45 protein-coding genes, 2 rRNA genes and 1 pseudogene (1 of these 48 running past the window's edge) are annotated in these 57,671 nt (G+C 70.1%); 19 read left to right on the top strand and 29 right to left on the bottom strand.

The genetic code is table 11. The features are described 5' to 3' along the window. Positions 1-62: 62 nt before the first annotated feature. The 7 genes from OVA02_RS00005 to OVA02_RS00035 form a co-directional block, all read right to left on the bottom strand. Positions 63-3,185: ribosomal RNA gene (locus OVA02_RS00005) — 23S ribosomal RNA — on the bottom strand. A 468-nt stretch (positions 3,186-3,653) separates the two neighbouring features. Then, positions 3,654-5,173: ribosomal RNA gene (locus OVA02_RS00010) — 16S ribosomal RNA — on the bottom strand. Together the 16S and 23S rRNA genes form the textbook arrangement of a ribosomal RNA operon. Positions 5,174-5,710: 537 nt before the next feature. Continuing rightward, a complete protein-coding gene (locus tag OVA02_RS00015; protein ID WP_056049579.1) occupies positions 5,711-6,727 on the bottom strand; it encodes a YeiH family protein in 1,017 nt (338 codons plus the stop codon). A 9-nt stretch (positions 6,728-6,736) separates the two neighbouring features. After that, positions 6,737-7,501: a fumarylacetoacetate hydrolase family protein gene (locus OVA02_RS00020; protein ID WP_267659657.1), complete on the bottom strand. Its 765-nt coding sequence runs from the start codon at positions 7,499-7,501 to the stop codon at positions 6,737-6,739. Positions 7,502-7,504: 3 nt separating this feature from the next. Continuing rightward, a complete protein-coding gene (locus OVA02_RS00025; protein ID WP_055978278.1) occupies positions 7,505-8,638 on the bottom strand; it encodes a branched-chain amino acid aminotransferase in 1,134 nt (377 codons plus the stop codon). Positions 8,639-8,646: 8 nt separating this feature from the next. Beyond that, the gene (locus OVA02_RS00030) at positions 8,647-9,732 is read right to left on the bottom strand and encodes a 3-isopropylmalate dehydrogenase (protein ID WP_055978277.1); all 1,086 of its coding nucleotides are present in this window, start codon (positions 9,730-9,732) and stop codon (positions 8,647-8,649) included. A gap of 116 nt (positions 9,733-9,848) precedes the next feature. Beyond that, a complete protein-coding gene (locus tag OVA02_RS00035) occupies positions 9,849-11,393 on the bottom strand; it encodes an MFS transporter (protein WP_056049581.1) in 1,545 nt (514 codons plus the stop codon). Between the two features lie 142 nt (positions 11,394-11,535). Between OVA02_RS00035 and OVA02_RS00040 the strand changes: the two genes are divergently transcribed. Continuing rightward, positions 11,536-12,102: a TetR/AcrR family transcriptional regulator gene (locus OVA02_RS00040; RefSeq protein WP_043593162.1), complete on the top strand. Its 567-nt coding sequence runs from the start codon at positions 11,536-11,538 to the stop codon at positions 12,100-12,102. A 21-nt stretch (positions 12,103-12,123) separates the two neighbouring features. Here OVA02_RS00040 and OVA02_RS00045 read toward each other — a convergent pair whose 3' ends face one another. The 4 genes from OVA02_RS00045 to OVA02_RS00060 form a co-directional block, all read right to left on the bottom strand. Further along, positions 12,124-13,185 carry a lactonase family protein gene (locus OVA02_RS00045; RefSeq protein WP_056049585.1) on the bottom strand — a complete coding sequence of 354 codons (1,062 nt, stop codon included), beginning with the start codon at positions 13,183-13,185 and terminating at the stop codon, positions 12,124-12,126. Further along, entirely contained in the window at positions 13,182-13,541 is a 360-nt protein-coding gene (locus tag OVA02_RS00050; RefSeq protein ID WP_082452693.1) for a chorismate mutase, read from the bottom strand. The genes OVA02_RS00045 and OVA02_RS00050 overlap by 4 nt, the downstream gene beginning before the upstream one ends. A 119-nt stretch (positions 13,542-13,660) precedes the next feature. Further along, positions 13,661-14,086 (bottom strand): organic hydroperoxide resistance protein, encoded by a 426-nt coding sequence (locus tag OVA02_RS00055; RefSeq protein WP_055978271.1) that lies wholly within the window; start codon positions 14,084-14,086, stop codon positions 13,661-13,663. 64 nt (positions 14,087-14,150) lie between these two features. Continuing rightward, positions 14,151-15,437 (bottom strand): adenylosuccinate synthase, encoded by a 1,287-nt coding sequence (locus OVA02_RS00060; protein WP_267658967.1) that lies wholly within the window; start codon positions 15,435-15,437, stop codon positions 14,151-14,153. 167 nt (positions 15,438-15,604) lie between these two features. On the opposite strand from OVA02_RS00060, the gene OVA02_RS00065 reads away from it, so the two are divergent. Together OVA02_RS00065 and OVA02_RS00070 are read left to right on the top strand one after the other, a co-directional pair. Continuing rightward, positions 15,605-17,083: a xylulokinase gene (locus OVA02_RS00065; protein ID WP_056049590.1), complete on the top strand. Its 1,479-nt coding sequence runs from the start codon at positions 15,605-15,607 to the stop codon at positions 17,081-17,083. A gap of 62 nt (positions 17,084-17,145) precedes the next feature. Beyond that, on the top strand, positions 17,146-17,868 hold the full coding sequence (locus tag OVA02_RS00070) for a metal-dependent transcriptional regulator (RefSeq protein WP_055978265.1): 723 nt from the start codon (positions 17,146-17,148) through the stop codon (positions 17,866-17,868). A gap of 143 nt (positions 17,869-18,011) precedes the next feature. Here OVA02_RS00070 and OVA02_RS00075 read toward each other — a convergent pair whose 3' ends face one another. From OVA02_RS00075 to OVA02_RS00100, 6 genes and pseudogenes are all read right to left on the bottom strand, one after another. Beyond that, positions 18,012-19,232, bottom strand: a complete 1,221-nt coding sequence (locus OVA02_RS00075) for an ROK family transcriptional regulator (RefSeq protein ID WP_056049594.1) — start codon at positions 19,230-19,232, stop codon at positions 18,012-18,014. A 112-nt stretch (positions 19,233-19,344) separates the two neighbouring features. After that, positions 19,345-21,628 (bottom strand): annotated as a pseudogene (gene yicI, locus OVA02_RS00080) (alpha-xylosidase). A 25-nt stretch (positions 21,629-21,653) separates the two neighbouring features. Next, positions 21,654-22,568, bottom strand: a complete 915-nt coding sequence (locus OVA02_RS00085) for a carbohydrate ABC transporter permease (protein WP_056049601.1) — start codon at positions 22,566-22,568, stop codon at positions 21,654-21,656. Further along, on the bottom strand, positions 22,568-23,566 hold the full coding sequence (locus tag OVA02_RS00090) for a carbohydrate ABC transporter permease (RefSeq protein ID WP_082454854.1): 999 nt from the start codon (positions 23,564-23,566) through the stop codon (positions 22,568-22,570). Before OVA02_RS00090 ends, OVA02_RS00085 begins: the two co-directional genes overlap by 1 nt. 2 nt (positions 23,567-23,568) lie before the next feature. After that, positions 23,569-24,864 (bottom strand): ABC transporter substrate-binding protein, encoded by a 1,296-nt coding sequence (locus OVA02_RS00095; RefSeq protein ID WP_055978261.1) that lies wholly within the window; start codon positions 24,862-24,864, stop codon positions 23,569-23,571. 125 nt (positions 24,865-24,989) lie between these two features. Further along, the gene (locus OVA02_RS00100) at positions 24,990-26,006 is read right to left on the bottom strand and encodes a LacI family DNA-binding transcriptional regulator (RefSeq protein WP_056049604.1); all 1,017 of its coding nucleotides are present in this window, start codon (positions 26,004-26,006) and stop codon (positions 24,990-24,992) included. A gap of 229 nt (positions 26,007-26,235) precedes the next feature. On the opposite strand from OVA02_RS00100, the gene xylA reads away from it, so the two are divergent. From xylA to OVA02_RS00125, 5 genes are all read left to right on the top strand, one after another. Further along, positions 26,236-27,429 carry a xylose isomerase gene (gene xylA / locus OVA02_RS00105; protein WP_055978258.1) on the top strand — a complete coding sequence of 398 codons (1,194 nt, stop codon included), beginning with the start codon at positions 26,236-26,238 and terminating at the stop codon, positions 27,427-27,429. 141 nt (positions 27,430-27,570) lie between these two features. Continuing rightward, positions 27,571-28,716, top strand: a complete 1,146-nt coding sequence (locus tag OVA02_RS00110; protein WP_056049607.1) for a glycosyltransferase — start codon at positions 27,571-27,573, stop codon at positions 28,714-28,716. A gap of 59 nt (positions 28,717-28,775) precedes the next feature. After that, positions 28,776-29,468, top strand: coding sequence for a TetR/AcrR family transcriptional regulator (locus OVA02_RS00115; RefSeq protein ID WP_056049609.1), 693 nt, complete (start codon positions 28,776-28,778; stop codon positions 29,466-29,468). After that, positions 29,465-30,184, top strand: a complete 720-nt coding sequence (locus tag OVA02_RS00120; RefSeq protein ID WP_267658968.1) for a hypothetical protein — start codon at positions 29,465-29,467, stop codon at positions 30,182-30,184. The genes OVA02_RS00115 and OVA02_RS00120 overlap by 4 nt, the downstream gene beginning before the upstream one ends. Further along, a complete protein-coding gene (locus OVA02_RS00125) occupies positions 30,181-32,184 on the top strand; it encodes a YhgE/Pip family protein (RefSeq protein ID WP_056049616.1) in 2,004 nt (667 codons plus the stop codon). Before OVA02_RS00120 ends, OVA02_RS00125 begins: the two co-directional genes overlap by 4 nt. Positions 32,185-32,262: 78 nt before the next feature. Here the strand turns inward: OVA02_RS00125 and OVA02_RS00130 are convergent, their stop codons facing one another. Beyond that, positions 32,263-32,679 carry a DUF3151 domain-containing protein gene (locus OVA02_RS00130; protein ID WP_267658969.1) on the bottom strand — a complete coding sequence of 139 codons (417 nt, stop codon included), beginning with the start codon at positions 32,677-32,679 and terminating at the stop codon, positions 32,263-32,265. Between the two features lie 143 nt (positions 32,680-32,822). Between OVA02_RS00130 and OVA02_RS00135 the strand changes: the two genes are divergently transcribed. From OVA02_RS00135 to OVA02_RS00145, 3 genes are read left to right on the top strand one after another with little or no spacing between them, the layout of a single operon-like run. Then, positions 32,823-33,983, top strand: a complete 1,161-nt coding sequence (locus OVA02_RS00135) for a glycosyltransferase (RefSeq protein ID WP_157485557.1) — start codon at positions 32,823-32,825, stop codon at positions 33,981-33,983. Positions 33,984-34,034: 51 nt separating this feature from the next. Then, positions 34,035-35,444 (top strand): polysaccharide biosynthesis tyrosine autokinase, encoded by a 1,410-nt coding sequence (locus tag OVA02_RS00140; RefSeq protein ID WP_267658971.1) that lies wholly within the window; start codon positions 34,035-34,037, stop codon positions 35,442-35,444. Next, the gene (locus OVA02_RS00145) at positions 35,441-36,019 is read left to right on the top strand and encodes a hypothetical protein (RefSeq protein ID WP_056049624.1); all 579 of its coding nucleotides are present in this window, start codon (positions 35,441-35,443) and stop codon (positions 36,017-36,019) included. The genes OVA02_RS00140 and OVA02_RS00145 overlap by 4 nt, the downstream gene beginning before the upstream one ends. A 134-nt stretch (positions 36,020-36,153) precedes the next feature. Here the strand turns inward: OVA02_RS00145 and OVA02_RS00150 are convergent, their stop codons facing one another. The 5 genes from OVA02_RS00150 to OVA02_RS00170 all read right to left on the bottom strand — a co-directional run bounded on the left by OVA02_RS00150 (position 36,154) and on the right by OVA02_RS00170 (position 41,799). Then, positions 36,154-37,527 carry an O-antigen ligase family protein gene (locus OVA02_RS00150; RefSeq protein ID WP_056049627.1) on the bottom strand — a complete coding sequence of 458 codons (1,374 nt, stop codon included), beginning with the start codon at positions 37,525-37,527 and terminating at the stop codon, positions 36,154-36,156. After that, positions 37,524-38,807 (bottom strand): hypothetical protein, encoded by a 1,284-nt coding sequence (locus OVA02_RS00155; RefSeq protein WP_267658972.1) that lies wholly within the window; start codon positions 38,805-38,807, stop codon positions 37,524-37,526. Before OVA02_RS00155 ends, OVA02_RS00150 begins: the two co-directional genes overlap by 4 nt. After that, the gene (locus tag OVA02_RS00160) at positions 38,804-39,934 is read right to left on the bottom strand and encodes a glycosyltransferase (protein ID WP_267658973.1); all 1,131 of its coding nucleotides are present in this window, start codon (positions 39,932-39,934) and stop codon (positions 38,804-38,806) included. Before OVA02_RS00160 ends, OVA02_RS00155 begins: the two co-directional genes overlap by 4 nt. Then, entirely contained in the window at positions 39,931-41,043 is a 1,113-nt protein-coding gene (locus OVA02_RS00165; protein ID WP_267658974.1) for a glycosyltransferase, read from the bottom strand. Before OVA02_RS00165 ends, OVA02_RS00160 begins: the two co-directional genes overlap by 4 nt. A gap of 111 nt (positions 41,044-41,154) precedes the next feature. Continuing rightward, on the bottom strand, positions 41,155-41,799 hold the full coding sequence (locus OVA02_RS00170) for a TrmH family RNA methyltransferase (RefSeq protein ID WP_055978236.1): 645 nt from the start codon (positions 41,797-41,799) through the stop codon (positions 41,155-41,157). A 74-nt stretch (positions 41,800-41,873) separates the two neighbouring features. Here OVA02_RS00170 and OVA02_RS00175 point away from each other — a divergent pair, with 74 nt between their 5' ends. Further along, positions 41,874-42,686 (top strand): HAD-IIA family hydrolase, encoded by an 813-nt coding sequence (locus OVA02_RS00175; RefSeq protein ID WP_055978234.1) that lies wholly within the window; start codon positions 41,874-41,876, stop codon positions 42,684-42,686. Between the two features lie 46 nt (positions 42,687-42,732). Here OVA02_RS00175 and OVA02_RS00180 read toward each other — a convergent pair whose 3' ends face one another. Both OVA02_RS00180 and pyrE read right to left on the bottom strand, forming a co-directional pair. After that, positions 42,733-45,237: a septum formation family protein gene (locus OVA02_RS00180; protein ID WP_267658975.1), complete on the bottom strand. Its 2,505-nt coding sequence runs from the start codon at positions 45,235-45,237 to the stop codon at positions 42,733-42,735. Further along, entirely contained in the window at positions 45,234-45,785 is a 552-nt protein-coding gene (gene pyrE, locus OVA02_RS00185) for an orotate phosphoribosyltransferase (RefSeq protein WP_200412420.1), read from the bottom strand. Before pyrE ends, OVA02_RS00180 begins: the two co-directional genes overlap by 4 nt. A 122-nt stretch (positions 45,786-45,907) precedes the next feature. Between pyrE and OVA02_RS00190 the strand changes: the two genes are divergently transcribed. Continuing rightward, a complete protein-coding gene (locus OVA02_RS00190) occupies positions 45,908-46,744 on the top strand; it encodes an exodeoxyribonuclease III (protein WP_056049859.1) in 837 nt (278 codons plus the stop codon). A gap of 46 nt (positions 46,745-46,790) precedes the next feature. Here OVA02_RS00190 and OVA02_RS00195 read toward each other — a convergent pair whose 3' ends face one another. Both OVA02_RS00195 and OVA02_RS00200 read right to left on the bottom strand, forming a co-directional pair. Then, positions 46,791-47,711, bottom strand: a complete 921-nt coding sequence (locus OVA02_RS00195; RefSeq protein ID WP_055978228.1) for an AEC family transporter — start codon at positions 47,709-47,711, stop codon at positions 46,791-46,793. Between the two features lie 45 nt (positions 47,712-47,756). Then, positions 47,757-48,221 carry a hypothetical protein gene (locus tag OVA02_RS00200; RefSeq protein WP_055978226.1) on the bottom strand — a complete coding sequence of 155 codons (465 nt, stop codon included), beginning with the start codon at positions 48,219-48,221 and terminating at the stop codon, positions 47,757-47,759. Between the two features lie 206 nt (positions 48,222-48,427). Between OVA02_RS00200 and OVA02_RS00205 the strand changes: the two genes are divergently transcribed. After that, positions 48,428-49,474, top strand: a complete 1,047-nt coding sequence (locus tag OVA02_RS00205; protein ID WP_267658976.1) for a threonine aldolase family protein — start codon at positions 48,428-48,430, stop codon at positions 49,472-49,474. Positions 49,475-49,531: 57 nt separating this feature from the next. Here the strand turns inward: OVA02_RS00205 and OVA02_RS00210 are convergent, their stop codons facing one another. Further along, positions 49,532-50,155 carry a phosphoribosylanthranilate isomerase gene (locus OVA02_RS00210; protein WP_267658977.1) on the bottom strand — a complete coding sequence of 208 codons (624 nt, stop codon included), beginning with the start codon at positions 50,153-50,155 and terminating at the stop codon, positions 49,532-49,534. An 18-nt stretch (positions 50,156-50,173) separates the two neighbouring features. Further along, a complete protein-coding gene (locus OVA02_RS00215; RefSeq protein WP_159825748.1) occupies positions 50,174-52,366 on the bottom strand; it encodes an ATP-dependent Clp protease ATP-binding subunit in 2,193 nt (730 codons plus the stop codon). Between the two features lie 176 nt (positions 52,367-52,542). On the opposite strand from OVA02_RS00215, the gene OVA02_RS00220 reads away from it, so the two are divergent. The 5 genes from OVA02_RS00220 to OVA02_RS00240 form a co-directional block, all read left to right on the top strand. Beyond that, positions 52,543-55,710 carry a hypothetical protein gene (locus OVA02_RS00220; protein WP_267658978.1) on the top strand — a complete coding sequence of 1,056 codons (3,168 nt, stop codon included), beginning with the start codon at positions 52,543-52,545 and terminating at the stop codon, positions 55,708-55,710. Positions 55,711-55,862: 152 nt separating this feature from the next. Then, a complete protein-coding gene (locus OVA02_RS00225) occupies positions 55,863-56,288 on the top strand; it encodes a hypothetical protein (RefSeq protein WP_192124884.1) in 426 nt (141 codons plus the stop codon). Further along, positions 56,288-56,743 carry a DUF3060 domain-containing protein gene (locus OVA02_RS00230; RefSeq protein WP_267658979.1) on the top strand — a complete coding sequence of 152 codons (456 nt, stop codon included), beginning with the start codon at positions 56,288-56,290 and terminating at the stop codon, positions 56,741-56,743. Before OVA02_RS00225 ends, OVA02_RS00230 begins: the two co-directional genes overlap by 1 nt. Before the next feature lie 97 nt (positions 56,744-56,840). Then, positions 56,841-57,320, top strand: a complete 480-nt coding sequence (locus tag OVA02_RS00235; RefSeq protein WP_056049678.1) for a DUF3060 domain-containing protein — start codon at positions 56,841-56,843, stop codon at positions 57,318-57,320. 162 nt (positions 57,321-57,482) lie between these two features. Next, positions 57,483-57,671 carry the start of a pilus assembly protein CpaE gene (locus OVA02_RS00240; RefSeq protein ID WP_267658980.1) on the top strand. The gene runs 354 nt beyond the window's last position, so only the first 189 of its 543 coding nucleotides appear in the window; it begins with the start codon at positions 57,483-57,485; its stop codon lies beyond the right edge, outside the window.

The raw sequence follows: 57,671 nt of genomic DNA on the forward strand, positions 1-57,671 counted from the left end.
CGTATTTCGGGAACCACATAGTGGACGCAAGCAGCTTTCCCCCACCTCTACAGGGAGGGAGTGTTGTCAAGTTATCGGCTTATTAGTACCGGTCAGCTCCATGGGTCGTTAGTCCCCACTTCCACATCCGGCCTATCAACCCAGTAGTCTAGCTGGGAGCCTCTCACCCCTAAGGGTATGGAAATCTCATCTCGAAGCCGGCTTCCCGCTTAGATGCTTTCAGCGGTTATCCGTTCCGAACGTAGCTAATCAGCGGTGCCCTTGGCAGAACAACTGACACACCAGAGGTTCGTCCATCCCGGTCCTCTCGTACTAGGGATAGATCTTCTCAAATTTCCTACGCGCGCAGCGGATAGGGACCGAACTGTCTCACGACGTTCTAAACCCAGCTCGCGTACCGCTTTAATGGGCGAACAGCCCAACCCTTGGGACCTACTCCAGCCCCAGGATGCGACGAGCCGACATCGAGGTGCCAAACCATGCCGTCGATATGGACTCTTGGGCAAGATCAGCCTGTTATCCCCGAGGTACCTTTTATCCGTTGAGCGACAGCGCTTCCACAAGCCACTGCCGGATCACTAGTCCCGACTTTCGTCCCTGCTCGACTTGTCAGTCTCACAGTCAAGCTCCCTTGTGCACTTACACTCGACACCTGATTGCCAACCAGGTTGAGGGAACCTTTGGGCGCCTCCGTTACTTTTTGGGAGGCAACCGCCCCAGTTAAACTACCCACCAGGCACTGTCCCAGAACCGGATCACGGTTCGTAGTTAGATATCCAAAGTGACCAGAGTGGTATTTCAACAATGACTCCACCTGAACTAGCGTCCAAGCTTCACAGTCTCCCACCTATCCTACACAAGCCACTCCGAACACCAATACCAAGCTGTAGTAAAGGTCACGGGGTCTTTCCGTCCTGCTGCGCGTAACGAGCATCTTTACTCGTAGTGCAATTTCGCCGAGTTCGCGGTTGAGACAGCTGGGAAGTCGTTACGCCATTCGTGCAGGTCGGAACTTACCCGACAAGGAATTTCGCTACCTTAGGATGGTTATAGTTACCACCGCCGTTTACTGGGGCTTAAATTCTGAGCTTCGCTTGCGCTAACCCTTCCTCTTAACCTTCCAGCACCGGGCAGGCGTCAGTCCGTATACATCGTCTTGCGACTTGGCACGGACCTGTGTTTTTAGTAAACAGTCGCTTCCCACTGGTCTCTGCGGCCTTTCCCGCTCCGGGAGTAAATCCCATCACGGTTCCGGCCCCCCTTCTCCCGAAGTTACGGGGGCATTTTGCCGAGTTCCTTAACCACGATTCTCTCGATCTCCTTGGTATTCTCTACCTGACCACCTGAGTCGGTTTGGGGTACGGGCGGCTTGAACCTCACGTCGATGCTTTTCTCGGCAGCATAGGATCACTGATTTCCCCCAATCGGGGTACGCATCGGATCTCAGGCGCATTGACGACGGATTTGCCTATCGTCAGCCCTACATCCTTACACCAGGTTCACCTTACGGATACCATCGCCTGGCTCAGCTACCTTCCTGCGTCACACCTGTTAATACGTTAACCGCACCAGCATGGGGTCGAGCGTTAGACCGGCCGGCATCACCCCGAAGGGATCCACTCAGCCGGGTTAGGACTCTTAGCACCACTGGATTAGCTTGGGCGGTTCTTCGCCGGTACGGGAATATCAACCCGTTGTCCATCGACTACGCCTGTCGGCCTCGCCTTAGGTCCCGACTTACCCAGGGCGGATTAACCTGGCCCTGGAACCCTTGGTCTTTCGGAGGACGGGTTTCTCACCCGTCTTTCGCTACTCATGCCTGCATTCTCACTCGTGTGGCCTCCACGGCTGGTTTACACCGCCGCTTCACTGGCCACACGACGCTCTCCTACCACTCCGTACGACTGAACCACGAAGGCTTGTCTATAATACGAAATCTACAACTTCGGTGGTGTGCTTGAGCCCCGTTACATTGTCGGCGCGGAATCACTTGACCAGTGAGCTATTACGCACTCTTTCAAGGGTGGCTGCTTCTAAGCCAACCTCCTGGTTGTCTATGCAACTCCACATCCTTTCCCACTTAGCACACGCTTAGGGACCTTAGTTGGTAGTCTGGGTTGTTTCCCTCTCGACGATGAAGCTTATCCCCCACCGTCTCACTGCTGCGCTCTCACTTACCGGCATTCGGAGTTTGGCTGACGTCAGTAAGCTTTTGGGCCCCATCGGCCATCCAGTAGCTCTACCTCCGGCAAGAAACACGCAACGCTGCACCTAAATGCATTTCGGAGAGAACCAGCTATCACGAAGTTTGATTGGCCTTTCACCCCTATCCACAGCTCATCCCCTCAGTTTTCAACCTAAGTGGGTTCGGTCCTCCACGACGTCTTACCGTCGCTTCAACCTGGCCATGGATAGATCACTTCGCTTCGGGTCTAGGACATGCGACTGGATCGCCCTATTAAGACTCGCTTTCGCTACGGCTACCCCACACGGGTTAACCTCGCCACATATCGCTAACTCGCAGGCTCATTCTTCAAAAGGCACGCTGTCACCCCTACAAGGAGGCTCCAACGGTTTGTAAGCAAACGGTTTCAGGTACTATTTCACTCCCCTCCCGGGGTACTTTTCACCTTTCCCTCACGGTACTTGTCCGCTATCGGTCATCTGGGAGTATTTAGGCTTATCAGGTGGTCCTGACAGATTCACACGGGATTTCTCGGGCCCCGAGCTACTTGGGATCCCCATTCAGCCAGCGCCAGCATTTCGGCTACGGGGTTCGCACCCTCTATGACCAGCCATTCAAAGCTGTTCGCCTATACTGCGCTGTAACTGTTCCTGTCCGGCAGAACAGGACAACGGGTCCCACAACCCCGACCATGCAACGACCGCCGTCTATCACACATGACCGGTTTAGCCTCTTCCGATTTCGCTCGCCACTACTGACGGAATCACTGTTGTTTTCTCTTCCTGTGGGTACTGAGATGTTTCACTTCCCCACGTTCCCTCTACCCGCCCTATATATTCAGGCGGGAGTCACCAGACATAACGCCTGGCGGGGTTTCCCCATTCGGAAATCCTCGGATCAGGGCTCGATTATCAGCTCCCCGAGGCTTATCGCAGATTTCTACGTCCTTCTTCGGCTCCAGATGCCAAGGCATCCACCGTTTGCTCTTAGAAACTTGACCACAAAGTTGCTGCCAGCCAAAGACTGACAGCTCAGTGTTATCTCATTCGCCAACCACACCCAAAGGGCGGATTGGTCTAAGAAATTGCACTTAGTATCACAAACAACAACCAACCCGAAGGCCGGCCCTGCTTGCGACTAAGATGCTCGCGTCCACTGTGTAGTTCTCAAAATACGGGCGGCACCATGATCACCCTGCGATTGATGCAGGACTTTCATGGCCCAGAGGAAAAACCCCCACACTCAAAGCATGGGTGCTTGGTCCCTCAGGACCCAACAGCGTGCACGCCCCCCACCTCGAACACCCTCACCTTCCAGACACCCGAAGGTGCCGTACTAGCGCTGATGCTCTCCGCGAAGAGCCATTGTCAATGTTCCACCCATGAGCGCCGGCCGAAGACATTCGCTTCGAAACCGACTTGACTCGTTGACCCCCGTGTATACCGCGGGGCGAGTACATGCTCCTTAGAAAGGAGGTGATCCAGCCGCACCTTCCGGTACGGCTACCTTGTTACGACTTAGTCCTAATCACCGATCCCACCTTCGACAGCTCCATCCACAAGGGTTAGGCCACTGGCTTCGGGTGTTACCGACTTTCATGACTTGACGGGCGGTGTGTACAAGGCCCGGGAACGTATTCACCGCAGCGTTGCTGATCTGCGATTACTAGCGACTCCGACTTCATGAGGTCGAGTTGCAGACCTCAATCCGAACTGAGACCGGCTTTTTGGGATTCGCTCCACCTTACGGTATCGCAGCCCTTTGTACCGGCCATTGTAGCATGCGTGAAGCCCAAGACATAAGGGGCATGATGATTTGACGTCATCCCCACCTTCCTCCGAGTTGACCCCGGCAGTCTCCTATGAGTTCCCACCATAACGTGCTGGCAACATAGAACGAGGGTTGCGCTCGTTGCGGGACTTAACCCAACATCTCACGACACGAGCTGACGACAACCATGCACCACCTGTATACCGACCTTGCGGGGCGACCATCTCTGGACGTTTCCGGTATATGTCAAGCCTTGGTAAGGTTCTTCGCGTTGCATCGAATTAATCCGCATGCTCCGCCGCTTGTGCGGGCCCCCGTCAATTCCTTTGAGTTTTAGCCTTGCGGCCGTACTCCCCAGGCGGGGAACTTAATGCGTTAGCTGCGACACGGAGACCGTGGAATGGCCCCCACATCTAGTTCCCAACGTTTACGGCATGGACTACCAGGGTATCTAATCCTGTTCGCTCCCCATGCTTTCGCTCCTCAGCGTCAGTTACGGCCCAGAGATCTGCCTTCGCCATCGGTGTTCCTCCTGATATCTGCGCATTCCACCGCTACACCAGGAATTCCAATCTCCCCTACCGCACTCTAGTCTGCCCGTACCCACTGCAGGCTGGGGGTTGAGCCCCCAGATTTCACAGCAGACGCGACAAACCGCCTACGAGCTCTTTACGCCCAATAATTCCGGACAACGCTTGCACCCTACGTATTACCGCGGCTGCTGGCACGTAGTTAGCCGGTGCTTTTTCTGCAGGTACCGTCACTTTCGCTTCTTCCCTACTAAAAGAGGTTTACAACCCGAAGGCCGTCATCCCTCACGCGGCGTTGCTGCATCAGGCTTTCGCCCATTGTGCAATATTCCCCACTGCTGCCTCCCGTAGGAGTCTGGGCCGTGTCTCAGTCCCAGTGTGGCCGGTCACCCTCTCAGGCCGGCTACCCGTCGTCGCCTTGGTGAGCCATTACCTCACCAACTAGCTGATAGGCCGCGAGTCCATCCTTGACCAAAATTCTTTCCAACTCCTAGCCATGCGGCTGAAGCTCGTATCCGGTATTAGACGCCATTTCTAGCGCTTATCCCAGAGTCAAGGGCAGGTTACTCACGTGTTACTCACCCGTTCGCCACTAATCCCTGGAGCAAGCTCCAGTTCATCGTTCGACTTGCATGTGTTAAGCACGCCGCCAGCGTTCGTCCTGAGCCAGGATCAAACTCTCCGTAAAAGAAAAAACAGCACAACCGGAATAGGCCATGACTGCTGAATTTGATGCTGACTAAAGAACAAAACAATCTGACGATTGTTGTTGTCCATCAATCTCAAAGAAACCTAAACACCACTCACAACCCCACCAAAGATGAAGCCACAAGCAATGCCAGGGTATAATTTGGCATTTGACAATGTGCACGCTGTTGAGTTCTCAAAGACCAAACGCACCAGGGACCCAGCCTTGGAAGACCTTTGCCCTGAGCAGTTCTGTAACCTTATGCACTGACCGACGATGCCGAGACCGTGCCGACGCCCCTTGCGGAACGAGCCGTAACTCTACATCATCTTGATCAGTGTTCGCAACTCACTTGGTCCGAGGCTGTGAAGCAACTCGAGGACTTGGAAGTTGGTCCCACTTGAGGGCCGGGGAAGCTTCGCTCCGCCCGCACCTTTGGGGTGACAAGTGATTACTTTACGCAGCCCGAGACGGGTATGGCCAAACTTCGTGCATCCCGGGCGTGTCGCCCGCCACGTCCCCACGGGGACGCCGACGCTACCCCAGGGGCAGCACGAGCACGGCGCCCAGGGACACCGAGGCGATGACGATCCACGAGGCCAGGCCCACGAGGAAGGCGCGGCCGCCGGTGCGGACGAGGCGCTCGAGGCGGATGCCCGACCCGAGGCCGACGAGTGCGAGCCCGAGCAGGACCGACTGGACCGTCCCCGCGATCGCGAGCAGCGCCTCCGGAACCGGGATCACCGTCCGGACGACGACCGCGACGGCGAAGCCGACGACGAACAACGGCACGATCGGCGGCCGGGCGCCGGCGTCGGCACCCCGCCGACGGACCACGGTCGACGTGATCGCCACGATTGGCGCGAGCATCAGGACCCGCGTGAGCTTGACGACGACCGCGATCGCGAGAGCGGCCGCTCCGGCGGTCTGCGCCGTGGCGACCACCTGACCGACGTCGTGCACGCTCGCCCCCACCCAGGCGCCGAACTCGCGGTCGGTCAGGCCGACCCACCCGCGGATCAGGGGCAGGACGGCGATCGCGAGCGTGCCGAACAACGTGACCAGAGCGACGGGAGTCGCGGCGTCCTTGCCACGATCGCGGGTCACGGCACTCATCGCGCCGATCGCCGACGCCCCGCAGATCGAGAAGCCGGCCGCGAGCAGGAGGGGTTGGTCACCGGGGAGCCGGGCCCATCGGCCGAGCAGGTAGGTGACCGCGAACGTGAGCCCGAGGATCGCGATCACGACGACCACCGTCGTCCACCCGAGCCCGGCGACGTCGACGAGGCTGAGCTGGAGCCCGAGCAAGACGACGCCGATGCGCAACAGTCGCTTCGAGGCGAAGGTCAGTCCGGGCTTGGCGCTGCCGTCGATCACCGGGCGGAGGGGCCGGACCTGGGCGGCCGCGATGCCGAGCAGGACGCACCAGGTCAGGACGGGGACCGCCGGCAACACGAGGTGCAGGCCCCACGCCGCCCCGTAGGCGACCCCGGCCAACAGGAGCCCCCGCACCGGATTCGCGCGCGGCGGCGCGTCGACGGCGGCGGGGCTCACCGGGCGGGCCTAGACCCGGTTCTTGGCGGGGTTGATCAACGAGCCGAGGCCCGAGATCGCGACCTCGACGGTCTGGCCCGCCGTGAACGGACCGATGCCGGCGGGCGTGCCGGTCAGGATGACGTCACCCGGCAGCAGGGTGAAGACGTCCGTGACGTACTCGATCAGCTCGGGGATCTTGTGGATCATCTGCATCGTCGACTCGCGCTGCATGACCTCGCCGTCCACCCGGGTCTCGATGGTGGCATCCGCCCAGTCGAATTCGTTCTCGATGTAGGGGCCGAGGGGCAGGAAGGTGTCGTAGCCCTTCGCTCGGGTCCACTGGCCGTCGGCGTTCTGCACGTCGCGGGCCGTGACGTCGTTGGCGACGGTGTAGCCGAACACCACGTCCTGGTAGTCCTCGGCCTTCACTCGCTTGGCGATCGACCCGATGACGATGGCGAGTTCGCCTTCGAAGTCGACCCGGCCGACGTCGGGCGGGAGCTGGATCGAGTCGCCGAAACCGATGACCGTCGTGTTGGGCTTGAGGAACAGGATGGGCGCCTCGGGCGCGGACTGGCCGAGCTCGTCGGCGTGGTCCTGGTAGTTCAGGCCGACTCCGACGACCTTGGACCGCGGGATCACCGGCGCGAGCAACTTGGCCTGACGCAGGGAGACCCGCTCGCCCGTCGTCTCGTACCCGCTGTACATGGGATCACCGGCGAGGACGATGAGCTCGCGCTCGTCGACGATGCCGTAGCGGGGGTCTTCTCCGGGCGTGGCGAAACGGGCGATTCTTCACGCGTCGAGCCTAGTCATCCAGCCGTGGACATCGGGACGGCGGCCGTACTGGATGTCGGTCAGCTCTTCGCGCAGGGACATGGTCAGTTCTCCACCGGTCGCGGCGGGCGACCCGATGTGGATGCCCTCGCCCTTGAGTTCGGCGATCGGGACGACGACGGCGGCCGTGCCGCACGCGAAGACCTCGACGATGTCGCCGGACTCGACGCCGTCACGCCACTCGTCGATCGTCACGCGACGACGCTCGACGCGGTGGCCCCGGGCCTCGGCCAACTCGAGGATCGAGTCACGGGTGATGCCCTCGAGGATCGAGTCGCTGTCGGGGGTGACGAGGGTGCCGTCCTTCTTGACGAGCACCACGTTCATCCCGCCGAGCTCTTCGATGTAGTTGCTCTCGGACGAGTCGAGGAACAGCACCTGCTGGCAGCCGTTCTCGTAGGCCTCCTGCTGCGGCAGCAGGGACGACGCGTAGTTGCCGCCGGTCTTTGCCGCACCCGTGCCGCCCTTGCCTGCTCGGGCGTAGTTCGTGGTCAGCCAGATCGAGACCGGAGAGACGCCGCCGCTGAAGTAGGCCCCGGCCGGACTCGCGATCACGTGGTACGACACCTCGTGGGCGGCCCGGACCCCCAGGAACGCCTCGGTGGCGATCATGAACGGCCGGAGGTACAGGCTCGTCTCGGGGGCCGACGGCACCCAGTCGAGATCGGCCCGCACGAGTTGGCGGACCGACTCGACGAAGTCGTCGGTGCTGAGCTCGGGCAGCGCGAGTCGGCGGGCCGAGCGCTGCAGGCGGCGACCGTTGGCGTCCGGCCGGAACGACCAGACCGAACCGTCGGCGTGCCGGTAGGCCTTCATGCCCTCGAAGATCTCTTGCGCGTAGTGCAGCACCGACGCCGACGGGTCGAGCTGCAGCGGGCCGTACGGGTGGACGGACGCCGCGTGCCACCCGTCGGCGAGGGTCCACTCGATGGTCACCATGTGGTCGGTGAAGTGCTTGCCGAAGCCGGGGTCGCTGAGGATCGTCTCGCGTTCGGCGTCGTCGCGTGCCGTCTCGGACGGCGTCAGCTCGAACTGCAGCGGGAAGTCGGCCGAGTCGTCGGTCGGGGCGGAGACGTTGTCGGTGGTGGTCATGATGCCCTTCAGGCGGAGGCAGACGGGGACAGGGTGCGCACGCGGTCGGCGATCGCCGTGCCGATCTCGTCCGTGCGGCGGGCGGGGACGGACGCGTCACGCGAGGCGCGGTCGGCGATGTCGGCGTCGACGGCCCGGGTGACGCGGGCGGCCGCGTCGGGCAGGCCGAGGTGGTCGAGCAGGAGGGCGACGGAGAGGATCGCCGCCGTCGGGTCGGCCTTCTGCTGACCGGCGATGTCGGGGGCCGAGCCGTGCACGGGCTCGAACATGCTCGGGAAAGCGCCGTCGGGGTTGAGGTTGCCCGATGCCGCGAGCCCGATGCCGCCGCTGATGGCGCCGGCGAGGTCGGTGAGGATGTCGCCGAAGAGGTTGTCGGTGACGATGACGTCGAACCGGGAGGGGTCGACCACGAGGTGGATGGTGGCCGCGTCGACGTGCTGGTAGTCGACGGCGACGTCGGGGTACTCGGCGGCCACGGCGTCGACGGTGCGCTGCCAGAGGCTGCCCGAGAACACGAGCACGTTGGTCTTGTGCACGAGGGTCAGGTGCCCACGGCGACCGCGGGCCTTCTCGAAGGCGAAACGCACGACGCGCTCGACGCCGTGCGCCGTGTTGACGCTGACCTCGTTCGCGATCTCGTGCGGCGTGCCCTGCCGCAGCGCGCCTCCGTTGCCGACGTAGGGACCCTCGGTGCCCTCGCGGACGACGACGAAGTCGACCTCGCCGGGCGCCGAGAGCGGCGACGGGACGCCGGGATGGACCTTGGTGGGCCGCAGGTTGACGTAGTGGTCGAGGGCGAAGCGCAGCTTCAGCAACAGGCCACGCTCGATGATGCCGCCCGCCAGCCGCGGGTCGCGGGGGTCGCCGCCCACCGCTCCGAGCAGGATCGCGTCATGCGACGCGACGGCCGTCAGGTCGTCGTCGGTCAGGATGTCGCCCGTCTCGAGGTAGCGCGCCGCACCCAGCGAGAAGGTCGTGACCTCGAACGTCGCGTCGTCGCCGGCCGCGACCTCGAGCACCTTGAGGGCCTCCGCGACCACCTCGGGGCCGATGCCGTCTCCGGGGATGGCGGCGAGTCTGACGGTGCGGGGCATGGTTCTCCTGGCGTCTCGGGGGGCTCGCCACACTTTACTAGTGGGCAGGTGGGCCGCGCGGGCCCCGCGGCCGGCTCGGGCCACCCGTGCCGGGGTGGCTCGGACGACCCGGGGCCTCAGTCGGCCGAGGAGGCGCGGCGGAGGGTCGTGAGGGCGACCACCACCGCGGCGACCATCACCAGTGCCCCGACCCCGGCCGTGGCGACGAGACCGTGGTCGAAGGCGTCGGTGGCGGCGCGCAGCAGGGGGCCCGCGAGCGACTCGGGCAGCCCGTCGGAGACCGCCACCGCGCCTCCCAGGGTCTCGCGGGCCGCCTCGCCCGCCTCGGTGGGCACGCCGGCGGGCACGACCAGGGCACCCCGGTAGATGGCGGTCAACATGCTGCCGAGCACGGCGGTTCCGAGGACGGCACCGACCTCGTAGGCGGTCTCGGACACCGCCGAGGCAGCCCCGGCCCGGTTCGCGGGCACGGCCGCGATGATCAGGTCGTTCGAGATCGTCTCGGCCGCGCCGACGCCCAGGCCGACGAAGGCGAAGGCCACGACGAACACGACCACGGGGGCCCCGGCGCCGGTGGCGAAGACCGCCGCGTAGGCGAGCGCGGCCGAGGCGAGGCCGATCGCGACGATGGTGCGCGGGCGGAGCCACCGGACGACCCGCACGACGCCGAGGCCCGCCAGGATCATCACCGCGAGACCGGGCACCAGCGTCAGCGCGGCCTGCAAGGGCCGCAGCCCCACGACGAGTTGCAGGTGCTGGGTCGTGAAGAACAGGAAGGCCACGAGCGCCACGACGGCGAGCAGGTTGACCAGGACCGATCCGGCGAACACCGGGTTCGTGAAGAGCCGCACGTCGAGCAGCGGACGCGGGCGGGCGAGCTGACGCCGGACGAACAGCCAGCCCGAGCCCACGCCGACCACCGCCAGGGCGGCGACGGGCCAGACGAAGCCGTCGGTCGCGAGCAGCTTGATCGCCGCGACGACCGGCGCCATGGCCGCGAGCGACAGCAGCACCGAGAACGGGTCGGCCGGCCCCGGCGCGGGATCGCGGCTCTCGGTGAGCAGCAGCGGGCCGGCGATCAGCAGGGGGACGAGCACGGGCACCGCGACGAGGAACACCGAGCCCCAGGCGAAGTGCTCGAGGAGCACGCCGCCGACGATGGGGCCCAGGGCCGATCCGGCGGCGAAGCCCGAGGCCCAGACGGCGATCGCGAGCCGGCGCTGCTCACGGTCGAGGAAGGTGCTGCGCAGCAGCGAGAGGGTCGCCGGCATGATCATCGCGCCGAAGAAGCCCAGCACGGCTCGTGCCGTGATGAGCTGCTCGGCGCTCGTGGAGAACGCGGCGAGCACCGAGACGACGGCGAATCCGCTCGCACCGGTGAGCAGCAGCTTGCGGCGGCCGAACCGGTCGCCCATCGACCCCATGGCCACGAGCAGGCCGGCGAGGACGAGCGAGTAGACGTCGACGATCCAGAGTTGGCCCGCGGCGCTCGGCTGCAGTGCGGTCGAGATCTCGGGCAGGGCGAAGCTCAGCACCGTGTTGTCGACCGAGACGAGCAGCACCGGCAGCATGAGCACGACCAACGCGGCCCACTGTCGTCGGCCGGCACGCGGCGGGACGCCGGTCGGGGTCGTGGCGGTGACGGTGGCGGGGCGGGTCATGGCGTTCTCTCGCGGTCGGTGGAGTGGTGGGTCGATCGACGGTGCGCGCACCGCCTGGCGGCGGCGGCCCGACGAGGGCAGGAGGCGCGGTGCCGACCGTCCGGACGGTACAGTTACACCGTCCAGACGGTACAGTAACAGAATGAGCCCTCGACCGTCAGCCCGGGAATCGATGCTCGACACGTTCGAGACGCTCGTCGTCGACGACGGCGAACGCGCCGCGACCTTCGATGCCGTGGCCGCCGCGGCCGGGGTCTCGAAAGGCGGCCTGCTCTACCACTTCCCCACGCGCGAGGCGCTGGTCGACGCCCTCGTCGACCGCCTCACCGCGCTGCTCGACGACGACGTCGCGGCGATGACCAGCGCGCCGGAGGGCGTCGTGGACTACTTCGTCCGCACCTCGTCACCCGCGGCCATCCCGGCCGACGACCCGCTCGACCGCTGCATCACCGCCGTCTCGAACCTCGCGTCGAGCGGACGCCACCCCCGGGCACTCGAGGCCCTCACCGCCATGCAGTCCCGCTGGCACCAGGTCGTCCTCGACGCCGTCGGCGACCCCGCGGTCGCCCGGGTGGTGTCGCTCGTCTCCGACGGGCTCTACTTCACGCCGCGGCCCTTCTCACCGGTGGACTCGGGCGGTGACCCGCGCCATGACACGTCGATCGACGACGTCATCGCCGTGCTGCAGCGTCTCGTGCCGCGACGCTGACCCGTGCCTCCTGCGGTCCGGTCAGACGGCGACGATGCAGGCGGGGCTGCCGAGGGTGAACAGGTCGACGGGGGCCCCGGGCAGACCGGTGGCCTCGTCGACGGGCAGCACCGAGACGGTGTCGGAACCCTGGTTGGCGCAGTAGAGCAGGCCGTCGGCGATGGTGAAATGCCGCGGCCACTCGCCGCCGCACGGCACCTGACCGACCAGGCGGAGCCTCGAGGGCTCACCGCCGTCGGACCCGCCCTCGGCGTCGACCGAGGTCTCGAGCACGCTGATCGTGTCGCGGCCGCGCGTGGCGACGTAGACCCGCGAGTCGTGGACGGCCAGGTGCGACGGGAGGTCTCCCCGCTCGTCCGGCTCGCCCTCGACGACCGCCACCGAGTACGGGATGACGAGCTCGTCACCCTGCCTCCGGACGACGTACAGACGGGCGTCGAGCTCGCCCACGACGAGCAGGTCGTCGCCGAGGAAGGCGAGGTGCCGCGGGCCCGAGCCCGCGGGCATCGGGTGCACGCCGACGATCGACGGTTCGAGCGTGACGACGTCGACGGCGACCTCGATCAGCCGGTCGGTGCCGAGGTCGCTGACCAGGTGGGTGCCCCACGGGGTCGCGACGATCTGGTGGGCGTGCGGCCCGCCCTGGCGGTCGGCGACCGGGCCGGAACCCGACGGGAGCGCGACGGTCGCCGTCACGCGTGCCGGGTCGGTGGCCTCGGAGCTGAGCACGCCGAAGGTGCCGCCGACGTAGTTCGCGACGAGCAGGGCGTTCGAGGCCGGGTCGTGGGCGATGTGACAGGGCGAGGCACCGCCGGACGCCGCGACGCCGGCCTCGACCAGGCGGCCCGCGGCGATCGTGTACGACAGCACGCGGCCCTCGTTCGTCTCGGCGACCGCGTGCAGGGCCCCCTCGGTGACGACGAGGAACGACGGGTCGTCGGCCTCGACGACCTGCCCAGCCTGCCAGCGACCGTCGGCCCTCGACCGCTCGAGGACGGTGATGCCGAGGCCGTGGCCACCGCTGACCGCGGTGTACGAACCGACGTAGAGACGCTGGGGGCCGGACGGGCCGAGGTCGCTCATGCGCGGCCGGCGGTGGGGTCGTCGCCGGCGGCGATGCGCTCGTGGTGGTGGATCACCTCGGCGACGATGAAGTTCAGGAAGGACTCGGCGAAGGCCGGGTCGAGCCGGGCCTCTTCCGCCAGGCGACGCAGGCGCTGGATCTGCACGCGCTCGCGTTCGGGATCGCTCGCCGGCATGCCCGCCGCCGCCTTGAGCAGGCCGACGGACTGCGTGTACTTGAACCGTTCGGCGAGCATGTGGACGAGGGCGGCGTCGATGTTGTCGATGCTCTGGCGGATGCCCGCGAGTTCGTCGATCGCGCCCTGGTCGGCCGAGCTGAGGGGGCTGTCCGCCCCGAGAGGACTGTCGAGTGCCATGCACCGACCCTATCGGCGCGCCCGACGACGGGGCCGCCGACGGACCGCCACGGACGAAGGAGGCGCGTCCCGCTCTCGCAGGACGCGCCTCCTTCAGGGCCGGGTCGGCCCGGCCGGGATCAGTCGACCAGCGTGAGCGTGACCTCGACGTTGCCACGCGTGGCGTTCGAGTACGGGCACACGTGGTGGGCCGCGTCGGCCAGCTCTTGACGACGCTCGGGCTCGACGTTCGGCGTGTAGATGTCGAGCTCGACCGCGAGGCCGAATCCGCCCTCGCCGTTGCCGCCGATGCCGACGCTCGCCGAGACCTCGGCGTCCTTCGTGTCGACGCCGAGCTTCTTGCCGGCGCCGTGCATGGCGCTGAGGAAGCAGGCCGCGAAGCCCGCCGCGAACAGCTGCTCGGGGTTGGTGCCCTCGCCGGAGCCACCGAGTTCTTTGGGGGGCCGCGTGTCGAAGTCGAGTCGGTCGTCTTCGCTGCGGACGTGGCCGTCACGACCCCCACCGGTGGCGTGGGCGATGGCGGTGTAGGCGATGTCGAGTGTCATGAGGAGAAGACCATACCTAGATTCTGGGAGTTGGCTCGGTGGCGGGTGAGTGTGGTAGCGCGGCTCAGCCGAGCAGGTCGTGCCGCTGCACGATGGCGTCACGGCCCGGGCCCACGCCGATCGCCGAGATGCGGGCGCCACTCATCGCCTCGACGGCGAGCACGTAGTCCTGCGCGGCCTTCGGGAGGTCGTCGAAGTCGCGCGCCCCCGTGATGTCCTCGCTCCACCCCGGGAACTCTTCGTAGATCGGCGTCGCGTGGTGGAAGTCGCTCTGCGAGACGGGGACCTCGTCGTGCCGGACGCCGTCGACGTCGTAGGCCACGCAGACCGGGATCGTCTCGAGGCCGGTGAGCACGTCGAGCTTGGTCAGCACGAAGTCGGTCACGCCGTTGATCCGCGCCGTGTAGCGCGCGATCGGGGCGTCGTACCAGCCGCAGCGGCGAGGACGGCCGGTGGTCGTGCCGAACTCGAAGCCGTTGGCCCGGAGGAACTCGCCCGAGGCGTCGAAGAGCTCGGTCGGGAACGGCCCGGCGCCGACGCGGGTCGTGTACGCCTTGACGATGCCGATGACGCGCTCGATGCGGCCCGGCCCGATGCCCGAGCCGGTCGAGGCGCCTCCTGCGGTGGCGGACGACGAGGTGACGAACGGGTAGGTGCCGTGGTCGACGTCGAGCATGGTCGCCTGGCCCGCCTCGAAGAGGACGGTCTTGTCGGCCTCGAGCGCCTGGTGGATCTCGAGCGCCGTGTCGGCGACCATCGGCTTGAGCCGCTCGGCGAACGACAGCAGCGACTCGACGACCTCGTCGACCTCGATCGCGCGACGGTTGTAGATCTTGACGAGCAGGTGGTTCTTCTGGTCGAGGGCCGCCTCGACCTTCTGGCGCAGGATGCCCTCGTCGAAGATGTCCTGCACGCGGATGCCGACGCGGTTGATCTTGTCGGCGTAGGTCGGGCCGATGCCTCGACCGGTGGTGCCGATCTGGCGCTTGCCGAGGAAGCGCTCCGTCACCTTGTCGAGGGTGCGGTGGTAGTGCGTGATGACGTGCGCGTTGGCGCTGACCCGCAACCGGGAGACGTCGATGCCACGCGCGATCAGCGCGTCGAGCTCGTCGAAGAGCACCTCGATGTCGACGACGACGCCGTTGCCGATGACGGGCGTCACGCCGGGCGAGAGGATGCCCGAGGGCAGCAGGTGCAACGCGTACTTCTGGTCGCCGATCACCACGGTGTGGCCGGCGTTGTTGCCGCCGTTGAACTTGACGACGTAGTCGATGCGGCTCGACAACAGGTCGGTGGCCTTGCCCTTGCCCTCGTCGCCCCACTGGGCTCCGATGATCACCACTGCTGGCATGGGTTTCTCCTCACGTCGGGGGAACGCACCGGGTGAGGTGCACTTGAGTCTACCGACAGGCTCGTCCGGGCCGCCCGGACGGCCCGGGACCCGTCGAGGAGGCGCGGCGCGCGACCCGCGGAACACCGCCGGTGGCCATTTGTGGTCACGTACGACAAACTGTGCCCATGAGTCTCGTCGCCGGGGTCGACTCATCGACCCAGAGTTGCAAAGTCGTCGTCCGTGATCTCTCGACGGGCGAACTCGTCCGGCAGGGGTCGGCCGGGCATCCCCAGGGCACCGAGGTGCCCCCGGCGGCCTGGTGGGAGGCGCTGCTCGCGGCGATCGCGGACGCCGGCGGCCTCGACGACGTCGCCGCGCTCTCGGTCGCCGGTCAGCAGCACGGCCTCGTCGCCCTCGACGCCGAGGGACGCGTCGTCCGCGACGCCCTGCTCTGGAACGACACCCGCAGCGCCCCGGCCGCCCGCGACCTGATCGACGAGCTCGGGGCCGAGCAGTGGGCCCGACGCACGGGCTCCGTCCCCGTCGCGTCGTTCACCGCGACCAAGCTGCGCTGGCTGCGCGACGCCGAGCCCGAGAACGCCGCGCGGGTCGCCGCGGTGGCCCTGCCGCACGACTGGCTCACCTGGCGCCTCCTCGGTTTCGGTCCCGCCGACGAGAGCCCGCTCGGGCCGGACCTCGACGCCCTCGTCACCGACCGCTCGGACGCCAGCGGCACCTCGTACTGGAGCCCCACCGACGAGGCGTACGACCTCGAGCTCTTCGAGCACGCCTTCGGTCGCGGGGCACGCGAGGCCACCGGCTCCCCCGCGGACGACGCCGGGCGCGTCGTGCTGCCGCGGGTGCTGCAGGCCGACCAGGCGGCCGGGACGACGGTCGCGGACGGCCCGATCCCGGCCGGCATCGTGGTCGGCGCCGGCGCGGGCGACAACGCCGGGGCGGCCCTCGGCCTCGACGCCACGGTCGGCGACCTCGTCATCAGCATCGGCACGAGCGGGACGGCCTTCGCCGTCACCGACCGGCCCGTGACCGACCCCGGCGGCACGGTGGCCGGCTTCGCGGACGCCGCGGGTGGCTACCTCCCCCTGGTCGCCACGCTGAACGCGGCCCGGGTGCTGTCGTCGGTCGGCGGACTGCTCGGCGTCGACCACGACGAACTGGCCCGTCTGGCCCTCGCGGCCGAGCCCGGCGCCGGCGGGGTCACGCTCGTGCCCTACTTCGAGGGCGAACGCACCCCCGACCTGCCCGACGCCACGGCGACGCTCTCGGGCCTGACCCTGGCGAGCTCCACCCGCGAGAACCTGGCCCGCGCCGCCGTCGAGGGCATGCTGTCGGCACTGTCCGACGGTGCCGCCGCCGTCCGCCGACAGGGCGTCCAGGCCACCCGCGTCCTCCTCATCGGCGGGGCCGCGCTGAACCCGGCCGTCCAGGCCGTCGCCCGCCAGGTGTTCGACCTGCCCGTCGTCGTGCCCGAGCCGGGCGAGTACGTCGCCGACGGCGCGGCACGACAGGCGGGCTGGGCCCTCTCGGGGACGCGACCGACCTGGACCCCGGCGACCAGCGCCTCCTTCGAGGCCGACCTGCGACCCGCCGTCGGCGAGCGCTACCGGGCCGCGCAGGGGCTGGGGTCGTTGCCCCGCCCGTGACCCCGGTGCGCCGGGCGCGGACGACAGCAGGAGGCGCGGGTGGCGCCGCCTAGGATCGGACCATGCCCAGCGACCCGGCCAGCACGCGCACCACCATGGCCGAGGACTACCTCAAGGTCATCTGGAAGGCCGAGGAGTGGGCCGAGGCAGGAGTCGGCGCCGGCATCTCGACCAACGAGATCGCCGCGACGCTCGGCGTGAGCGCGTCGACCGTGTCGGGCAACCTCCGCAAGCTCGACCGCGACGGCTACCTCGACTACGAGCCCTACCGGCGCATCGCCCTGAGCGACGCGGGCCGTGCGATCGCCGTGTCGATGGTCCGGCGCCACCGGCTGATCGAGACGTACCTGGTCGAACGCCTGGGTTACGGCTGGGACGAGGTGCACGACGAGGCCGAGGTGCTCGAGCACGCCGTCAGCGATCGGCTGCTCGACCGGTTCGACGTCGAGCTCGGACACCCGACGGCCGACCCGCACGGCGACCCGATCCCCGCGGCCGACGGCACGGTCGTACGGCCTGCCGCCCATCCGCTGGGCGACTTCGTCGAGGGCGAGTGCGGCTTCGTCGTGCGCGTCTCGGACGACGAACCCGAGCTGCTGCGCTACCTCAGCTCGCTCGACCTGCGGGTCGGCGCCCACGTGCGCGTCGGCGAGCGTCGCGACTACGCCGGCTCGCTGCAGGTCGTGCTGACCGACGCGCACGACCGGGCGGTCGGCAGCGTCGAACTGGCCGGCGTCGCCGCGGCGTCGGTGTGGGCGAACTCCGAGCCGCACACGCACGCCTGACGCGGGGGCGGGCGGCCCTGCGTGCCCGCCTGCCCGCCTGCCCGCCCGCTTGCCCGCTTGCCCGCCACGAGGTGAGCAACCCGCCACCCGATTGCGTGGCGGGTCGTTCACTTCGTGGCGGGTCGAACGCCGCGAGGACGACGTCAGGAGGCGCGGGTCACGGACGCAGGGTCGGCCAAGACGGCGGCGAAGGCCAGTTCGGCCGCTCCGATCGTCAGCCGGTCCACGCCGAGCGCGGCTCGGGTGATCCGCACGTCGTCGCGGGCGCCGGGCAGGGACTGACCGCGGACCCGCTCGGCCAGGCGGCCGGGGTCGGCCGCGTGCAGCGATCCGAGGAAGCCGCCGAGCACGATCAGCTCGGGGTTGAACGAGTTCACGACGCCTCGCAGGGCCACGGCCAGGAAGTCGATCTGACGCCGCACCTCGACGGCCACGGGCGACCCGGGCTCGGCGCCGGCGAGCGCCGCGTCCAGCTGGTCGGCCTGACCACGGTCGAGTCCGGTGACGGTGAGCAACCGGGCCTGACCGACCTCGGTCTCGAGGCACCCCACGGCGCCGCAGTGGCAGAGCTCGCCGACGGAGTTGACGAGGGTGTGCCCGATCTCGCCGGCAAAACCCCCCACGCCGGTCACCGGACCGCCACCGATGAGGACTCCCCCGCCGACACCACTCGCACCGCCGTTCAGGAACACGAGGTCGTCGACGCCCCGCCCGGCCCCGAAGCGGCCCTCGGCGATCGCACCGAGCGACGCGTCGTTGGCCGCGCGGGTCGGCAGGCCGGTCGCGGACGCCACGACGGCCGCGAACGGCTCGTCGATCCACCCGAGGTGCGGGGCGAGCCGCACGACTCCCCCGTCGGACCCGACCAGCCCGGGGACCGCGAGACCCACCCCGAGCACCCGCACGTCGGGAGACAGCGCGCCGGAGCGCAGCCCGGCGATCACCTCAGCGGCGAGCGCCGCGGCCCGGGGCGCGCTGGGCACCCCGTCGGTCTCGCGACGGACTCGATGCTGCACGACGCCGTCGAGCCCGACCACGCCGACCGTGACGGCGTCGATCTCGGGGTTGACCGCGATCGCGACGACACGGGGGTCCGGCGCCACGACCGGGCTGGGCCGCCCGACCCGGTTGGTGCCGACCGGGTCGGTCTCGACGACGAGTCCCCGGTCGACGAGTTCACCCACGAGCGCCGCGATCGTCGACCGGTTGAGCCCGGTCGCCTGGGTGAGGGCCGACCGCGACGCGGCCCCGTCGGTGTGGACGATGCCGAGCACCGTCGCGAGGTTGTCCCGCCGGACCCGGTCGAACCGCGCACCGAGGTCGGGAGCCGCTGCGCCCTCACCGTCGCCCTGCTGAGTCGTCACGCCCGCGCCCCTTCGTCGGTCGAGGCTACCTCGACCTCGCCGGGCGGCGCGTCGAGGACGCCACGCCGCCCGGTGCCTGAGTCGCCCGCCGGCCCCGGCCCCGGCCCCGGCGTCAGACCTCGTCGACCCGCCAGCCGGTGGCGGCGGTGTCGACCGACACCGCGCCTCCTGACCGCGTGACGACGAAGTCGGCGGACTCGCCGGTGGGCGTGGTCACCGTGATCGAGCGGGTGCCGTCACCCCCGGGGAACACCCTCAGCACGAGACCGTCGAGGTAGTCGTGGTCGGGCCGGTCGTCCCGCGCGCCGACCGGGATCACCGCCCCCTCGCGCACGTAGAGCGGCAGGCTCATGACGTCGTGTCGCTCGGTGCGCCACGCCCCGGACCCCGCGTCGACGACCTCACCGGTGAACCAGTTCGTCCAGCGCCCGGCCGGCAGGTAGACCTCTACGGTGCCGTCGGCTGAGAAGACCGGTGCGACCAGCAGGTCGTCTCCGAGCAGGTACTGCGTGTCGACGTGGGCGGCGCCGCGGTCGCCGGGGAAGGCCAGGGCCATCGGACGCATGACCGGCAGTCCCGAGCGCGACGACGCGAGCCCGGCGGCGTAGAGGTAGGGCATGAGGGACAGCTTCAGCTTCGTGAAGCGGCGGGTGACCTCGACGGCCTCGTCGTCGAAGGCCCACGGCACCCGGTACGACGAGCTGCCGTGGAACCGGCTGTGGCTCGACAACAGGCCGAAGGCCGTCCACCGCTTGTAGACCTCGGCGTCGGGAGTCCCCTCGAAGCCGCCGATGTCGTGGCTCCAGAACGAGAAGCCGCTCATGGCCAGGGACAGTCCGCCGCGGAGGGTCTCGGCCATCGACTCGAAGGTGGACGTCGAGTCGCCACCCCAGTGCACGGGAAGCGCCTGACCACCCGTCGTCGCCGAGCGGGCGAAGACGACGGCGTCGCCCTCGCCGCGCACCTCCTCGAGCACCTCGAAGACCGCCTGGTTGTAGAGCTGCGTGTACCAGTTGTGCATGCGCTCGGGGTCGGAGCCGTCGTGCCAGACGACGTCGGTGGGGATGCGCTCGCCGAAGTCGGTCTTGAACGCGTCGACCCCCTGGGCCTGCAGCCGACGCAGGTGCCCCTGGAACCAGGCCGTCGCCTCGGGGTTCGTGAAGTCGACCAGGCCCATGCCGGCCTGCCAGAGGTCCCACTGCCAGACGCTGCCGTCGGGGTTCCGCACGAGGTAACCGGCCTCGGCCGCCTCGCGGAACAGCGCCGAGCGCTGACCGATGTACGGGTTGATCCAGACGCAGACGCGCAGGTCGCGCTCGTGCAGCCGGGCGAGCATGCCCTCGGGGTCGGGGAACACGCGGGGGTCCCACTCGAAGTCGCACCACTGGAACTCGCGCATCCAGAAGCAGTCGAAGTGGAACACGCTGATCGGCATGTCGCGGCGGGCCATCTCGTCGACGAAGCCCGTGACCGTCGCCTCGTCGTAGTCGGTCGTGAACGACGTCGACAACCAGAGGCCATACGACCAGGCCGGCACGTGGGCCGGCCGACCGGTCAGGCGCGTGTACCGGTCGAGCACGTCGGCGGGCGTCGGGCCGGCGATCACCAGGTAGCGCAGGGTCTCGCCCGCCACTGAGAACTGCACCCGCTCGACCGACTCGGAGCCGATCTCGTACGAGACGTGACCCGGGTGGTCGACCAGGACGCCGTATCCGCGGTTCGTGACGTAGAACGGGACGTTCTTGTAGGCCTGCTCGCTCGACGTGCCCCCGTCGGCGTTCCACACGTCGACCGTCTGGCCGTTCTTGACCAGCGGACCGAACCGCTCGCCGAGGCCGTAGACGAGCTCGCCGACGCCCAGCGAGAGTTGCTGCGAGACGTAGCTCGGCGCGAGGACGCGTCCGGTGCCGGCCCGGGCGTTGCCGAGCATCGCCCCGTCGACCTGGGCGTCCGCGGCGACCCGGTGGTAGCCGACCGACTTGTGGCCCGACCGGGTGAGCACGGTGTCGCCGTCGCGGAACGTCAGCTCGAACGGTGCCCCGCGACCGACCGTGGCCGTGAGGCGTCCCGAGGTCAGGGTCGCGCCTCCTTCGCTCGTCTCGACGACCCCGACCCCGGCGGGGCCGCCCTCGGAGCCCACCAGGTCGAACCCGATCTCGTCACGACCACCGGCGAAGTGCGTGACGTCGACGGCGATCACGCCCTCCATCGGCGAACTCAGCGCGATCGTGAGCGTCGGGCGGTTGAGGGTGTCGCCCCGCGAGCCGATCCACCTTGGTGGGTGCGGTGACCTCGATCGAGCGTCCGTCCGCCCGGGGCTCGACGTCGTGGGCCTCCTGGGCGAAGAGGGACTCGACCCCCGGGCGGATCTGCCAGAAACCGTCGGTGAACTTCATGTGGAGCCTTTCGGGGTGGAACGCGTCACTTGACCGCGCCGGCCGTGATGCCGCGGGTCAGGGTGCGCTGGAAGATCAGGAAGAAGACGAGCGTGGGGATCAACCCGAGCAGGGCCGACGCGCTCGTCGTGGTGACGTCCATCAGCCGGTCGCCCTGCAGGGCGGTGATGGCGACGGGGACCGTCTGGTTGCCGTTGGACACCAGGAAGGTGAGCGGGATGAGGAACTCGTTCCACGTCCAGATGAAGAAGAAGATCGCGAGCACCGACAGGGTCGGCCGACTGATCGGCACGATGACCCGCCAGAGGATCTGCCACCGACTCGCCCCGTCGAGCGACGCCGCCTCGAGCACCTCTTTCGGGAACGTGCCGTACACGCTCGAGAGCAGGTAGGTGCCGAAGGCGCTCTGGATCACCGTGAAGATGATGATGACCGCCCAGATGTTGTCGTAGAGGCCCACCTGCTTGAACATGAAGTACAGCGGGTAGAGAAGGGCCTCCTGCGGCAGCATGTTCGCGAGCAGGAACAGCACGATGATCCAGGTGCGACCGCGCACCCGGCCGATGCCGAGCGCGTAGGCGTTGAAGACCGAGATGACCACGGCGAACAGGGCCACCAGCCCGGCGATCACGAAGCTGTTCCAGAGCTTGGCCGGGAACTCGACGCGGTTCCAGAAGTCGACGAGGCCGTCGAAGTACAGCGACGTCGGCAGGCTGAGCGGCCCTCCGGTCGTGTAGTCGGCGGGCGACTTGAACGAGTTGACCAAGATCAACAGGAACGGCAGGGCGATCAGCACGCCGAAGGCGATCGCCGCGGCGAGGATCAGCCAGTCGGTGGCCGTCTTCTTGCGCCCCCGTTGCCTGGCCTTCGGGAGGCGCGGGCTGGGCACCGCGGGACGGATGCGGTCGTCTTTCACCGGCGGCACGACGGTCGTGGCCATCAGCGTTCCCTCTCTGCTCGTTCGACCCGGTTCTGTGCCCGGATGAAGAAGATGGTGATGACGACGATGACGAGCGTCAGCGCCGTCGCGATGGTCGCGCCGTAGCCGACCTGCTGGCTCTGGAAGAACTCGCTGTACGCGTAGTAGCTCGGCACGATCGTCGAGTCGCCGGGGCCGCCGCGGGTCAGGGCGTAGATCGGTCCGAACACCTTCAACGCGGCGATCGTGCAGGTCAGCACGACGACGAAGATCTCGGGGCGGATGATGCTCACCGTGATCGCCCGGAACCGCTGGAACCAGCCGGCGCCGTCGAGTTCGGCGGCCTCGTACAGCTCCGGGTCGACCCGTTGCAGTGCGGCCATGAAGATGACGACGGGATAGCCGAGCTGCACCCAGACCATTACCACCATGATGCTGAGCAGCGCGGTGTCGGGGCTGCCGAGCCAGTTGTGCTGCAGGGCGCCCAGCCCCACCGCGTCGAGGACGGTGTTGAGCGCGCCGTTCTCGGGTCGGAGTATCCAACCGATGACGATCGCGGCGATCGCCACGGGCAGGATCTGCGGCAGGTAGTAGGTCGCCCGCAGGAACGACGCCAGACGGCCGCCGAACTTCCGGCCGATCAGGTCGAACAGCATCGCGGCGAGCAGGAGGCCCAGCACGGTGGGGACCACCACCATGGCGATGATGAGGAAGACGCTGTTGAGGAAGGACGTCCAGAAGCGGTCGTCGCTCATCAGCTCGCGCCAGTTGTCGAGCCCCGCCCAGGTCGGCGGGCGGATGCCCCGGTAGTCGGTGAAGCTGAGGTAGACGTTCCAGATCAGCGGGACCAGGATCACGACCGCGAACAGGACGAAGCCGGGGATCAGGTACAGCCAGAAGCCCGCGCGGCGGGCTCCGGGCAGGAGGCTCTCCTCCGGCGGGAGGGCCGACGACGTGCGTCGGCCCTCGCGACGGGGGCGCGCCTCCCTGGCACCGGGGCGGGTGTCGAGGGAGGTCACGGCTACTTCCCGGTGATGTCGTCGACGCCGCTCTGGTACTGGTCGCCCAGGGTGGTGAGCATCTCGTCCGGCGTGGCGGTGCCGTTGACGAGCTCCTGGGTGCCGGCGACCAGCTGGTCGTAGAAGGTCGGCGTGGGCCAGTCCGGGTAGAACGCCAGGCCGTCGCGGTCGAGCAAGGTGTTGAAGTTCGCGATCAACTCCTGGCTCTTCGGGTCGGTGATGTCGGCCGGGTCGGCCTTCACCGGCACGCCGCCGTTGTTGCCGATGAGGTTCTGGATCTCGGGGCGCATCGTGATGTCGATGAACTCGTACGCGAGGTCCTTGTTGGCCGCGTTCTCGGGGACGACCCAGAGGTTGCCGCCCGACCCGGGTGCCATGTCGCTGCCGGGGAACAGGAACGTGCCCCAGTCGAAGGTCGCCTCGTCGGCGACCCGTCCGGCCCACCAGCTGCCGGAGACCATGATCGGCGCCCCGCCGCTCATGAAGGTCGTGCCCATGTCCTCGGCCTTGATGCCGGTGACGTCCTTCGAGATCCAGCCGTTGTCGACGTACTCCTTCAGCTTGTCGGCGGCGTAGGTCAGCTCGGGGCCCTGCCAGTCGACGTCGCCCTCGTAGAGCTGGTAGTCGTCGACGAACGAACGGTCGGCCTTCGAGAGGGCCAGCTGGTAGAACAACTGCCCGAGCGGGTACTCGCCACCGGCCTCGGCGAGCGGCGTGATGCCGGCGTCGGCGAAGGTCTGCAGGGCCGTCTCGAACTCGTCGTACGTCGTGGGCACCGCGATGCCCTGCTCGGCGAAGGCGTCCTTGTTGTAGAACACCTCGACGTACTCGCCGTAGTTCGGGATGCCGTACCAGCTGCCCGAGCCCATGACGCCCTTCTCGTCGTACTTCGAGGTCGTGGCGATCGACGGGGCGAGGTCGTCGTCCCAGCCGTACTCGTCGACGGCGTCGTCGAGGTTCGCGAGCAGCCCCTGGCTCGCGAGCAGGCCCGCCGTGGCGTTGCCCTTGTTGTACTCGAGGATGTCGGGTGCCTCGTTCGAGTTGAGCACCTGGCTCGCGGTCGAGCGGATCTGCTCGAAGCTCTTCTCCTCGAACTCGACCTTCGCACCGGTCTCTTCCTCGAAGGTGGCGATCGCCTGGTCCCAGGCGATGCCCATGGCGCTGGTCTCGCTCTCGAAGTGCCAGAGCTTCAGCACGTCGGGGTCGGACGACCCCGAGCTGCCTGCCGAGCATCCGGTCAGCAGCGCCGCGGTGGCCGCGAGGGCCGTCCCGACGGCGACGATGCGTCGTTTCTTCATGTGTCTACCTCCTCGTAGAGGCCCCGTGCCGATCGTCGAAGCGTTTCGACGATCAGCGTGGAGCGATGTGATCTGGCCGTCGGATGACGGTGGTGCGATGGTGCGGTGGTGCGGTCGGTAGGGGTTCAGGAGGCGCGGGCCGGCCCGGAGACCGAGCCCTTCGCCAGGTAGGTGGGCGCGATCAACTCGACGCCCGTGTCGAGATGACCGTCGATCCGCTCGAAGGCGGCCCCGACCGCCCGCGAGCACATCTCGTCGATCGGCAGCGGGATGGTGTCGAGGGCCGGCTCGAACTCGTCGGCGGGGTAGCTGGCACAGGCCGCCAGCACCGAGAGGTCGCGGGGGATCTCGAGTCCGAGGCGGCGGACGCGCTGGAGGACGGCCTCGGCGGTGGGCTCGCTGCAGTGCAGCACGAGCGCGGTCATGCCGGGCAGCCTCTCGCGGAGGTCGTCGAACGCCCGGACGGCCGACGCCCGCCCGAGGTCCGCCGCCACGGTCAGCGTCTCGACGCCGCGGCTGTCGGCCCGGCCCGCGAAGGCGTCGTCGAAACGTCGGATGAAGCCGGTGTCGCGCTCGCCGTACGAGGCCGGGTGACCGATGACGCCGATGGTCCGGTGCCCGGCGTCGGCCAGACGGTCGACGCTCTCGGCGGCTGCGGCCGCGAAGTCGAGGTCGATGCAGGCGAGGTCGTCGACGCCCTGCGGGATGCCGATGAACCCGGCCGGCAGGTCGAGTTCGCGCACGAGGTCGACGCGCTCGTCGACGGTCGCGACGCCGATCGCGACGACGCCGTCGACGAGGGAGCTCGAGGCCACGCGCCGGATGCCGGACACCTCGTCGTCGGTGGCGAGGAGCAACACGTCGTAGTCCCGACGACGGGCCGCCTCGACGACGGCGGTGACGAACCGCATCTGGGTGGGCTGGTGGTTGTCGGGCCGGATCGGCGCGCTGAGCGCCAGGATGTTGGTCCGGGCACCGGCGAGCATGCGGGCTCCGGCATGCGGCCGGTAGCCGAGCCGCTCGACGGCGTCGGTGACCCGTTGCCGGGTCGACGCCGCGATCGACCGCTTGCCGGACAGGGCGTACGAGACCGTCGAGATCGACACACCGGCGGCCTGGGCCACGTCGTGGATCGTCGTCATGATGACCTCGCTGTCGGTTGCCGAACGGGTGCGGAAGCGCTTCGACTGCCGCGGGTCGAGACACTACGTCAGCCGCGGCGGGGCGCGCAAGTCTTTTGTGGGAGCCCGCGACAAATGGCCCAGACCTCTTCCGAACCAGCGAAGGACGGGATATGTTGAGGCTCACAACATTCGCGTCGGGGCGGGATCGCCCCACGCGACCGACCCCTCGACCCTGGAAGGGACACCGATGTCCACCACCCCCACCCGCGAAGACAAGTTCTCGTTCGGCCTCTGGACGATCGGCTACAACGGCTCGGACCCCTTCGGCGGCCCGACCCGCCCCCAGCTCGACGTCGTCGAGGCCGTCGAGAACCTCGACCGCCTCGGCGCGTACGGCCTGACCTTCCACGACGACGACCTGTTCGCCTTCGGCTCGACCGACGCCGAGCGCCAGAAGCAGATCGACCGCCTGAAGGGCGCCCTCGACGCGACCGGGATCGTCGTGCCGATGGTCACCACGAACCTCTTCAGCGCACCCGTCTTCAAGGACGGCGGCTTCACCTCGAACGACCGTGGCGTGCGACGTTTCGCCCTGCGCAAGGTGCTCCGCAACATCGACCTCGCCGCCGAGCTCGGCGCGAAGACCTTCGTCATGTGGGGTGGTCGCGAGGGCGCCGAGTACGACAGCGCGAAGGACGTGCAGGCCGCCCTCTCGCGCTACAAGGAGGGCGTCGACATGCTCTCGCAGTACGTGCTCGACAAGGGCTACGACCTGCGCTTCGCGATCGAGCCCAAGCCCAACGAGCCCCGCGGCGACATCCTGCTGCCGACCCTCGGTCACGCGATCGCGTTCATCGAGACGCTCGAGCACCCCGAGATGGCCGGCGTGAACCCCGAGGTCGGTCACGAGCAGATGGCCGGACTGAACTTCACGGCCGGCATCGCCCAGGCGCTCTACCAGGGCAAGCTCTTCCACATCGACCTCAACGGCCAGCGCGGCATCAAGTACGACCAGGACCTCGTGTTCGGCCACGGCGACCTCCAGAACGCCTTCTCGCTCGTCGACCTGCTGGAGCACGGCTCGCCCCAGGGCGGACCGACCTACGACGGCCCGCGTCACTTCGACTACAAGCCCTCGCGCACCGAGACGATCGACGGCGTGTGGGAGTCCGCGGCCGCCAACATGCGGATGTACCTGCTCCTCAAGGAGCGCGCGCAGGCCTTCCGCGCCGACCCCGAGGTGCAGGAGGCCCTGGCCGCCAGCCAGGTCGCCGAGCTCTCGGTGAACACCCTCGCCGACGGTGAAGGCTACGAGCAGTTGCTCGCCGACCGCGCCTCCTACGAGGACTTCGACGCCGACGCCCACTTCGGCGGACACGGGTACGGCTTCGTGCGGTTGCAGCAGCTCGCCCTCGAGCACCTGATGGGCGCTCGGGGCTAGAGCCCGGCGCGTCGGCGTTCGCATCGCGAGCGCCGACGCGCCCCGTCCGGTCGGGCGGCCGACCCGGCGGCACCAGCAGGGGGTAGGAATCCGGTATATTACGAGCATTGCTCTGAAGACCGGCCGAACGGATCGACCTCGATGACTGCCCGCCCCTTGCGCCCCCGCCGCTCGGCGACCGATCGACCGTCGGTCGCCGTCATCGGCACCCGCGGCTACCCCAGCTACTACGGCGGGTTCGAGACCGCGGTGCGCCGGATCGCCCCCGCCCTGGTCGACGCCGGCTGGGACGTCACGGTCTACGGTCGCGACGGGTCGACCCGCGACGACGACCCCGCCCGCGACCGTCGGGTCACCTCCCGCCTGACGAAGGGCGTCGAGAGCAAATCGCTCAGCACCCTGAGCTACGGCCTCACCGCCGTCCTGGACGCCCTCATGCGCCGGCCCGACGCGGCCCTCGTCATGAACGTGGCCAACGGCTTCTGGCTGCCCTTGCTCAGACTGCGCGGCATCCCCGTCCTGGTCAACGTCGACGGCATCGAGTGGGAGCGTGCCAAGTGGGGACGCGCGGCGAAGACGGTGTTCCGTCTCGGAGCCAAGGCCAGCGCGCGCTTCGCGAACGGGCTGATCTGCGACGCCCGCGAGATCGTCCGGCGCTGGCAGGCCGACTTCGGCGTGGACGGCCTGTTCATCCCCTACGGCGGCGACCCGGTCCGCGACCTGCCGGTCGAGCCGGGCCAGCGACACCGCGGGTACGCCCTGGTCGTCGCGCGCTTCGTCCCCGAGAACACCGTCGTCGAGTTCGTCGAGGCGGCCCGCTCGATCGCCGAGCGGCACGACGTGGTCATCGTCGGCTCGACCGGCTACGGCGGCGAACTCGACGAGCTCGTGCGCGGACTGGCCGAGGCGAACGACCGCGTGACCTGGCTCGGCCACGTCAGCGACGACGATCGTCTGCACGCCCTCTGGCAGCACGCCGGGGCCTACTTCCACGGCCACAGCGTCGGCGGCACGAACCCGGCGCTGGTGCAGGCCATGTTCGCGGGGGCGCCCGTCGTCGCGCGCGACACCGTCTACAACCGCGAGGTGCTCGACGGAGCCGGCACCCTCGTGGCGCCCGAGCCCGCCGCCATCGCCGCCGCCGTCACCGCGCTGCTCGACGATCCGGCCGAGCAGGAACGCCTCAGCGCGGCGGCCCTTTCTCGTGCCGCGGACGCCTACACCTGGCAGTCCGTCTGCGACGCCTACGAGGAGGCGCTGAGAGCGACCCTGCCCCGCTCGCGCTGACCGACGATCCCCCCGCACAATAACTTGCACAAAGGTGTGCAAGATCGTACGATCGGGTCATGCCTGCCGCCGATGACCCCGTCCGCGCCACCCGTGCGCCACGCCGCGACGCCACTGCGAACCGCGACGCACTGATCTCCGCCGCGGCACTGCTTCTCAACCGCGACCCGTCCGTGTCGCTCGAGGCCATCGCCGCCGAGGCTGGCCTGTCCCGACGCTCGGTCTACGGCCACTTCGCCACGCGGGACGACCTCGTGCGCGAGGTCAGCCTGCGCGGTGCCGCCCGCATCGGCGTCGCCGCGCGACCGGCACCGATCGCGGACCCCGTCGTGCAACTCGCCTCCCTGGCCGCCCGACTCTGGGCCGAGGTCGAGCACGTGCGCGTCATGGCGCAGCTGACCGTGCGCGGCCCGATGGCCCACGAGGTCGGCGAGGCGCTCGCCCCGTTGCGGAAGACCGTCCGCGACGTCGTCCGTCGTGGCGTGGAATCCGGACGCATGCGCGACGACATCGCTCCCCACACGCTGGCCCACCTGGTGGAGGGCGCCGCCCTGTCCGTGCTCGACGAGGCCACGACGCAGCGGCTCAGCCGCTCCGAGGGCCACCGGCTCGTCATGCTGGCGGTGCTCGGCGTCGTCGGCCTCGACTGGCGCACCGCCGGCGACCTCGTCGCGACCGCCCCCGAACTCGCGCTCCCTCCCGAACCGGCGACCGGCGCCTCCTCGATGCCCCCGACCGGAGAACCCGCATGAGACTCGAACTGCACGACGTCGCGATCGGCGACGGTCCCGGCGCGGCACTCCCCCGGCTGAGCGCGGTCGCCGACCGCTGGGTCCCGGGCTTCGTCGCGGTCGAGACCGAGAACGCGCCCACCCTGGCGTCACTCGTCGCGTGGGGCCGCATGCGCCCCGAGACCGGACGGGTGACGATCGACGGTCGGGCGGACGACGCGGCGATCCGCGCCTCCTTCGCCCTCGTCGACACCCCCACCGTCGCCGAACCGTTCGCGGCCCTCACGGTCGTCCAGGTCGCCCGCGAAGAGCTCGCCCTCGCCGGGCTCCGCGCCGACAAGGCCTCGGCTCGTCTGCTGCTCGAGGAGATCGGGCTGGACGAGCACGAGCGGACCCGCCTGAGCGCCCTGCCCACCGAGCTGCGCGTCCGCCTGCTCTGCGAGTTGGCGGTGCTGCGCCCCGAGGTGCGCGGGCTGGTCGTGACCACCCCCGAACGGCACGGAGGCGACGTCGCCGCCTGGCTCTCGGTCGTCCACGACCTCGTCGGCCGCGACTACACCGTGTTGACCATCACCGGGTTCGCGGCCCTCGCGACGATCGAGTCGCTGCCCACGCCCGAGTTCGCCGCGGCCGGGACCGACGCCGTACCCGAGACCGACACCGCGCCTCCTTTCTCCCCTGACGACACCGCGGTCGCCACCACCCCCGACACCTCCGTCGAAAGCGACCAGCCGTGAAGATCTACGCCCTCGTCCGTTCCGAGCTGCAGCGCCTCACCGCCACCCCGCTCGCCCGCCTGGCACTCGTCGCGCTGATGACCGTGCCGCTGCTCTACGGCGGCCTGTACCTCTGGGCCAACCAGGACCCGTACGCCAAGCTCGACCAGATCCCGGCCGCCCTCGTGAACACCGATGCGGGCACCACGGTCGACGGCGAGACGGTGAACTACGGCGACGAGGTCACCGACCAGATCACCGACGGCGGCGACTTCGACTGGCACGTCGTCTCGGCCGCCCAGGCCGCGGCGGGCCTGCGCGACCAGACCTACGACTTCACCTTCACGATCCCGAAGGGCTTCAGCGACGACCTCACCTCGGCGAGCGGCGACGACCCGAAGCGGGCCCAGATCACCCTCGCGACGAGCGACGTCAACAGCTACCTCTCGTCCACGATCGCCGAGCAGGCGGCGAAGACCATCCGGGCCTCGGTCACCGAGAAGGTCGGCAAGGAGGCGGCGGGCCGCCTGTTGGTCGGCCTGGCCGACGTGCGCACGAACCTGGGCAGCGCGGTCGACGGGGCGAACCAGCTCGTCGCCGGCACCGGTTCGGCCGTCGCCGGCGCGAACCAGCTGGCCGACGGTGCGGCCGACGCGGCGACCGGGGCCCACACCCTCGCCGACGGGACGAGCCAGCTCAGCTCGGGGGCGTCCGCGCTGGACACGGGACTGCAGACGCTGAAGACCCAGACGACGGCCCTGCCCGCGCAGACCCAGACCCTGGCGGACGGTGCCGCCCAGGTGGCGGCCGGCAACGATGCCCTGGCCACCGGCGTGGCCGACGCTGCAACGACGAGCGCGACGGCCGCGGCCGGCCTGCCCGCCGCCCAGCAGCAGGCGCAGCAGCAGATCGCCGAAGCCCTGCGCCAGCAGGGTTACACCGACGAGCAGATCCAGCAGATCGCCGCGACCTTCGCCCCCGCGACCGAGTCGCTGACCACCGCCCTCCAGGACGCGAACACCCAGATCCAGGGGCTGAACACCCAGGTGGGGCAGCTCGCCACGGGTGCCGACCAGGTCTCGACCGGCGCCGCGACCCTGGCCGCCGCCACACCGGCCCTGACCCAGGGCATCTCGTCGGCCGCGACCGGCTCGTCGCAACTGGCCACGGGCGCGGCGAGCGCCGCCACGGGCGCCTCGACCCTCGCGACCGGTCTCGACACCCTGAGCAGCGGGTCCACCTCGCTGCGCGACGGCGTCGTCAGCCTCGACACCGGCACCACCCAGCTCCGCGACGGGCTGCAGAGCGGACTCGGCGAGATCCCCGCGAGCACCGACCGGACGCGCGACGACCAGGCGAGCGCCATCAGCGACCCGGTCTCGGTCAAGGACGCCGCCCTCACGAGTGCCGGCACCTACGGCGCGGGACTGGCACCGTTCTTCATCAGCCTCGCGGCCTGGATCGGCATGTACGCGCTGTTCCTGATCGTGAAGCCGATCTCGAAGCGGGCCATCACCGCCGTCAAGGCCCCCGTGCGCATCTCGCTGGCCGGCTGGCTGGCCCCGGTGGTGCTCGGCGTCGTGCAGATGGTCGCGCTCTACGTCATCGTCACCCAGGCGCTCGGCTTCGAGGTCGCCCACCCGCTCGGCATGATCGGACTGATGGCCCTCGCCTCGGCGGCGTTCGCGGCGATCATCATGACGCTCAACGTCTGGCTCGGCAGCGTCGGGCAGTTCCTCGGCCTGGTGCTCATGGTCGTGCAGCTCGTCACGGCCGGCGGGACCTTCCCGTGGCAGACCCTGCCCGCCCCGCTCGCAGCCCTCCACTTCGTGCTGCCGATGAGCTACGCCACCGACGGCCTGCGCCAGGTGATGTACGGCGGCAGCTCGGCCGCGGCCTGGGGCGACGCCGGCGTGCTGGCGGCCTGGCTGCTCGGCGCGCTCGTGCTGACCTGGGTCGCGACCTCCCGCATGACACGGGCGCGCACGATGCGCGACCTGCGGCCCTCGCTGATCGGCTGAGACCGCCGCTTCCGCCGAGGACGCAGGAGGCGCGGGTCGCGTGACCCGCGCCTCCTGCGTCCTCGCGCGGTCGCGCCGCTAGTCGGTGCGGGTCTCGAGGGTGGGGAGCACGGCGGGGTCGGCGTCGTGCAGGAACGTCGTGGGGCGTTCGACCTCGTCGACCTCGCCGATGGCGGACGCACCTAGCCGGAGGCCGAAGAGGGACCGCAGCACGCCCCGGTTGGGTTCGTGCGACCACGGCACGGGGCCCTGTCCGCGCCACCCCGCCTTGCGCAGCGCGTCGAGACCGCGGTGGTAGCCGACGCGGGCATAGGCGTAGGCCTCGAGCTCGGCGCCGCGGGCGTCGGCCTCGTCGCTGAGCAGTGCCCAGGCGAGCGACGACGTGGGGTGGGCGACGACGACCTCGGCCGTCGTCAGCGTCTCGAGGTCGGCGACGACGTCGGGTTCGGCGGGCAGGCGGGTCTCGGGCACGCCGAGCAGGTTCGTTGCGGTCATCCCCCCATCATCCCCGACGTCCGTCCCGGGGACCGTCGCGACCCTGGTATAACTCGTTTCGTCGTGCAATACTGAGATATCACACACGGTCATCGGCCGTGTCGGGCGCCACGGTGCCCGCGAGCTCTCGACGAAAGACCACCGTGCCCACGACCCGACCGCGCCGCGCCGCCCTCGACTCCCCCGCCCTCCTGGCGTACCCGATGCACGGCCAGCGCAAGCTGCTCGACGAGGGCTACCGCACCCGGGACGGTCACCTGATCGAATGGCTCGGTCACGACCTCGCGGGCCGTGGCGGGGTCACCGTCGTCTCGAGGCCGGAGCCCCTCGTGACCTCGATCGCCCGCCGCCGCCCGATCGGGGCACCGGCCGTCGGCACCCGGTCGGTCGACCCGATCACGCTCCGGGCTCCCGACCCGCGCGACCGACGACGCTGGTGGGTCGCGTCCGCCCGCGCCTACCCCTCGTTGCCCCCGTCGGCGGCATCCGTGCCGGCCCTCGTCTGGAATCCCTTCGCCGCCGTCGCCCCGGTCGCGGCCAATCCCTTCGCCGGTCCCCGGCGGGTCGTCCTCGACCTGCTGGACGACTGGAGCCGGCACTACGCCTTCGAGAGCATCCGCGCCGAGGTCGACGAGGCCTACGCGGCCGCCTTCGCCCTCGCTGACGTCGTGACGGCCAACGGCGCGGGCACCGCCGACCTCGCCCGCCGACACGGACGCACCGACGTCGTCCTGCTGCCCAACGGCTGCGACCCCCACCGCTTCGACGGCACGAGCCGGGCGACCGGCCCGACCACCGTCGGGTACGTGGGCAAGATCGGGCGGAGGCTCGACCTCGCCGGCATCCTGGCGACCGTCGCCGCCCTGCCCCACGTGTCGTTCGTGTTCGCCGGCCCGGTGCTGGACGCCGAGTACGGGGTGCTGGCCGACTCGCCCAACGTCACCCTGCTGGGCGACGTGCACTACGACCGCGTGCCGGCCCTGCTGCAGACCTTCGACGTCGGCTGGGTGCCCCACCACGTCGGCGAGCGCGAGGTCGGCGGGGACGTCATCAAGACCTACGAGTACCGCGCGGCGGGTCTCCCCGTCCTCAGCACGGCCGTCTGCGGCATCGAGGCGCGCGGTCTGGACGGCGTGACGGTCGCCGACACCGCCGAGCACGCCTCGGTGCTCGCCGCACTCGCCGCAGGCTCCGACGGGCGGGTGCCCCGGCTCCCGGGTGCCATCCCTCCCGACGCCACGTGGCGGCAGAAGGTCGACGTCGTCCGCGACGCGCTCCGCCTGCCGGCCCGCCGACCGTCCTAGACCCGATCAGCCCCCGATCCGACACCACGCCGTTCAGCAGGGAAGAACTCCATGGAACTCAAGCCCTTCATCACCGTCGTCCGGACGCGGTGGGTCCTCATCGTCGTCGTGACCCTGAGCGCCGTGCTGCTCGGGGCGACCGCGTCGCTCGCGACGGCGAAGTCGTACGCGTCGTCGACGCAGCTCTTCGTCTCGGTCTCGTCGATCGGCTCGTCGGACGCCGGCGACCTCGTCCAGGGCAGCAGCGCCGCGCAGGCCAAGGTGCGCTCGTACGTCTCCGTCGTCACGTCGGGTCGGGTGCTCGAACCCGTCATCGCCGATCTCGGGCTCGACACCACCCCCGCGGGGCTCGCCTCGAAGATCTCGGCCTCCAGCCCGGTGAACACGTCGTTGATCGACATCTCGGTCACCGACGGCGACCCCGCGCAGGCGGCACGACTCGCCGACGCCGTGGCCACGAGCTTCGAGAAGGTGGTCGAAGAGCAACTCGAACAACCCGTGGGCGGCGGCAGCGGGCTGGTCACCGTCGAGTCCATCGACGCTCCCGTCGTGCCGACGAGCCCGGCCAACCCCAAGCCCGTCCTCTGGATCAGCCTGGCCCTCGGCCTGGGCATCCTGTCGGGCACGGCCCTGGCCCTCCTCCGCAACACCCTCGACACGCGCATCCGCAGCAAGGCCGACGTCGAGGGGGTGACGAACGCGCCGCTGCTCGGTGGCATCGGCTTCCACACAGAAGCCTCCTCGGCCCCGCTGGTCGTCAACAACGATCCGCGCAGCCCACTCGCCGAGTCCTACCGCGCCCTCCGCACCAATCTCCAGTTCGTCTCGTTCGAGGGACGCAGCCGGACCTTCATCGTCACCTCGGCCATGCCCGGCGAGGGCAAGTCGACGACGGCGGCGAACCTGGCCGTCTGCCTGGCCGAGACCGGTGCCTCGGTGCTGCTCGTCGACGCCGACCTGCGCCGGCCCCGCGTCGCCGAGGTCATGGGCCTCGAGGGCGCCGTCGGACTGACCGACCTGCTCGTCGGGCGGGCAGAACTCGTCGACGTCGTGCAGCCGTGGGGACGCCTGGGCCTCCACGTGCTGCCCTCGGGCACCGTTCCCCCGAACCCGAGCGAACTGCTCGGCTCGCTCGCCATGGCGAGCCTCGTCTCGACGGTCGAGGTCGACTACGACTTCGTCATCATCGACACCCCGCCCCTGCTGCCGGTGACCGACGCCGCCGTCCTCAGCCGCTGCGTGAGCGGCGTGATCGTCGCGACCGCGGCCCAGCGATCGTCGCGCCACCAGCTGAAGCAGGCCCTCGCCGCCGTCTCCGAGATCGGCAGCCGCACCCTGGGGGTCGTCCTCACGATGGCCCCGACGAAGGGCCTCGGTGCCTACGGGTACGGAGCCTACGGGGGCTACTACGGTTCGGTGACCGAGAACCCGGTCCCTGCCTCGACGGCGGCGGCCCGATGACCATCCCGCCCCTCGTGATGGTGTGCACCGGGAACATCTGCCGCTCACCGTTGGCCGCCGCACTCGTGCGCAGTGCCACGTCCGCGGCCGTCGAGAGCTTCGGGACGTCGGCCCTGGTGGGTGAACCGCCGCCCCGCCCCACCCTGAAGGCCGCCGAGTCCCTCGGCCTCGACCTGTCGGACCATCGTGCCCGTCAGCTGACGGCCGACGTGGTGGGTCGCGCTCCCCTCGTCCTGGCCCTCGCCCGGGAACACCGCCGGGCCGTCGTGTCGTTGGTGCCGAGGGCGAACCGCACGACCTTCACCCTGCGGGAGTTCGCACGCCTGAGCCGTCTCGTCGATCTCCACGAGACGGCACGCGCGATCGCGTCGAACCCGGACCCCGCCGAGCGTCTGGACCGGGTCGTCGCCCTCGCGGCGGCGCACCGCGGCTCCGGCGTCCTCGTCACGCCCGATGAGGACGACGTCGTCGACCCCTTCGGGCTCGGAGCCGACGTGTACGCGAAGTCGACCGCCCAGATCGTCGACGCGACGAACGACGTCCTCGCCTACCTCGGGCGAGCCCTGAGAGCCTGACGCCGCCCCGACCGCCTCCGACCACGCGCCCCGACGACCAGGTCGTCGGGGCGCTTCGTCGTGGGCGGGGACGACCGCGCGGCGGGACGGTCCCGCGACGGGGACGGTCCCGCGACGGGGACGGTCCCACTCGCTCAGCGGGCTGCCGTGAGGGTGCCGCCGACGACGCCGGGCCGGTCCGACGCGTCGCCGAGGACGCGGTCGTCGCGACCCCGGTCGTCGCGACCCCGGTGCGACCCTGACGGGTGCGCCCCGGACGGGTCCAGCGCGGCTCGGTCGTCGCCGGGACGGTCCTGCAAGGCGCAGAAGGCCCACAAGATCGCGGACGTCGAGAACCAGACGAAGTAGTCGAACGAGAAGAGGGTGACGATCATGACGACGAGGACTGCCCGCCCCGTCCGGGAGGCGTGGACGAACCCGACGACGAGCGCCGCCACCAGCGAGACGATCCCGGCGATACCGAACGTGGCGAGCGTGGTCACGAGCTGGTTGTCCACGACCGTGAAGCCCTCCTGGGGCAGGAGGCCACGGGCGTACAACTCGGCCTCGCTTCCGAAGCCGCTGCCGGCCAATGCCTCGAGCGCGGGCCGCGCGAGGAGTCCGGGGACCGATCGGACCGCCCCCATCCGGTTCTCGTACGAGCCGGATGCCACGAGCGTCCCGACCGCGTCGACGATCTCGGACGCCAGGGCGGCGGCACCCGCGACCGCCCCGAGCACCGTCAGCACGATCTTCGCTGCCCGGGACCGCGCCTCGGAGGTCATCAGGACGTAGGTCACGGCGAGGAGGACGGCGGCGACGACGCTTCGGCTTCCCGACAGCAGGATGCCCGCCGACAGCACGAGGACGGCGAACGGCGGGAACCAGACGGGGAAGGTCCGCCGCGCGACGAGGACGAGGACCAGGCAGACCGCGAGGAACACGGCGTACGGGATGGGGTGGCCGAGGGTGCCCTCGACCCGGACGAGACCACCGGGCAGGATCTTGTTGTCGCTGACGAACGAGCGGCCCGTCGCGAGGACCTTGTACCCGAAGGGGATCGGACGATGGGTGACCGTGAGCTCCACGACTCCGACCACGACCTGCGCGAGGCCGAGGACGACGAGACCGCGGACGAACACGCGGAGGTCGCGGGGCGACGACGTCGACACGAGCCACGAGACCGCGACCCCGATCGCCGCGAGCTCGGCCATGAGGACGATCGTCGACGGGGCGAGCGCCAGCACGCAGACGATCGAGAAGGCGAAGAACGCGGTCGTCGCCAGTGTGGCCCGCGGGCGGCCGACGGACCACGAGCGGGGCGAGACGAGTGCCGCCACCGAGACTCCGGCCACGGCGGCCACGGCGGCGTGGCGGACGATGTCGGGCGCGGAACCCGACGTCGTCGAGATCAGGACGGCGAAGGCGACGACGAGCGCCGCGCCTCGTCGCCGGTCGGCCGGCAGGAGGAGCCCGCCGACGAATGCGACCAGGGCCGCCGCGGCGGCACCGGCGAGGACGACGATCATCGGGCGGCCTCCCCTCGAGCGTGCGGATCCGACGGACCGACCGGCGCGGGCTCGGCGGCGGGCTCGACGGCTGGCACGCACGAGGCGCGGCGCGACCGCGCGAGGACGACGAGCTGGACGACGAGCCCCACGGCCTCGGCCGACACGAGTGCCGACACGGCGCCCAGCGCGCCGTGGTGGGCGCCGAGCACGAGGACTCCCGGAACGCCGACGACCGCCGACGCGACGGACGCCGTCGTCGTCTGGGCGTGGCGCCCTGCACTGACCAGGGCGAGGCCGGCGCCACGAGACGCGCAGATGACGGTGATCAGCACGCCGCCCGCCAGGGCGAGGTCGGGCGACACCGGGACGGTGCCCGTGAAGAGGACGACGGCGACGGCCGGCATGGACAGCGCGAAACCGACGCCGACGACGAGGCCGAGCCCGGCGTTCAGCCCGAGGGAGACCAGGCTGCGACGGTGCGCGAGTTCGGCGGAGGGCACGCCCACCCAGGTCTGCAGGCGGTCGGGAATGGCGGACACGACCTGCAGCCCCATGCGCAACGGTCGGTCCACCGCGGCGAATCCGGCCACGGAACCGGGCGAGACGGTGCCCAGCAGGGCCGCGGGCAGGGATTTGTAGGTCGTCGCCACGCCTCGTCCGACCACGAGGACGAGTTGGGAGCGCACGACGGCCGGGACCGCGCGGAAGTCGTCCGTCCCGGGCAGACGGGCGCCCCCGAGACGAGGCGCGACGCCGAACGTGACGACGGCAGCGAGGACCATGCCGGCGCCGTAGACCTCGAGCGGCGCACCGGCGGCGATCGCGACGGCCGAGACCAGCGAGGCCAGCACGCGCGGCGACGTCTCGGCGACGAGGACCAACAGCGGGCGCCCGAGGCCGATGAAGTACCAGGTCGGGCTGAGTGCGCCGAGCGCGACACCCAGAGAGACGAGCGCGGCCGCCGGGCGGTGTTCGTCCACGACGGCGAGCGTCACGGCCGCCGCGACCGGCAGCAGGACGGCGGTGGCGACGAGCTTGCTGGCCGATGCGGTGGCGAAGAGGTCACCGGGTGGCCGGGTCGCCCGGGCGACGCGTTGCGGGCCCACGATGCTCCAGCCGAGTTCGGCGACGACCGCCGTGGCGATGCCGACGGAGAGGCCGACGGCCACCGCCGCCCAGCCCGACGCCCCGTGGGTCGAGGTGATCGCGGGGATCACGGCCAGCGGGGCGGCCGCACCGAGGGCCGGCACGAGCAGGTGGAGGGCGAGACGGCCGACCTGCCGCCCGAATCCCCTCACGAGTGGACCCGCCGAGGGCCGAGGGCCGACAGGTGGTCCGTGAACCGGTCGTACGATCTCTGCACCACCGACTCGAGGCGCTCGGCGACGTCGCGCGGCGACTCCGCCTGGTGGGCGAGCGGGGCCCCCACCAACGCGTCGGCGATCGAGGAGGCGCTGGCCGGCTCGGTCTGGACGAGCAGGCCCCCTGCCGCGCACCGGACGTCGTCGAGGGCGCTCGATCGCTGGGTGACGACGGTCCGACCGCACGCCAGCCCCTGCCAGACCTTGTTCGCCACGACGCCGCGGGCCTTGGCCGAGGAGCCGAAGACCCCCAGGACGACGTCGGCCCGGGCGATGTGGGCGAGGAGTTCGCCCTCGGGCACCGCGTCGACGAAGGTGCACCGGTCGCCGAGGCCCGCTCGACGGACCCGGGCCTCGACGGCCCGGCGGGCGGGACCGTCGCCGACGAGGACGACCTCGACCCGGCGACGGGTCCCGATCAGTGTGAGGGCGTCGACGACGAGATCGACGCCGTGGAGGGGGATGTACCCCCCGTAGTACAAGACCCGGAGTGCGTCGTGAGGCGGAGCGGGCGGCTGCCGGGTGGCCCAGGTCGGGGCACCGACGGCGAGGGGGACGACCGTCGCCGAGGGGCCGTGGCGCCGGACGATCTCGGCGGCCCGTGGCTCGGTGTCGATCAGGTAGAGATCCGCGCACCTCACGGCCGCGGCGTCGAGCACACGGAACCGGAGGGCCGCGGGCGATGCCGGGGAGACCCGCCGCCAGTCGTCGACCGCGGTCTCGTGGAGACCGACGAACCCGTCGACGACGAGAGCGGCACCCTGCAGACGGGCGACGAGCCACGCGAGCGGCGCGTGGCTGAGCCGGAACTCGGAGAGCAGGACGACGTCGGCGCGCCGGGCGCCCCTGACGAGCGAGCGGACGTCCTCGATCGCACGACGCAGCCGACCCGCGGCACGCGACCGCGGCGCGACGACGACCGACGCGCCGAGCCGTCCTTCGAGATGGGCCCGCACGCGGACGTTGCGGGGGTAGCCCGTGTCGTGCACCCCGTACTGGAGGACCCGGAGGGGACCCGCCCCCGGGCGAGGCGCTCGGGTCGGGCGACCGGACGGTCCGCTCATCGGGCGGCCGCCGTGATGCCGAGCCGGGACAGACGGTCGACCACGGCGTCGACCGACGCGCCGACGGACAATAGCGAGGCGTTGGCGGCGACGTGGTCCGAGACCGTCCGGCGCAGCGCGCGGTCGGCGGTCAGGTCGCGGACGGCGGACAGCCACCGGTCGGGTTCGCCCACGGGCAGGACGAATCGTCGTCGCAGGTCGGGGTCGGTCACGAGGAGGGGCGCGGCACCGTAGCTGTCACCCAGCAGGACGGGCACGCCCGCGGCGGCGGCCTCGACGGCGCTGCGGCCGAAGGCCTCTCGTGAGGCCGTCCCGACGAAGAGTCCGGCGTCGTCCCACAGCCTCGCCGGGTCGACCCACCCGGGCATGGTCACGCCGTCGGGCAAGGAGGCGCGGAGCCGGTCCTCGAGCGGACCCTGCCCGTGCAGGCGGCCGGGGACGCCCGCCCGTGCCGCGAGCTCGACGAACGCCGCAGGCCGCTTGTCGACGTCGAACCGGGCCGCCCAGACGAGAGGCGTGGCCGCCTCGCCCCACGAGCTGCGGGCCGAGAGACGGATGCCGGCCGGGACGAGGTGGGGACGGCGCGCCCGTGCCACCTCGTCGGCGAGGACCGGCGTCGTCGCCCAGACGTCGTCGGCCCCGCGCAGGGCGCGACCCTCGACGAGGCGGAGGGCGACCCGACGGAGGCGCGCCTGCTCGCCGGGAGCGGGCCACGGCAGTCCGCGGACCCACGCCACCCAGGGCGTGGACCCGTGACGGCGCAGCCGGGCGAGGGCGACGTCGCTCTGCGTGACGAGCGTGACGACCACGTCGGCGGCATCGGCCTCGGGGGCGCTCGTCACGAGACCGGCGACCTCGTCGACGACCGCGCGACCGTGCGCACGGACCGTCACCTCGCGGACGCCGGGGGTGGTCGCGACCGTGCCGCGAGCCGTCGGGCGCAGCCCCACGACGGCTCGCCAGTCGAGCCCCCGGCCCCTCGCTTCGGCGACCAGGTCGTGGGTCGAGCGGTAGACCCCGCTGCGGGCCATCAACGGCGCCGCGACGAGCAGGACCCGGGGCGCCGAGCGGGAGCCGCCAGCGGCGGGGGACGGGGCGGACGACGGCACGGAGCACTCTCGCTTCTGTTCGGGAGACAGGAGGTGATCGACCCTCAGGCCGATCATCAAGAGTATAGGTGTGAAATATGAGTCAGGTCAACGATCACCCGACTCGAGGGGTCAGAAGCGGTGACGCACGACCCACGAGTGCATCACCACGGCGGCGGCCGCCGCCGCGTTGATGCTGCGCGTCGAGCCGAACTGCGAGATCTCGAGCACGGCCTCGGCCGCCGCGAGCGCCTCGGGCGACAGGCCCGGCCCCTCCTGCCCGAAGACGAGGACGCAGCGCTCGGGCAGGTCGAACGTCTCGATCGGCACCGACCCCTCGACGTTGTCGACGGCGAGGACGGGGAGGCGCTGCTCACGGGCCCACGCCAGGAACGTCTCGACGTCGGGGTGGTGCAGCACGTGCTGGTACCGGTCGGTGACCATCGCCCCCCGCTTGTTCCATCGACGGCGACCGATGATGTGCACGGTGTCGGCCGCGAAGGCGTTGGCACTGCGCACGATCGACCCGATGTTCATGTCGTGCTGCCAGTTCTCGACGGCGACGTGGAAGCCGTGCCGATGGGCGTCGATGTCGGCCACCACGGCCTCCATCGTCCAGTACCGGTAGCGGTCGACGACGTTGCGGCGGTCACCGTCGCGCAGCAACTCGGGGTCGAAGTGGTCCCCGTCGGGCCAGGCCTCCTCGCCCCCCGGCCAGGGTCCCACGCCGTGCGTCAGCTCGTCGTTCGGCGGGGTCGGGGACTCGTCCTGGGGCATCGGACCAGGGTAGGCGGTGGGTGGAGGCGACCCGCGCCTCCTCGTCGTCAGGGCACCTCGCTAAGGTGAGCGCCATGGGTGCACGCGAAGACGTCGAATGCTGGCTGACCGACATGGACGGCGTGCTCGTCCACGAGAACCACGCCCTGCCCGGCGCGGCCGAACTGATCCAGCAGTGGCAGGACGAGGGCACGCCCTACCTGGTGCTGACGAACAACTCGATCTTCACCCCGCGCGACCTGGCGGCCCGTCTGCGCGCCTCGGGGCTGCACGTGCCCGAGGAGCGCATCTGGACGAGCGCGCTCGCCACCGCCGACTTCTGCCGGTCGCAGATGCCCGGCGGCTCGGCCTTCGTCATCGGCGAGGCCGGCATGACCACCGCCCTGCACGAGGCGGGGTTCATCATGACCGAGACGAACCCCGACTACGTCGTCGTGGGCGAGACGCGCAACTACTCGTTCGACTCGATCACCAAGGCCGTGCGGCTCATCCTGGGCGGTGCACGCTTCATCGTCACGAACCCCGACGCCACGGGCCCGAGCGCCGACGGCGTGCTGCCCGCGACGGGCGCGATCGCCGCGATGATCTCGAAGGCCACCAACAAGGAGCCCTACGTCGTCGGCAAGCCCAACCCGATGATGTTCCGTTCGGCGATGAACCGCATCGGCGCGCACAGCGAGAACACGGCGATGATCGGCGACCGGATGGACACCGACATCATGGCCGGCATCGAGGCCGGGCTGCACACCATCCTCGTGATGACCGGCATCAGCGACCAGGCCGAGATCGATCGCTACCCGTTCCGGCCGAACGAGATCCTGGCCGGGGTGCACGAACTGGTGCGCAGCGAGCCGATCGAGTCCGACGTGGTGCCGTCCGAGGCCTGAGGCCTCCGGACCTGAGGCCCCCGGAGGCGCGGGCCGCCTCGACGCGTCAGCCCGCGACGGCGACGAGGCTGGTCGTCAGGGGTTCGCCGCCGCTGCGGTTGACGAAGCACGAGTACGTGCGGTCGCCGGCGGCCCACGCGTCGGCGTCGGCCGGGAAGCTCGCGAGCAACTGCACGTCGGGGTAGGCCGCGGCGGCCTGCCGGTCGAGTGCGTCCGCTCCCGTGCAGAGCAGGTTCATCTGGCTCTGCAGCACGTCGGCACCCGGGTAGGCCGCGGCCGCGTCCCCGTCGAGGGTGCCCAGGCGGGTGAGCTGGGCGACGTGCGGCTGCGCACAGTCGGCGACCTCGTAGTCCTGCTGCCAGGCCGATTCGAACGCCGAGAAGCACTCGCCGCCCTGCAGGTCGGCGTACGAGTGCGTGCCTGCCGCGAGCGGCCCGGCCGGGGCGACCTCGGCGGCGGGCTCGACCGGCGCAGCCGTCACGGTCCGGGACGCGGTCGGTGCCGCGGCGGCGGCCGACGCGTCGCTCGTCAGGTCGTCGGTGGAGGCGAAGAGCGATCGCGAGAGGAAGAAGAGCGCGACCAGCAGCAACAGGATGACGAGCCCGGCACCCACGGCGGCCAGGCCCTTGTGCGACCGGACCCACTCGGCCAGGCCCGCCGTGCGGGGGGTCGTGGCGGGCCTCTCGTCCACCGGACGGGTCTGGGGCACGAACACGCCGGCTCCGCCGACCTCACGGCGGGGCCGCTCACCCGTCAGGGCCGAGGTGGCGCTCATCGAGACGCCGGGCAGCACCTGCGTGTCATCGACCCCAGGGTCGTCGACGTCGGCGCGCTCGTCGAGGGCGGAACGAGGAGGCGCGAACAGCGCGGTCGCGGTCGTCACCTCGGCCCCGTCGTCCAGGCCCTCGTCATCGGCGTCGGCGTTTGGGTCTCGGTCGGCGCGGGACGACTGCTCGACGTCGGGCACGGGCCCGACCTCGGACGGCGGCACGTCGCCGGAGCCGGACAGCGACCAGGCGCCGGGGGCGTCGTCCGCGTTCGTCGCGTGCTCGGGCTCGTGCTCGCTCTCGGGACGTGCGCCCCGCGGCTCGACGGACGCGGTGCCGGCACCTGACGGGACGACGCCGAGGATCTCGGTGAAGGTGGGCTCGCGGTCCCCCCTCGAGCCGGAGTCGGCCCTGGGCTCCGAGACGGACGACGCCTGGGTCGTGGGGGACGGCGTCGGCTTCGGCGCCGAGGGGACCGCCGCGGCGCCGGGGACGCCGGGCTCGACCCCGCCACGGGAGGCCACCGCGGCGGCAGCGGCCGCAGCAGCCGCGGCCGCCTCGGCCAGGCGACGCTCGCGCCGCGTCATCTCGTGGTGCTCTTCGACCCACCACGGCGCCTCGACACCGCCCTCGCGGGAATCGACGGCCGGCTCGGGCTCGGGCTCGACATCGGACGCCGGCTCGGGCTCGGGGTCTGCATGGAACTCCGGCTCGGGCTCGCGCATCGGCTCGGGCTCGGGCGTCTGCTCCGGCTCTGCTTGGAACTCCGGCTCAACGAGGCGCTCGGGCTCGATTTCGGCCTCGGGCGTCGGCTCGGGCTCGGGCTCGACATCGGACGCCGGCTCGGGCTCGGGGTCTGCATGGAACTCCGGCTCGGGCTCGCGCATCGGCTCGGGCTCGGGCGTCTGCTCCGGCTCTGCTTGGAACTCCGGCTCAACGAGGCGCTCGGGCTCGATTTCGGCCTCGGGCGTCGGCTCGGGCTCTGCCGCCGCTTGGAACGTCGGCTCCGCTCGGTGCTCGGGCTCGGGCTCGGGCTCGGGCTCGGGCTCGGGCCCGGGCTCGGGCCCGGGCTCGGGCTCGGGCTCGGGCTCGGGCTCGGGCTCGGGCTCGGGCTCGGGCAGAGCATCCCAGTCGAAGGTCGCTGGTTCGGCGGATTCGGCCCGGGGTGCCGAGATGAGGGCGGTGAAGGGCCCTGGCTCGTCGCTCACGCCGGCACGCTCCTCGACGTCGGCGAGACCCGACGCCTGAGCGGCATCACCGGCGTCATCGGCGTCATCGGGGTCGGACGGCGGCGACTCGGGTCGCCTCGACTCGGGCTGAGCGGGAAGGTCGGGAACGGGCACGGACGACGGAGGCGGCGGCGGCACGGACCCCGTCAGCGCTCCGAGGTCGAGTGCCTGGGGGTGGCCGGAGGTCTTCGGCGGAGGCGTCCCGGCCGGGGACTCGGGCACGACGAACGGCAAGGGGGTCGGAGGCGACACCTCGGCCGAGCCCGTGGGCACTGAAGCACCACCCGGGTCAGCCGGTCGCTCGGGGTCGTCGTCGTCGTGGGGGACGTCGACCGCGCGCGTGGCCGGCGGCAGGTCGAGCGCCTGCGTGGGGACGTCCTCGGGGGCGGCGTCGGGAAGACGACCCGCGCCTCCTGACGGGGTGTCGGTCGCGTCGTCGTCGGCACCGTCGAACTGGGCGGCGAGCCAGTCGCTGGCGTCGTCGCGCCCGGCGTCGTCGCCGTCGTCGCGCCCGGCGTCGTCGCCGTCGTCGCCCCTGGGCCGGTCGTCGGTCACGGTGTCAACCCGAGGTCTTCCAGCCCGATCGCGGCGAAGTAGGGGTAGCCGGCCGCCTCGATCACCTCGCGGGCCCCGGTGCTGCGGTCGACGACGACGGCGACGGCGGCGATCTCGGCTCCGACGGCCTCGAGGGCCTTGGCGGCGGCGAGGGGCGAACCGCCGGTCGTCGAGGTGTCCTCGAGCACGACGACCCGCTTGCCCTCGAGGTCGGGGCCCTCGACCTGCTTGCCGCGGCCGTGGTCCTTGGGCTCCTTGCGGACGACGAAGGCGTCGTAGTCCTTGCCGAGCGCCACGCCCTGGTGCAGCACGGCGGCGGCGATCGGGTCGGCGCCCATCGTCAGGCCACCGACCGCGAACACGTCGGGCACCTCGTCGATCAGGTCGACCATGACCCGGCCGATCAGGGGCGCGACGCGGTGGTCGAGGCTGACCTTGCGGAGGTCGATGTAGTACGTCGCCTTCTTGCCGCTGGTCAGCGTGAAGTCGCCGTGGAAGACGGCCTCGGAGCCGATGTAGTCGATGAGCTGCGTGCGTGCGTCGGTCACGGTGACCCATGGTAGAGCAGGCGGGCTCCGAACGTCGGGGCGGGCGGACACGGCTCGACGTCCCGTCGGTGGACGGCGGCGGCCTCGGACCCCGCCGGTGCCGGCCCGGTACCGTGGTCGGCATGCGCGTCGCGACCTACAACGTCAACTCCGTCCGGGCTCGAGTGGGCAGGGTCGTCGACTGGCTCGTCCGTGAGGACGTCGACGTCGCGGGACTGCAAGAGATCAAGTGCAAGCCCGAGCAGTTCCCCTACGACGCCTTCCGCGAGGCCGGCTACGAGGTCGAACTGCACGGGCTCAGCCAGTGGAACGGCGTCGCGTTCGTCAGCCGCCTGCCGATGGAGGACGTCGAGATCACCTTCCCGTCGCAGCCGGGCTTCGCCAAGGGCCAGGAAGGCCCCGACCAGCCCAAGGAGGCGCGGGCGATCGGCGTCACGGTCGAGGGCGTCCGCCTGTGGAGCCTCTACGTGCCCAACGGCCGCGAACTGGGCGACCCGCACTACGACTACAAGCTCGACTGGCTCTCGAAGCTCGCCGCCGAGACCGAGGCCTGGCTCGCCGCGCGCCCCGACCAGCCGTTGGCCCTGATGGGCGACTGGAACGTCGCACCGCTCGACACCGACGTGTGGGACATGTCGGTCTTCGAGGGCCACACGCACGTCAGCCAACCCGAGCGCGACGCCTTCTTCCGCTTCGAAGAGGTCGGCCTGACCGACGTCGTCCGCTCGCGCCTGCCCGACGGCTACACCTACTGGGACTACAAGCAGCTGCGCTTCCCCAAGAACGAGGGCATGCGCATCGACTTCATCCTGGGCTCGAAGGCCTTCGACGGCCTCGTGACGTCCGCGGCCATCCATCGCGACGAGCGCAAGGGCGACGCCCCGAGCGACCACGTCCCCGTGGTCGTCGACCTCGACCTCGAGACCGAGCTCGACGACGACCGCCCGATGATCTTCTGAACCCCGGCCCCGCTCGCCTGCGGCGCTCGACACCAGGAGGCGCGGGTCAGGCGAGCAACGCCGCCACCAGCACCAGCACGGGAACCGAGAGGATGGTCGTCGCCAAGACCGTGTCTCGGGCGACGACGACCCCGGTCTGGTAGCGCTGGGCGTAGTTGAAGACGTTCTGGGCCGACGGCAGACCGGCCAGCACGACCGCCACGAAGAGCTCGTCGCGGTCGAAGTCGAAGACGAACGCCCCGAGCAGCCAGGCCGCGACCGGCATGACGACGAGCTTGAGGACGACGGCGACGACGATGTCGGCGCGCCCTTGCCCTGCCTGGAACGGCTTCGAGCCGTACAACGACATGCCGAACGACAGCAGGACGACCGGCACCGCGGCACCGCCCACCAACTCGAACGGCTCGCGGACGGCCTGGGGGATCTCGAGGCCGGTGACCGCCACGAGCACACCGAGGGCGGACCCGATCAGCAGGGGGTTCGTGAACGGTCGGGCGATGGTGCGCCCGAGGCTGCTGCCGCGGTTCGTCACGGTGTCCATGACGGCGAGCACGATCGGCGTGAGCACGAGCAGCTGGTAGAGCAGGACGGGGGCGACGAAGGTGGCACTGCCCAGCACGTAGGTCGCCACGGGCAGGCCGATGTTGTTCGCGTTGACGTAAGCGCCACCCATCGTCCCGATGGCCGTCTGCGCCGCACTGCGTCGGAGGACGAACTTCAGGACGACGACCGAGAGGACGGCGGCCAGGAGCGAGGCGAGCGCCGAGACCACCAACAACCGCGAGAACAGCACGTGGACGTCGGCCTGCGAGATGGTGGAGAACAGCAGGCAGGGCGTGAGGACGAAGAAGACGAGGCGCGAGAGCACCCGGTGGCCGGATTCTCCGAGCAGGTCGATGCGACCGACGACGTAGCCGGTCACGATGATCACGCCGATGATCGCGAACCCGATCAGCACTCCACCCATGGGTCCATCCTGTCGCACGCCCCGGGGGCCGGCGGGACGACCGGGTCAGGCCACGGGCACGCCGTCCCCCACCGGGGCGCCGATGCGTTCGAGCAGATGCGCCGCCTCGTCCTCGGCCTGGGCGTCGACGGCCCAGGTGACGACACCCGCCTCGCACGCGGCGACGGCGAACGCCTCGCCGGTCGGGAGCCCGCTGGCGCGGGCGAGGTCGTCGGCGAAACGCCTCGCCGCCTGGGCGACCGGGCGATCCGACGCGACGACGACGAGGGCACCGCGACGCAGGCCGTCCGCGAGGCTGTCGACCGCACGGTCGAGCTGTACCGCCGTCGGGGTAGCGGCGTCGACGGCCACCACGGCCCAGTCGAAGCCGACGACGTCGTCGATCGGGGTCGCCATCTCGCACGAGAGCACGACGACCTCGGCGTCGAGTGCCGCCGCCCGATCGGCGACGGGACGGATCACCGGGTACGGACCGGCGAGGACGAGCTTCGGGGCGTGGGCGAACAGCATGACGGGGCCTCTCGGGGTGGAAGGAGCGCCCGGCGGGTCCGACCGGGCGGGACATCGAGTCGACGATGCGTCACGTACTACTCTACGTGTGACATTTACATTGCACAAGACGTTGCGGCCGTCACCGTTCGGAACAGGCCCTGCACTCCCCTGCGCCCCCGCGCCTCCTGACACCCCGGGACCCGGCCGTCGGGCAGAATCGACGGGTGACGCGCCTCCACGATCCCTCGGTCCACACGTTCGCCAGCGACAACTACGCCGGAGCCCACCCCGAGGCGCTGCAGGCGATCGTCGACGCCGCCGGCGGCCACGTCGGCTCGTACGGCGCCGACCCGTACACGCAGCGGCTGGCCGAGGTCGTCGTCGAGACGTTCGGCGAGGGGGCGACCATCGACCCCGTGCTGACCGGCACCGGTGCGAACGTCGCGGCCCTCCAGGCCCTCACCCCGCGCTGGGCGGCCGTGATCTGCGCGACGACCGCGCACGTCTACACCGACGAGGGCGGCGCTCCCGAACGCCTGGGCGGCATCAAGCTGTTGACCGTGCCGACCCCCGACGGCAAGCTCACGCCCGAGCTGATCGACCGGCAGGCCTACGGCTGGGGCGACCAGCAGCGCCCTCAGCCCCTCGCGGTCACGATCACGCAGAGCACCGAGCTCGGCACGGTCTACACGCCCGACGAGATCCGGGCCGTGACCGACCACGCGCACACGCTCGGCATGCGGGTGCACCTCGACGGCGCGCGCCTGGCGAACGCCGCCGCCTCCCTCGGCGTCCCGCTCCGCGCGATCACGCGCGACGCCGGCGTCGACTCGGTCTCGTTCGGCGGCACGAAGAACGGCCTGGTGCTGGGCGAGTCGGTCGTGACCTTCTCCGAGGAAGCACGGGCCGGCTTGGTCTACCTGCGCAAGATGGACGCACAGTTGGCCTCGAAGATGCGCTTCGTCTCGGCACAGTTCCTGGCCATGCTCGAGGGCGACCTCTGGCTGCGGTCGGCGACGAGGGCCAACGCGATGGCCGCCCGTCTCGCCGACGGCTTGGCCACCCTGCCGGGCGTCGCTGTCACCCAGGCGGTCGACGCCAACGCCGTCTTCGTCGTCCTGCCGCCCGAGGCCGTGGAGCCCCTCCGCGCCGCGCACCACTTCTACGACTGGAACCGCGCCACGGGAGAGGTGCGACTCATGTGCTCGTTCGACACCACCGAGGCGCACGTCGACCGGTTCGTCGAGGACGCCCGCACGCTCGTCGGCTGAGGCCGGGTCCGCTCAGGCCAGGTCGGGTCAGGCCAGGTCCGCTCCGGCCGGGTTCGCTCAGGCTCGGGCGGCCTCGACGAACGCACGGATCAGGTCGACGCTCTTCACGCCGCGCGACGACTCGACGCCCGAGCTGACGTCGACCCCGACGGCACCATGGGGTCGGAGTCCGGCCAGCAGCCCGGCGACGTTGTCCGAGGTGAGCCCGCCGGCCAGCAGCCACTCCCGGGCAGGCGGCGCCGACAGCAGCGGCCCGACGTCGAAGGTGGCGCCGGCACCGGGGTCGATCGCGTCGAGGAGCAGGGCGTCCTCTCGGAAGGCGACCCGCGCCTCCTCGGGTTCGGCCGCGTAGACGGCGGCGCTGACGGCACGGATCACCCGGAAGCCCGCCGCATGGGCGGCGGCGACGTCCGCCGGGGTCTCGTCGCCGTGCAGCTGGACGGTCGACACCGAGGAGGCGCGGGCCGACTCGAGCATCGTCTCGATGCCCTGCCCGCGGAACACGCCGACGGTCTCGACGCCCGCCGGCACGCGCGCCGCCAACGCGCGTGCACCCTCGGGATCGATCGTGCGCGGACTGCCGGCCGCGAAGACGAACCCCACGGCGTCGGCCCCGGCCTCGACGGCGGCGTCGACCGTCTCGGGCGTGGACAGGCCGCAGATCTTCACCCAGGTGCGCATGGTTCCAGTCTGCCGGGCTCAGGCGGGCAGGTCGTCCAGGTCGCCGGGCGTGGGCTCGCCGACGTCGTGCCGCACGACCGTCAGCCCCTCGCCCCCGTCGGCCACGTCGACCCGCACGGTGTCGCCGTCGGCGATCTCGCCCCCGAGCAGCGCCATCGCGAGCTTGTCGTCGATCTGACGCTGCATGAGGCGGCGCAACGGCCGGGCGCCGTAGATCGGGTCGTAGCCGCGGTCGGCGAGCCAGGCCCGCGCGTCGGGGGTGACGGCGAGCGCGAGGCGGCGATCGGTGAGCCGTCGTCCGAGGCGGTCGACGTAGAGCGACACGATCTGGCCGAGGTCGTCGGTGCTGAGGGTCGAGAACACGACGATGTCGTCGAGCCGGTTGACGAACTCGGGCTTGAACGCCTGGCGCACCAGGCCCTGCACCAGCTCTTCTTTCTCGGGGTCGCTGAGGCCGGGATCGGTGATGACCTGCGAGCCGAGGTTCGACGTCAGCACCAGGATCGTGTTGCGGAAGTCCACGGTTCGGCCCTGCCCGTCGGTCAGCCGGCCGTCGTCGAGCACCTGCAGCAGGACGTCGAAGACCTCGGGGTGGGCCTTCTCGACCTCGTCCATCAGCACGACGCTGTACGGGCGACGACGCACGGCCTCGGTCAGCTGACCACCGGCTTCGTAGCCCACGTACCCGGGAGGCGCGCCCACGAGGCGGGACACGCTGTGCTTCTCGCCGTACTCGCTCATGTCGATGCGGACGAGCGCCTTCTCGTCGTCGAAGAGGAAGTCGGCGAGGGCCTTGGCGAGCTCGGTCTTGCCCACCCCGGTGGGGCCGAGGAAGAGGAACGAACCGGTCGGGCGGTCGGGGTCGCTGATGCCCGCGCGGGTGCGCCGCACCGCTTCGCTGACGGCCTGGACGGCGGCCTTCTGACCGATGAGGCGCCTCCCGAGTTCGCTCTCGAGGTGCAGCAGCTTCTCGGTCTCGCCGCTGAGCAGACGACCGACCGGGATGCCGGTCCAGGCGGCGACGACCTCGGCGATGTCGGCGTCGGTGACCGAGTCGCTGACCAGCCGGTCGCCCGACTTCTCGAACGACTCGGCGTCGGCGAGGCGCTTCTCGATGTCGGGGATGCGCTCGTAGCTGATGCGCGCCGCATCTTCGTAGCGCCCCTCACGCAGGGCGCGGTCGGCGTCGATGCGGGCCTCGTTGAGGTCGCTGCGTAGCGTGCCGACGCCCTGCAGGGCGGCCTTCTCGGCCTGCCAGCGGGCGTCGAGGTCGTCGTAGGCGGCCTGCTGCTGGGCGATGGTCTCGCGCAGGGTGGCGAGGCGGGCCTGCGAGGCGTCGTCCGTCTCCTTCTTGAGGGCCAGCTCTTCGATCTGGAGGCGCACCAGGCCCCGGTAGAGCTGGTCCAGCTCGACGGGCGACGAGTCGATCTCCATCTTGAGGCGGGAACCCGCCTCGTCGACGAGGTCGATCGCCTTGTCGGGCAGCTGACGGCTGGGGATGTAGCGGTTGGACAAGGAGGCGGCGGCCACCAGGGCGCCGTCGGTGATCGTGACCCCGTGGTGCGCCTCGTACCGCTCCTTGAGCCCGCGGAGGATCGCGACGGTGTCCTCGACGCTGGGCTCGCCGACGTAGACCTGCTGGAAGCGGCGCTCGAGGGCCGCGTCCCTCTCGATGTACTGGCGGTACTCGTCGAGGGTGGTGGCGCCGATGAGGCGCAGCTCGCCGCGGGCGAGCATCGGCTTGAGCATGTTCGACGCGGCGACCGAACCCTCGCCCCCGCCGGCACCCATCAGGGTGTGCAACTCGTCGATGAAGGTGATGACCTGGCCGTCGCTCTTGGTGATCTCTTTCAGCACGTCCTTCAGGCGCTCTTCGAACTCTCCGCGGTACTTGGCCCCGGCGACGAGGGCGGCGAGGTCGAGGCTGATCAGGCGTTTGTCCTTCAGGCTGTCGGCGACGTCCCCCTCGACGATGCGCTGGGCGAGGCCCTCGACGACGGCGGTCTTGCCGACGCCGGGCTCGCCGATCAGGACGGGGTTGTTCTTGGTGCGGCGGGTGAGCACCTGGCTGATGCGACGGATCTCGGCGTCGCGGCCGATGACGGGGTCGAGCTTGCCGCTGCGGGCGATGGCGGTGAGGTCGACGCCGTACTTCTCGAGCGCCGACTTCTGCTTCTCGTCGGAAGCCGGAGCGCCCTGCATGTTCGCCATGGATGTGCCTTTCTCGAAACTTGAGTGGAGCTGGCTCAAGTTTACGCCGACACGCCCGGATCGCAAGCCCTCGCACCCGTCATGTTGTGCATGCCTTGTTTTGTGTCTAACATTTCACCATCTGTTCGCCTGGCGGCGCATCGCGTTGCCCAGACATGAAAGAACACCTCTCTCACATGAAGAAAACTCTCAAGCGCACCGGCGCGATCGGGCTGGCCGCAGCCACGATCGTCACCGGCCTCAGCTTCGGCCCCGCGGCCGTGGCCGCAGCCCCTTCCCCTACCAGCTCACCCGTCGACGGATCTCAGGTGCAGTTCGTCGGACAAGGCGCAGACGGGACGATCTACGGTCAGGCATCGCCGACGGCCTGGAACGTCCGCACCTATCAGACCCTCGCTGACGCACAGTCCAATTCGATGGTCTTCACGACCACCAGGGTCGGGGACTATTTCTACGCGGAGGCCGTGGACGGCGACGCCAATCGCTGCCTCTTCAAGAACCAGAGCTCGTCCACGCCCTACGTCGCCCTGGGCGGAAGGTGCGGCTCCGACGCGACTCTGTTCTCGATCGACGGCAACTCCCGAGTAGTGAACAAAGTCACGGGCACACCGATGAGCGCCCCGGTTCGAATCGGTAGTTACTCGTTCTTCGGCCTGTCGAACTCATCTCCGCTCTCCTTCCAGGGAATCGAATCGAAGTCGTATGCCCCGTCGTACAACGAGGCGGACGACACGGTGACGTTGACGATCACCGGAGGCGAGAATGACGCGGACGTGTTCGTCGAGGACATGTCCGGCGGCAACGGCACGACGGGTCGAACGAACGACGACGGCGACGCGACGATCACCCTGTCCCCCTTGCTCAGTGCCGGTGAGACGGTACGCCTGAAGTACGGCGAGTCGGGCACGTGGGAGACCATCTCCACCGGGCGCCTGCCCGCCATCGGCGACCTGCAGGTCGTGCGTGGCGATGACGGCAGGGTCACCGTCAGTGGCAAGGCATCCGGGATGGCCGGTGCGAACGTCTACGTCGGCCCCGACCGCCTCTCGCCCAACGCGGTCCAGATCGAGAAGGCGGCCGCGGACAACACGTTCTCGTTCGTGCTCAATGACGCCGCCGCGGCTCTGAGCACCGGTTACATCTACAGCTACATCCAGGGCGTCCGGACCGAGATCGCCATCAACGGGTTCTCCGGCAAGGTCGACTCGGTCGACATCCCCAACCGGACGGCCGTCATCTCCGGCACCGCCGTCCCCGGGTCGTTCGTGCTGATCGACACTGCCGTCCCCGACCAGGTGCAGGCCGGCACCGACGGGCGCTGGTCGCACACGGTGACCGACCTCACGCTGGGCTCGAACCCGATCCCGCTCTCGCAGTACGAGAACGGCGAGAAGACCGGCGAGACCACCCTCGACGTCGTGCTCGACGTCTCCCCTGTGCGCGGCTCGGTGTCGTTCCCGGCCGACCTCGAGCAGGACGCCGACCTGTCCGGCACCGCCCACCCCGGCTCCACCGTCGTGATCCGCGACGTCGACGGCGACGAGATCGCCCGCACCGAGGCCCGCCTCGGCTCGGGTGCCTGGTCGACCCCGATCGGCGCCCCCGACGCGGGCGGCGACTACGACGTCCGCATCCACCAAGAGATCGACGGCGAGGCCAACGGTGAGATCGTCGTCACCGTCGCCTACGGCGCCGGTGTCGCGATCACCGCTCCGGTCGAGGGCATGGCCCACGACGGCGGCCCGGTCACCCTGCGCGGCACCGGCGAGGTCGGCGCCCAGGTCACCGTCCGCGAAGAGGGCCGCAGCACCGTCCTGGGCAGCGCCCAGGTGCTCGCCAACGGCCAGTGGACCATCCGCACCACCGACGTCGACGACCGCAAGCACGTCCTCGAGGCCAGCCAGACCGGCAAGGGCAACAACACCACCACCTCGACGGTGACCCTCAACCCCGAGAACGGCGAACAGCCCCCGGTGATCGTCGCCCCGACTGTCGAGACCCCCGAAGCGGGTTCCACGGTCACGACCAGCCGCCCGGTCTTCTCCGGTCACGGCCAGGACGGCGCCACCGTCACGATCGGCTACGGGCCCAACAGCATCATCGGGACCGGCACCGTCGTCGACGGCGAGTGGACCATCACGCCGACCCGTGGGCTCAGCCTCGGCACGAGCAACCTCGTCGTCACCCAGACGGTGGGCGACGACGTGCAGCAGATCACCCACACCATCAACCGCGTGGCCGCAGAACTGCCCCTGAGCGTCACGAGCCACGTGAACGACCAGTTCTACGAAGCAGGCGTGACCACGTTCCGCGGTACCGCGCCGATCGGCTCGACCGTGACGGCCAAGAACCAGTGGGGCACCCCCATGGGCGCCGCGAACGCCGCCGACGGCACCTGGGCCTTCAACCGCAACCTCGGGCCCACCACGGCCGGCTACCTGATCACCTTCACCGCCACCCCGCCGGTGGGCACCCCTCAGGTCGTGACGCTGAAGCTGAACTACGAGAACGTGGTCGCGTTCCAGATCACCAGCCCCACGAACAACAGCACCTACACCGAGGGCACGGCCACGTTCCGCGGCACCGCGGCACCCAACGCCGCGATCGCCGCCACGAACCAGTGGGGCACCCCCATGGGCAGCACGACCGCGAGCCTCCAGGGCGACTGGGCCTTCGACCGCTACCTCGGCCCCACCTCGGCCGGCTACGACATCACCTTCGTCGCCACCAAGGGCACCGACGTCCAACGTCAGACGATCCACCTCGACTACCGCGAGACCAACGTCCCCGTGGCCGTCACGAGCATCGCCGACGGTGACACCTACCGCCCCGGCATGAACGTGCTCAAGGGCACCGGCACCCCCGGCGCCACCGTTCGGGCCGTGAACGCCACGAACAACTGGAACGTGCCCATGGGCCAGGCCGAGGTCGACTCCGAAGGCAACTGGGCCCTGCCCGAACGCAACTGGGGCCCGGCCAACGACTACGCCATCAAGGTCACCCAGACGAACCCCGACAAGTCGACCACCGAGACCACGGTCAACGTCAAGGCACCCCGGTTCGCCCCCCTCGTCCTGACCAGCCCCGCGGTCGGCGACACCTACGAGAACGGGGTGGCCGCCACCTTCACCGGTACCGCCACGCCGTTCGCCACCGTCACCGTCAGCTCCGCCACGAGCTCCACGGTCTACCGCGAGGTCCAGGCCGACGCCCAGGGCAACTGGTCCTTCAGCCGTGCCTGGGGCCCCAGCCACAACTACACGCTGAACATCACCCAGAAGGCCCTCGACGGCCAGACGGGTGACCCGATCAGCGGCTTCGCCTGGCACCCCAGCGGCAACTAGCACCACACCGCGACACCCGCACCACAGCGACACCGCACCACCCCGCCGGGGAGGCACCGACACGGTGTCTCCCCGGCCCCCCCAAACCATCCGCCGGCCGCATCCCGAGCCGACGCCCCGCACCGTCCCCCCACCTCCCGAAGGGAACCACCATGCGCACCTCCACCCTGCGGACAGCCGCCCTCGGCGTCGTGCTCGTCGCCGCCCTCGCCGGCTGCACCTCGAACGCCACCAGCACCGAGGCGGAGGCCGAGACGACGCCCCTCGCCGAGGTCACCCCCGAACCCGCCGTCACCGAGACCTGCATCGACGGCAACGCCGTCGTCGTCCTCGACGAGGACACCCCCGAGGTCACCTTCACCGAGCCCTGCGACAGCGTCAACGTGGTGGGCAGCGACGGCACCGTCACCCTCGCCGACGTGAGTCACCTCGTGGTCGAGGGCCAGGGCGTCACCGTCACGGCCGGTGCCGTGGGCACGGTCGACTTTGCCGGCGACGGCAACGCCGTCAGCCACACCGGGGCCGCCCCGACCGTCAACGAGAACGGCACCTTCGACAACACCGTCACCGCCCGCTGATGGTCGCCCTCCTCCCCCGACGCGGACCGACCGCCGCCGCCCTGGTCGCGGCCACGATGATCCTCTCGTTCTCGGCGTGCTCTTCCGCCGAGACCGACGCGACACCGAGCCCGACCGTGAGCAGCACCGCCTCCTTGGACGCCGCCCCCGTCGGCAGCTGCGACGACGGCTTCATGCTGGTCGACCTCGGGGCCACCGACGACGTCGCGCCCTCGCTCGACACGAGCAGCTGCGACCTCGTCTCGATCGTCGGCTCGACCGGGACCGTCGTGCTCGACGAAGTCAGCACGCTCGTCGTGGAGGGCTCCGACGTGACCGTCTCGGTGCAGGACGTCGACACCGTCCAGCTCGCCGGGGACCGCAACACGGTCCACCACGCCGGCGAGGCCCCGGCCGTCGACGACCAGGGCCAGGCCAACACCGTCACCGCTGCGGCCGAACCCGCCGCGGAGTGACCGGGAGGCGGGTCCAGTCCCTGGCTGGACCCGCCCTTTCGTGCTCTGACGCCCCCGAACCGCACCACCCACCCTCCACCCCCACCCGGAGCACCCCATGACGACGACCTCGACCCTGATGATCAGCCTCGTGACAGCTGTCGCCCTCGGCGCGGGCCTCGCCGGCTGCACGAGCGCCTCCTCGACGATCGACCCGGGCCCCTCCGCGACCACCACGTCGACCACCACCGCACCGCCAGCGGGCGGCCCCTCCATCGCGGGCAGCGCCTCGACCGCGACCGATCCCGCCGACGACACCTGCGTCGACGGTTTCGCCTGGATGCAGTTCGGCGACGGCGAACCCCGCACGAAGACCTTGCCCGACGGCTGCGACACCGTCATCGTCAACGGCAGCGACGCCGAGCTGACCCTCGGTCCGACCCGGGTCGTGGTCGTCATGGGCGACCGCAACTCCGTCGACGTGCCCCGCGTCGACCAGGTCGACGCGATGGGTGACGACAACACCATCCGGCTCGACGACGACCTGCAACCCCTGCTCAACACCGACGGCACAGGCAACGTCGTCACCACTCGCTGACGCGGCGGACCGGACAGGCCCTCCGCCGCACGCGCGCATCCGAGCCCAAGCCCGAGTCCGAGTCGAGCCCGAGCCCGAGCCCGAGCTCGAGCAATCGGGTGCGAATCTCTGCGGGTCGGCACCCCGGCGCTCCCTCCCACCTCGACGGTGCATCATGGGCCGATGCTCGACCACGCCCTCGCCCGCCGCCTGCGCGACGCCGGACTGCGCTGGCGGCCCCGTGCCGGCGACCGCTTCGCCATCGAGACCCCGGGATTCGACGGCGACGTCTTCACGCTCAGCGACATGACCATCGAGGTCCACGAGTACCCCACGGGTACGGAGCTCGGCTTCAACGGCACCACCGAGTGG

The sequence above is a fragment of the Frigoribacterium sp. SL97 genome (genome assembly GCF_026625765.1).
In the GTDB taxonomy this organism is placed as follows: Bacteria; Actinomycetota; Actinomycetes; order Actinomycetales; family Microbacteriaceae; genus Frigoribacterium.

Excerpts from the sequence above, each read along its gene's own strand:
- OVA02_RS00060 (WP_267658967.1), bottom strand. The coding sequence starts at position 15,437 with ATGCCAGCAGTGGTGATCATCGGAGCCCAGTGGGGCGACGAGGGCAAG.
- OVA02_RS00150 (WP_056049627.1), bottom strand. The coding sequence starts at position 37,527 with ATGATCGTCGTCCTCGCCGGTGCCGCCGCGGCGGCCCTGGTCGCATTC.
- OVA02_RS00175 (WP_055978234.1), top strand. The coding sequence starts at position 41,874 with ATGGGTGCACGCGAAGACGTCGAATGCTGGCTGACCGACATGGACGGC.
- OVA02_RS00225 (WP_192124884.1), top strand. The coding sequence starts at position 55,863 with ATGCGCACCTCCACCCTGCGGACAGCCGCCCTCGGCGTCGTGCTCGTC.
- OVA02_RS00220 (WP_267658978.1), top strand. The coding sequence starts at position 52,543 with ATGAAGAAAACTCTCAAGCGCACCGGCGCGATCGGGCTGGCCGCAGCC.
- OVA02_RS00025 (WP_055978278.1), bottom strand. The coding sequence starts at position 8,638 with ATGACCACCACCGACAACGTCTCCGCCCCGACCGACGACTCGGCCGAC.
- OVA02_RS00055 (WP_055978271.1), bottom strand. The coding sequence starts at position 14,086 with ATGACACTCGACATCGCCTACACCGCCATCGCCCACGCCACCGGTGGG.
- OVA02_RS00030 (WP_055978277.1), bottom strand. The coding sequence starts at position 9,732 with ATGCCCCGCACCGTCAGACTCGCCGCCATCCCCGGAGACGGCATCGGC.
- OVA02_RS00145 (WP_056049624.1), top strand. The coding sequence starts at position 35,441 with ATGACCATCCCGCCCCTCGTGATGGTGTGCACCGGGAACATCTGCCGC.
- OVA02_RS00215 (WP_159825748.1), bottom strand. The coding sequence starts at position 52,366 with ATGGCGAACATGCAGGGCGCTCCGGCTTCCGACGAGAAGCAGAAGTCG.
- OVA02_RS00100 (WP_056049604.1), bottom strand. The coding sequence starts at position 26,006 with ATGACGACGATCCACGACGTGGCCCAGGCCGCCGGTGTGTCGATCTCG.
- OVA02_RS00110 (WP_056049607.1), top strand. The coding sequence starts at position 27,571 with ATGACTGCCCGCCCCTTGCGCCCCCGCCGCTCGGCGACCGATCGACCG.
- OVA02_RS00065 (WP_056049590.1), top strand. The coding sequence starts at position 15,605 with ATGAGTCTCGTCGCCGGGGTCGACTCATCGACCCAGAGTTGCAAAGTC.
- OVA02_RS00140 (WP_267658971.1), top strand. The coding sequence starts at position 34,035 with ATGGAACTCAAGCCCTTCATCACCGTCGTCCGGACGCGGTGGGTCCTC.
- OVA02_RS00045 (WP_056049585.1), bottom strand. The coding sequence starts at position 13,185 with ATGAGCGACCTCGGCCCGTCCGGCCCCCAGCGTCTCTACGTCGGTTCG.
- OVA02_RS00210 (WP_267658977.1), bottom strand. The coding sequence starts at position 50,155 with ATGCGCACCTGGGTGAAGATCTGCGGCCTGTCCACGCCCGAGACGGTC.
- OVA02_RS00050 (WP_082452693.1), bottom strand. The coding sequence starts at position 13,541 with ATGGCACTCGACAGTCCTCTCGGGGCGGACAGCCCCCTCAGCTCGGCC.
- OVA02_RS00200 (WP_055978226.1), bottom strand. The coding sequence starts at position 48,221 with ATGCTGTTCGCCCACGCCCCGAAGCTCGTCCTCGCCGGTCCGTACCCG.
- OVA02_RS00130 (WP_267658969.1), bottom strand. The coding sequence starts at position 32,679 with ATGACCGCAACGAACCTGCTCGGCGTGCCCGAGACCCGCCTGCCCGCC.
- OVA02_RS00195 (WP_055978228.1), bottom strand. The coding sequence starts at position 47,711 with ATGGGTGGAGTGCTGATCGGGTTCGCGATCATCGGCGTGATCATCGTG.
- OVA02_RS00040 (WP_043593162.1), top strand. The coding sequence starts at position 11,536 with ATGAGCCCTCGACCGTCAGCCCGGGAATCGATGCTCGACACGTTCGAG.
- OVA02_RS00190 (WP_056049859.1), top strand. The coding sequence starts at position 45,908 with ATGCGCGTCGCGACCTACAACGTCAACTCCGTCCGGGCTCGAGTGGGC.
- OVA02_RS00095 (WP_055978261.1), bottom strand. The coding sequence starts at position 24,864 with ATGAAGAAACGACGCATCGTCGCCGTCGGGACGGCCCTCGCGGCCACC.
- OVA02_RS00115 (WP_056049609.1), top strand. The coding sequence starts at position 28,776 with ATGCCTGCCGCCGATGACCCCGTCCGCGCCACCCGTGCGCCACGCCGC.
- OVA02_RS00070 (WP_055978265.1), top strand. The coding sequence starts at position 17,146 with ATGCCCAGCGACCCGGCCAGCACGCGCACCACCATGGCCGAGGACTAC.
- OVA02_RS00120 (WP_267658968.1), top strand. The coding sequence starts at position 29,465 with ATGAGACTCGAACTGCACGACGTCGCGATCGGCGACGGTCCCGGCGCG.
- xylA (WP_055978258.1), top strand. The coding sequence starts at position 26,236 with ATGTCCACCACCCCCACCCGCGAAGACAAGTTCTCGTTCGGCCTCTGG.
- OVA02_RS00035 (WP_056049581.1), bottom strand. The coding sequence starts at position 11,393 with ATGACCCGCCCCGCCACCGTCACCGCCACGACCCCGACCGGCGTCCCG.
- OVA02_RS00170 (WP_055978236.1), bottom strand. The coding sequence starts at position 41,799 with ATGCCCCAGGACGAGTCCCCGACCCCGCCGAACGACGAGCTGACGCAC.
- OVA02_RS00085 (WP_056049601.1), bottom strand. The coding sequence starts at position 22,568 with ATGGCCACGACCGTCGTGCCGCCGGTGAAAGACGACCGCATCCGTCCC.
- OVA02_RS00235 (WP_056049678.1), top strand. The coding sequence starts at position 56,841 with ATGACGACGACCTCGACCCTGATGATCAGCCTCGTGACAGCTGTCGCC.
- OVA02_RS00160 (WP_267658973.1), bottom strand. The coding sequence starts at position 39,934 with ATGAGCGGACCGTCCGGTCGCCCGACCCGAGCGCCTCGCCCGGGGGCG.
- OVA02_RS00230 (WP_267658979.1), top strand. The coding sequence starts at position 56,288 with ATGGTCGCCCTCCTCCCCCGACGCGGACCGACCGCCGCCGCCCTGGTC.